Raw genomic sequence first — 57,671 nt, forward strand, 5'->3', positions numbered from 1 at the left:
TGATTCAATTCCTACACTTATATGTGTGCAACCAGCATCATACAGTTTTTTGCATAGTTCTGAATTCAGTGATTCTGCTCTTGCAAATATGCGCCACTTAATCTGCAACGGTTCCAATAACTCACAGATTTTAGCTGCCCGCTTTGGATCTGCTAAAAAATTATCATCATTAAAGCGAAATGCTCTCCATCCATTGTTATAGTGCCAAGTTACTTCTTCTACTACATTTTCAGCACTTCTTGCCCTCCAATATCCCCTTTTATTAACAGTTGAATTACAGAATCTACAACGGAAATTACATCCACGCGAAGAATCTAAGCACATTACTGGGATGCCATCAATCTGTCTTGTATATTTATTCATGTCACAAAACGATTCATAATCTGGAAATGGAAGTTCATCAAGATGTTCAATTACTGCTGCCCGAATGATTCGATCTGGCCGCTGCCCATTTTCAACTGCTTTTATCACTTCACACCAAGCATTCTCTCCTTCACCACACATTGCACAATCAAAATCCATTGCAACCTGCTCCGGCAATGCACTGGCATGAGGGCCTCCTGCTACAAATAGTGCATTGGGATATTTCTTTTTGAGTTCAGTTAATAAACTGACAGCAAGTGAGTACGTAGCGGAGTATGTTCCAATCCCATAAATATCTGCTTTTTCCACAAGTGGCAATAGGTTATCAGGTGCATTTCCTGAAAGATCACAGATATCTATATCATAGCCTTTGCTTCTGGCGAAAGTTGCAATGGATACTAGACCTCCCGGGGGCTGACGTTCATCATCCTCCACAAATGGAATTGGCAGATTAATCAGTATCGTTTTTATTTTTCTATTCTTAACTTTTTCTGAGCTGATTTGTGTTCGTTTTAAAAAGAAATCTTCTAATATATCGCTTACATTAAACCCAAGTGATAGTTGTTTGATTTCACTCCAGCTAAAATAGTTAAGGTCATCACCCTCCTTTAGTTTCAGTTGATTAACATCCAGGTCAAGTTTAATATAATATATATACTGTAAATGTTCCTCTTCCTCATCAACATAATGATAATTTTGATAAAATTCATAATCCTTAAGAGTAAATTCCAGTTCTTCCATGAGTTCCCTCTGAATTGCTTCTTCAGGACTCTCTTCTGGTTCCTTTCCACCACCAAAGAGTACCCAAGTGTTTGGATATTTGATTTCTGGGTTTTTATCTCTATGTTGCAGTAATATCTTACCCGCTGAATTTTCAATAATAATTGCCGTTCCTATTTTATGTATTTTTGACATTGATTTTCACCCCTTATGTAGATTTTATTCTTTCATTTGATACAATCTGATTATAAGAGATCCACAAAACACAATGGGCTTTCTGCATTTGGGCTTCCACCTTGTGCATAGGAATCCACAATGCAATTACCAAAACATTTTTTTGAATAAAAGGTGCATTCTAAGCATTTTTTACTTTTATTAAATGTAAGATCTCTATATATTTTCCATCGTAATGAATCTAGCCATATATGACTAAAATCCTCAACGGCAAGATTACCAGCAGTAAACAATCTCTTTTCAGCGGTATCTTCTTCGCTATTTGCGGGCGATACTACACAACCATATACCTCTCCAAATGGGTTTATTGCTGCCACCTCAATTCCTGCTGCACAACTTGTATTATTCAAAAGGGAAGACGGAAACGTACCTGTACTGTTATCCTCTTCCAAAATATCGTAATACGTCTGAATCATAACTTTACACTGCTTTCTTAATTCCGTAATTTTTTTTACTACCTCATACATATCACTTTGAGTTAATGGAGTACCATAATTCGTTTCATTTGCGGCTCTTCCAGAACATCTAAGAGGTGCGAAGTTTACACCCTTAACTCCAAGATCATCGGCTAGTTTTACAATAGCTTCAATATAATCCTTATTTTCCTTACATAATACGGTATTAATTTTTAATGCAAATTTATTAATACGCTGTAATTCCCGGATTGTATTAGTAACTACAGAAAATGTTCCTTTACCACGCATGCTGTCATGATATGCTTCTGGTCCATCCAAGCTTACAATAATGATCTTGATATCTGTCTCACTAATCTTACGAATCAGATTTTCATTCCAGACTCCGTTGGTTGCGAGTGAAACAAAAAAATCCTTTTTCTTAAGATATGCTAATAATTCAAATAAGTCTGGATGGAGTGTTGGCTCTCCGCCTGTCAGCCTGATTTCAAACGTTCCAGTATCATAAAAATGATCTATCAGTTCAAAAATTCTTTCCTTATCCAACTCCACTTTAAAATCATTTCTGCTGTTATTGTAGCAATACACACATTTCAAATTACACCGCCTAGTTATTTCAAAATACACTTTTGATGGGGCGGAGAGACAGTCTGAGGGCAGAGAATTTCTATCCATCCTGGCACGAAAGATGGTAAACAAAGGACTTCCTTCATTATCATAAAGATATTCAAAACCTTCCTTGTTATGATGTAGAAGATTTTGATATTGTTCTTCTGTCAGAACCATACTTTTTCCTGTCTGATTATCAAATAGCATAGCTCCTATCTTTTCTTCTCGAATCTTATATGTTTTCATAATTTATTAACCTCTACTTGTTTACTAATTGTGATATCTGATTTTCACTCTTTACGGTATCTGAAAATAATGGCTGGCAGTAGGTACAATTGTTGCAAGGTAAATTGTCAGTAAAATCTACTAAATCTGGTTTATTTTCCAGCTGTGATCTGCGAATTTTATTCAATTTATCCCCGTGCCATATTTCTTCAATTGTTTGTGTTTTTGTATCTCCAATTATTAAGTTCCGATCCACATTAGGTCCTTTAAATAATTCATTAAAACAAACAACTACCTCTCCATTAGTATCAATATTAAATCTTCCCCAATGGACATGGCATGCAACAGTCTTCTCTCTTTTAATTCTATCCTCAATCAAACTATTATAGGAATGATAGGATCTCACAAATGTATCGGTTACTAAATTTGTTTTTTCCCAATAAGAAATGAAATTCTGATCATACTCCTTATCATCACTTTCAACACGGCTAACTAATAATCTTGTATGTAAATTCTTCTCTCTAATCACCTTGGACATATATTCCACATTTTCAGCAACAAGGCAGTAAGCATCTACTCCCTTTGTTTCTTGATAATCACCCTCTTCATAACTATTAATGGATACTTCAACAATATCGCATGTTTCAACAATCATACGAAGCAAGTCCTTCTGGTGAGTAATAGCACTTGTAAAAATCCATGTTCTTACACCCTTTGATTTTGCATATGTAAGTGCATTGGTTAAATCTTCCCATAGCAAAGGCTCTCCAACACTATGAATACGCAGCGTTGATTGAGGATAGCCAGATATCTCATCTACTATCTTCTTAAATACCTCCATCTTCATAGCTTCTGAGCCAAATGCATCCTTTCGTTTACTTTGTTCTGTTTTTCCAACTGGACAATGAACACAATTGGCTGGACATGCCCCTTTAAAAATGCATACATTTAAAATGCTTGGAAATTGATATTGTTCTTCTGTTGTAAATCCTTCTGGTAATTTCATACTATACCTCCTATATATTATTTTTTTAATTATCCCATAATTATTTCTACTTCATTAAGTTCTTTCATTTTACAAAGTGGAATAAAGCAGCTATTGATGAATTCTTCACCGTTGAGTACAATTTTTGTTACCCCCTTTTCTACATGATCGGGATTGCACACATGAATGTGAAGTGTTTTATTTCGAAAATGCCGGACTATTGAAAATTCTTCCCACTTGGAAGGGATACAAGGCTGAACAATCAGCCCATCATAATCAGCACGTACACCCAAAATGCCTTCTACTACAGAGAGCATAATAGAAGAGGCAGAGCCTGTTAACCAATGACCATGAGCTCTTCCATAGTATGGACTCTCTATTCCTTCAACAAATTGACTATACACATAAGGTTCAGTTTGGTGCAGCTCACACTTATCATTATAGGATGCTGGATTGGTACTATTAAAATAGTCCCAAGCTTGATTGCCATGTCCCAGCATTGTTTCAGCTTTTATAATCCAAGCCTCTGCCATCAAAAAAATACTTCCGTTTTCTTTTACTCCAGGCAAATAAACAGCCATATTTATCTCTGGCAATTTAAATGATGTATAAGAGGGATAAAATAATAATGCCCCATATTCAGTTTTTAAAATTTTATCTACTTTATCAAGGACTTCTTCTGCCTGTTTGGGACTAGCAACTCCACTAATGACAGACCATGTTTGAGGGTTAAGCCACAAGGATGCCTCTTCATTAGTACTAGCACCAATGACATGATGATCTTTTGTGATTGCCCGGATAAATTGACCATCCTGAAAACAATGGGTCTGTAAGCTGCTATATAATTCTTTTGCATGAGATTCTGCCCATATTAAATCTTTATCTTTATGTATTAGATGAGCCAATTCTTGAAAAATTTTCAAACCAAGATATAACTGAAAGGAGGCAAATACAGATTCTCCCTGACTGCCCAGCTTCAAACAGTCATTCCAATCATTATCAATCGCTATAAGTAAATGATGTTCGCCAAGTCTTGCTAATAAAAATTCCAATGCCTTCTTTAAATGCTCATATACAGTAGCTTTTCCCGTATCTGAATAAGGTATGATTGTATCCAAAAATTCCACTTTTCCACTTTCCTTTATATATTGCAGAACTGCTTCAAATAACCATAATCCATCATCACATCTATAATTATCATATCCTGTTTTTTGTTGGTATTCTGGTGAATCCGGTAAAAACTCAGTTCCAGGAATGTGATCGAATCTAACCAACGGAAGTGCACCGCCATTTGATACCTGCCCCGAAAGTAACGTAACTAACCGTTCTCCTGCCAGCTTGTGATCAAGATGCATAATACTCTGAAGGTCTGCTACAGTATCTCGATATCCTAGTCCATTCCTTCCACTGGAGTAAATAAGAGATGCCGTTCTTGACCAATATGTATTAACAAAACATTCATAACTATGCCACACGTTGATCATACTGTTAAACTTAGAATCTGGTGTTTGTACTTGAAAGGCTTCTAACTTGGAATGCCAATATTGTTTTAGCTGAAACAGCTCTTCTTGAACTACTCTGGCATTCTTATAATGGTTTAGTAGCTGACTGGCCATTTCATCCGTTCCTTCCCCAAGTATAAATACCATTTCATTTTCTTCTTGGGGTTCTAAATTTACATTTACTTGGAGCGAACCACACGAATTTCCAGTATAATTTAGTGTTTGATTGCATGCTCCATTAATCACAGCACTTGGGGTGCTATAAGATCCATATGTTCCTAAAAATCCTTCTCTGGAACCATCCCATCCTACAGCACTGGCTTTACTAACACCGAAGAACCGCCAACAACCATCGTCAGATAATCCATTTGTATATTGCATAAGATGATTATCTTTATAATAAGTACGGCTGATATACTGGCTATATTGTAGATTATTCATATCCATAGCTTCTAATTTATGATTTGTTAATTCTGAGTAAGCAAAAATTGATAAATTTCTAGTTACAGTATCCATGTTTTTTACTTTAAAATGCCATATTTCATACTGCTGATGCAACGGCACATAATAGAGTGTCGAAGTCTCAATGTTTTGATATTGTGAAGTAATCTCTGTATACGCTGTCCCATGTCTGCAAATAGTCTGATAGTTTTCCAGACTTTTTCCGACGGGCTGCCATGAGGCTGACCAATAATCCTTTGATTCTTGATCACTAATATATATGTACCTTCCAGGTAAATTGGAGTAACATGCATTAAATCGAAATCTTAATAGTTTTCCATTTGCACCAGAACCAATAAAACTATAACCAGCAGCATTATTTGTAATAATAGCTCCATATTCTGTTGAGCCAAGATAATTTGTCCATGGAGTAGGTGTATCTGGTCTAGTGATTACATATTCTTTGTTGGCATCATCAAAATAACCATAATTCATTTACCGATCTCCCTTCGTAAAATATTTGATTTATTATACAATATATTTATATACAGTATAACTCAATATGTTATAAAATTCCATCATTTTTGATTTATTTTTGTATTTTTCTAATTATAGTAATTTCTCAAAAAAGTATTTGCTTTCGTGTAACTATGATTATTTAAGCATATTAAAATACTGACCCCTATACTATCAAGTGTTTGTTACATTTTTTAGTACATCTTACACACAACAAATTGCCTTTTTAATATGCTGCTTTATAATTAAAGTGAGAGATAATTACATAACTGCGTTTTATCTTTCAAAAAAATCATATTAAAAATGAAAGGGTTGATTTATTAATGAAAAAACGTTATTTTCTAGCACTAATTGCCGCCATGCTGTTTTTTATAATTTCTCCTAATTATACTTTTACAGCAGATGCTGCAGCAGATGCCACACATCCAGGGTTTCGCGTAGAAGGAAGATATCTCTACGATAATCAGGGTGAAAAAGTCATACTTTATGGTGTAAACAAAATGTGTACCTGGACAGATAAGGATGGTGACCCATCTTTTAAGGAAATTTCAAAAACAGGTGCAAACTGTGTAAGAATCACATGGTCCATTAGCGATACAGCAAAGGATCTCGATACAGTCATTACAAACTGCCGCGCACAGCATATGATTCCTATTATTGAAGTTCATGATGCTACAGGTGAATGGTCAAAATTAACCAGCCTGGTAGACTACTGGGTGAAATCAGATATTGCCGAAGTGCTCATTAAGCACCAAGATTACTTAATTGTAAACATTGGCAATGAGGTTGGAAATGGAAATATCACAGATACTCAGTTCACAGATGATTATACAACAGCCGTAACCCGAATGAGAGCCGCTGGAATTAATTCTACACTTATGATCGATGGAAGTACATGGGGACAAAATATTAATATTCTTCAAAGCTGTGGACCAGCACTTATTCAAGCAGATCCAAACCATAATCTTCTATTCTCAGTACATATGTGGTGGCCATACATGTATGGACACACAGCACAAGAAGTAATTGATGAACTTAATGAATCAGTTGAAATGAATCTTCCACTTGTTGTTGGTGAATTTGGCCATGAATGGGAAGAATCTGAACAAGGAAAAATTCCTTACGAAACTATCATGGAATACTGTGCAAAATTAAATATTGGATATATTGCATGGTCTTGGGGACCTGGGAATAACCCTCAGACTTTTCTTGATATGACAACTGACAGTACTTTTGATACATTAAATGCTTACGGAACAGAAGTATGCCTTACCAGCGATTATAGTATTCAAAAGCTGGCAAAAAGACCTGACTCCATGCTTACAAATCTGCCTCCTAAAATGCCATCTGAGCCGTTGCCTTATGGAAATCTAGCTGAAGGTAAAATGGTAACAGGTTCTTCCGTAGAAAGCACCGGCTATGAAGCAGCAAATGTAACAGATGGTGATTTAAATACTAGATGGGCATCTACTAATACAGATCCTAACTGGGTATGCATTGATTTAGGTGCTAAAAAAGAACTTTCCAAGATGATTATTGTATGGGAAGCTGCATATGCTTCACAATATCGTATCCAGGTATCTGATGATGGAACAACATGGACAGATGCATATATCACTTATAGCGGTAAAGGTGGAACAGAAGAAATCAGTCTTGATGCATCTGGACGGTATGTTAGAATGTATGGAACACAAAGATACAATTATAGCTGGGGATATTCCATTTTTGAAATTGGTGTATACGGACCAGAATCTGAGTTAAGTACTTCCATTACACCAACAGTCGCTGCATTTGATAAAAATCCATCAAAACAGACCGACTTAATAATTACAACAGTTCCAAAGGATAATACACTTATAGCAATTAGAAATAGTACTGATGTTTTAGTAAACGGTACAGACTATACAGTTGATGGAACTATTGTAACAATATCAAAGGAATATTTATCTACACAGCCATTTGATGAGACTATTAAATTAACATTTGATTATGACAACGGAGTAGATCCTGTACTTGCTGTTGCCATTGGTGACACAAGCCCTGTAACTGCTATCTCTCCTACTACAGCAGAGTTTAATAAATATACAGCGGCACAGAAAGATATCAATGTAACACTTTCTTCAACAGAAATTACAGTAGCTGATATCGTAAACGGTTCTTATACACTGGTTAATGGTGTGGATTATACACTTGCAAATTCAACTATTAAAATTAGTAAAACATACCTTGCAACTTTGTCAACTGGTTCTGTACAATTAACCTTTACTTTCTCAGATGGTTCAACCGCAATTCTGGCCATAAAAGTTATTTACACTGTGCCAGATGCAGCTATTACACCAACAACTGAGTCTTTTGAAAAGCGAGCTCAGGCTGATGTCAATGTAACAATGGATTTGAATGGCAACTCACTCGTTTCTATTAAAAATGGCACATATACATTAGTAGAAAATACAGATTATATTGTAACTGATACAATAATTACAATTAAAAAAGAGTATCTTGCTACCTTAAATACAGGGGTTCAGACGCTTGTATTCGGATTTGATCAAGGAAATGATGCAACCATCAAAATTACTGTCACAGAAACCATTCCAAATTCAATATTGGATCAGACTACTATCTCCTATAATTCAGATGAAGCAGCTGACGTAACTGTTAGCATTACGTTAAATGGAAATACACTCGCTGCTATTAAAAATGGTTCTTATACGTTAGTGGCAGGAACTGATTATATTATTACTGGAAATACTGTAACAATTATGAAAGAATACCTTACAACATTAACAGATGCAACCATAAAACTTACATTCTTGTTTAGTGAAGGAGCAAATCAAGAACTTACATTAAAAAATACATCTGTTGTTTCTTCAACACTAAAATTATCAACACAAACTAATGCATGGTCTTCTGGTTATACTATGAATGTATATATTGAGAATACATCAGATTTAACAGTTAACAGTTGGAAATTAACTGTTAAGAAATCAGACTTTGCTATTACGAATATCTGGTGTGCCCAAGTAACAGAAGTTGGTGACTATTATATTATTACACCAATGTCATGGAACCAGTCAATAAGTGCAGGAAGCTCTGTAAACTTTGGTTTCCAAGGTACTGGAACACCAGTAGCTGACTTTACTTATACGCTAGAGTAATTGTACTGTAAAATTCTTATCTGGCATCAAGAAGATATATTGATGCCAGATTTTTTCATGTGATAGGAAATTGCAATTAACTATGGTAAAATATTGACTAAATTATTAATTTCCTTCGAAGCTTTTGAACTTACCATGTTATCAAACCTAAAATACATATAGCCATCCACAACTCCTGTTTCTCTGCCGTATTCAACTTGTCGTTTCAATACATTTCTTGATGAATACCATTCTAAATCAGCAGGACTCAGTGCTGATGCCTCAGCCTTTGACAAACCAGCCTTATATGCAGACAATGAAACGAAAATAGAAACTTTCTCGTTTGTTCTTGCCTGAATCCAACTATCTAACATATCAGCAAACGGCGCGGCACTATTCGTAAAGGACCAGTAAATTTGTGGACTGATAAAGTCTATATATGAGGTAGAACTCATCCATGTATCGATGTCACAATAATTCTTGTCATTAGCTCTTAAATTGTTCAGATTTCCCTGTGGACTTATTCCAAACTTCACGGTATCGTCAATGGATTTAATAGCACTCTGCACTCTTTTAAGTAAAATATTAACGTTATTTCTTCTCCAGGTCTCAATACTTTTCTGAGTTGTTCCTTTTGACTCACATTCTGACTTATATGATTTGTATTCTGCATAATCAAAAATTGTTTTATAAGAAGAACCCAAGCTTGGATAGAAATAATCATCAAAAATAATTCCTTCCACGTCATAATTTTTTACAATCTCTCTAATTCCATTTACAATCAAGGTTCGTACTTCAGCTTTTGCAGGATTATAATACATTTGCTTATTATAAGTTAATACATTTCGTTTTTTATCAGTACTAGAAGATTCCCGCCATATTCTGGCCTGGTTATTCGAGGATAATGTTTTAATATCCGTAACATTTGCCGCTGCCACCCGATATGGATTAACCCATGCATAGAAATCTAGTCCTCTGGAATGAGCAGCCTCAATCATATACTCTAGTGGATCAAAGGAAGGCGAAACACCTTGTTCTCCTGAAATGTAGGAGGACCATGGAAAATAAGAAGATTCATAAAGTGCATCACCAAATGGACGTACCTGAACAATTACTGTATTCATTTTCATGTTTAAACACTGTTCAAACATATTATCAACATATTCATGAAATTCCAATTCTGACATACTTGAGATTTTTGCAGAAGCAAATTCTAAATATGAAATCCATACAGCATTTATTTCCAGCTTTACATTAACGGTTTCAATCACTTTATTTCCAGCTTCATCAGCTAGAAGAATGCTATAGTTTCCAGGTTCATAAACTTGAAAGGTACTTAAATCGGATATAGAAGTACCTTTTTCAGACCACTTTTCAGAATCAGTATCTGATACAGTTCCTTTTATATACAAAGCATTTCCAATTCCACTTACACTATCTGAGGCATTCAGTGAAACAACCGCAATTTGATTATTCACTTGGTATTCTGGTTCCATAATCGGCGTAGTCTTATCGATGTTTTTAATCACAATTTTTTTAACAGATATGTTACCAGCCTTATCCTTTACATAAAAAGAATAAGTTCCATTTTTACAAATTGTGACAGAAGTCTTACTTTTGGTCAATGACAATTTTGTTCCTTTCGATTTAAAATAACTTGCTGTCTTACTTCCAGAAGCCCATTTCACAAGCTTAATGCCAGAAGCATCCTTAGCGGTTACTGTAACTTTAATATTTTTATTCACATAATCCTTTGTAGATGAAGCTACTGTCACGGTTGGCTTTTTGGTATCTTTAGCCGCTGCCCTGCTAACTGAAGCTGTGGTATTAAATGAAAATAAAATACCAGCAAACAATAAAATCCAGTAAAAGGTTATCTTTCTTTTTATCATATCATTGCACTCCTTATTTAGTTTAACTATCGGTTTGTTGGATATAGTTCAAAGAAACTATTAATCTCCTGGTATAGTTCTAAAGCCACAGTATCTTGAAAAGAACTGTCAGTAAGCTTACTCAAATCCCCCGAATTAGTCATAAAACCTAACTCAATTAATACTGCGGGAACAGAATTTGATTTTACAACAACATAATTTGCAGTTTTTACACCTCTAGACTTTAGGCCTAAATTATTGGGTAAGGTTTCAATTAAATAATCTGCAAGTAATTTACTTGTTACTCCAAAACTATTCGTCGTATTATTTAAGGTAGAATAATAAATCTCCGTGCCACTTGCCGTTGATGAGGACGCTGCGTTCATGTGAAGACTAATAAATAAATCAGCATCAACCTGCTCAGCAAATGCCGCTCGTTCCGATAATGACAAAAATTCACTTTCCTCTCTTCTGGTCCAATATGCCTTAACATTAGATTCATCCAAATTCATGTACTGCTCTAAATACGTATATAATATTGCAAAATTCAGATTACTTTCATAATAACCATTTTGAATAGCACCAGGATCATCTCCACCATGTCCTGGGTCAAACACAACAATATTATTATAAATATACTTTGGCTCTGCCACTTCTAATAAAAAAGAATCCGTATTATTCTTTAACCGATAGCCTTGTACTGAATTTGTCGCAAATATAATATTAGTGACATTATCCTCTACATTATACTCATATGAAATATTATTTATTTGTGGACTTGTGTTTATAATTTCATGTTCTTGATAAAAAGCAACTTGATTACCAGGTATTTTTATTAGAAAACGTTTATCATAATACTGATCTTCATCCGTAATTAAATTGAAATCCATATTTTCTGGTTTTGCCAATTCAAGGGTTGAAACAGCGGAAGCTGAACTATTGGAAAAATTTAATGTATAGGCATTCCCAGAAGCTGATATATAATAGTCTGTACCTGAAAGCAATTCAATAGAAACCTTTGTACTTCCGTTCTCACATTTTGATACCACGAGTTTTTTAATACAAACGGATTGATCCATTACAGTATCTATTGCTTCAAACGAATTATCTAAATTAACAATACTTAAAGAAATAGAATTAGTATCTTGATTAAAATTAAAGTTTGCCTGAATTGGATTAATTCCTTCCAAGGTAAATACTTCTTGGGAATTTTCTCTGGATAGTGTCATTGATAACAATAGATTTGAATAAACAGAACTATCTGTCAATTCAGTACTATCACTTTTCCATTGCCAAACAGCAGTTTCTGCCTCAGGTATTTCCTGCTGTGAAGTGATTTCACATGTTTTGTCAGTAGTATCCCATAAATAGGTATAACCGAGAGATTGAGCTGTGAATTTGGCTGGTACCATTACATAGCTTTTTTTAGTGACATTATCTTTTACCTTCTTAGGGGCTTCCGTCAGTGTGTATGGTATATCATTTACATATGCTGTTAAACTGCCGAGTTCATATTGAATTGTGGTAGTTTCATTAGAAATAGTAATGATATTGGCAGTCGTATTGTTTTTATATGACAAATTCAACGAACTATTAGAAAAAACTTTTTTTGCTGGAACCAGTGCTGTGCTATTCAAAATAATAACTGGCATATCTGATACGTCAATACTTTCCCCATCAAAAACAACTGTTCCTTTTGAACCTTCATATAAACGCCATTGTCCGTCATAATATATTTGATACGGAGAAGCTATTTGTACAGTTGCAGTTTTACTGTTCCATGTATAACTATATCCAAGAGCTTCTGCAACAAAACGAGAAGGAACTAGAACACGAGTTATTTTTGTTTTATAATAATAGACTTTTTTAGATGCAACAGGTGCCAGTACTTTCTTACCGTTTATGTATGCTGTACGGCTTCCTATATTAAGTATAATCGTAGTATTATATTGTTTAATCGTAATTGTCCCTTTACCTGCATCATATTTACAGGATGCACCTAAAGCTTTTTTGAATACATCAATATACGGAAGCATTGCGTACCCATTAATAAGTATGCCCGGTGTTTTGCTAATATTAATAGTACTCCCGTCTAATGTAGCTTTCAATTGTTTGTCGCTATAATAACACATCTTACCGTCATATTTTATCTTGAGAGAAGATGCAGCATTCACTTGCTGAAGTGGAATAAAAATCACTATCAGTAATAATAAATACAAGCAAATTGATTTCTTTCTATTCATGACATCACCCTTACCTATTTTTTCTATGATTGTAAATTTTATCGTCTAAAAGTGTTAAAAATGTGTCACAATAATAGAACTAATGATAAATATAACCGTAAAATCAGTAACGATACATTATTGTGGAAATTATATTATTGACTTTCATAATATGGAATAATAATATATCGTCCTGCATGTATAGTATCTGAAGTCAGTTGGTTGCAATTCTTTATTTCAATAATAAAATCATCCATACTTTCCTGCTCATCAGTATAATATTGGGCTGCAATCTCCCATAAAGTATCTCCCTTTTGTATATAAACAGAATCTACTTTCTTCATATTATTTACCTGAGGGTCACTGGCAAGGACCGTAATAGATATACAACAGGATACCAAAATAACAGATAAAATAATTATAATTATAAAACGCCCTTTCATAAAACTCCTCCTCATAACCGAACATTTGTTTTTATTTATTATATCGAACATACATTCCCTTGTCAAGTGCGTTCGAAAATTTGTTCGACTTTATGCACGAACATTCGTTTGACATTTTTTAGCGGGTGAGTTATAATAAAGAAAATTATTACTTGGAGGTTCCCAAATGGGTTATGGTAAAATTAGTACAAAACAGCGCGAGATTTTAGAGTACATAAAATCCGAAATTTTACAAAGAGGATATCCACCTGCTGTCCGTGAGATTTGTGAAGCAGTAAAGCTAAAGTCAACGTCCTCAGTACATTCACATCTTGAAACACTTGAAAAGAATGGATATATCAGAAGGGATCCAACGAAACCCAGAGCAATTGAAATTGTAGACGATTCATTTAATTTATCTCGAAGAGATATTGTTAATGTGCCTATTATTGGTACTGTTACGGCAGGTCAACCAATTCTGGCAGTTGAAAATATAGAAGGTTATTTTCCTTTTTTATCAGAAGACTTACCGAATTCCGATACGTTTATGCTTAAAGTAAAAGGTGACAGCATGATTAATGTTGGTATTCTCAATGGAGACTATATTATTGTAGAAAAGAAATCCACAGCTCAAAATGGCGAAATAGTAGTAGCATTGATTGAGGATTCAGCAACTGTGAAAACTTTTTATAAAGAAGATAATCATTTTCGGTTACAACCAGAAAATGATACAATGGAACCAATCATTGTCAACCAGTTGGAGATTTTAGGAAAGGTACTTGGATTGTATCGAAAATTTCATTAATACAACTATCTATATTCATTCATTAGTTTTCTTTTCAATCAAAAACAGACTTGGGATTATACACCCAAATCTGTTTTTGAAATATCTTTTCCATCACGCCATATTCTCTCTAAGTCATAGAATAGACGATCTTCTTTGGAAAATACATGAACTATAATATCACCGTAATCCATAAGAACCCAGCTGGCATTTCTGCTGCCTTCTATTCGTTTTGGAACAAAATCATTTTTTTGCAGAACATCTTCCACATTATCTACCAATGCTTGTACTTGAGAAACATTGGTTCCGTTTGCGATAATAAAGTAATCTGCCAAAACAGATATTTCACTAACCTGAATCACTTTAATATCCTCACCTTTTTTGTCCTCTAACGCCATATAAGCTAACTTTGCCATTTCTTTTGATTTATCCATTACTTGCTCCTTTCAATTGTATAATAATTTAACGCTTCTACTGTAACGGGGTCAATTTCCTTTTCATTCTCATCTTTCAAATAAGATATCGTATTACTTAATATCATAAAAACAGTTTGATCCATATCTATAAAAGCACTTTGACGAATCTCGTCTAACCCGGGAATCTTCTTTCGAGAGGGTTCAATGTAATCAGCAATAAAAATTATTTTTTCCAATAAATTCATTTCTGGCTTTCCAGTTGTATGATAACGGATTGCATTTAATATATTATCATCTTTTATAGTATATTCCTCTGCTGCAATCAGTGCGCCTACTTTACCATGAAGCAGATAGGGATTATTTAATTCAACATCACTTAAATTAATACCACTTAAATTACAAATTGTTATTAATTTTTCATCTCCCATATATTTTGCACAATCATGCAATAGACCTGCAATTTGTGCATCTTTTATATTATATCCATATCTCATTGCCAACGCCGCTGCTATAAACGCAACTCCCTGGGTATGAATATATCTTTTTTCAGGTAATCTGTTCTTCATATCGTAATCAATTTGCTGAATTAATTTCCTCTTCATTCGATACACCCTTTCTAACAGGTTTCACGGTACAGCTTAAATTCATTCATATAATTTCTAACCTTTTCTGGAAGATAATATCGCACCGAACTATTATTTTTTACACGATTCCTAATTTCTGTTGAAGAAATGTCCAGAGCTGGAATTTTTAAAAGTTCAAAATGTCCACCAAATTGTTTTTGTACCTGTTCTATTTTTTTCGTAATTTCATCTATAGATTTTCCATTACGTGAGGCAACCAACATAGTTACCATAGATAATAAATCTTCAGGATTTTTCCACTCTGAAATATGATACAAGGAATCTGCCCCAATAATAAAAAAATAATGTATATTAGGATTTGTCTCTGTTAATATTCTCATTGTGTCAACGGTATACGTTTTCCCTTCCCGTTCAAGTTCGATGTTAGAGAAAGAAAAATCAGGATTATCTTCAATTGCTAATTGTACCATATTTTTTCTATGCTCATCTTCTGCAATAATATTATGAGATTTATGTGGAGGAAAATGTGTCGGCATAAACAGTATTTTATCTAGCTGAAATTGCTCTAATGCACACTCTCCCATCATTAAATGCCCAAAATGAATGGGATTAAAGGTACCACCTAGAATTCCATAACGAGTTACATTTTTCATGAACATCATCCTTTAGGTAATTCAATTTTCTTCTTATTTTTTGATTCCTTATATAAAACAATTTTTTTCCCAATTACTTGTACCACTTGTGAATTCGTGCGTTCTGATAAAATTTGAGCAATCTCTTTTGGGTCGTCTACACAATTTTTTAAAACACTAATTTTAATTAGTTCACGAGATTCTAAAACCTCTGCAATCGCAGAAGTAAATTCTGGTGTCAGACTTTGCTTGCCAATTTGAAAAATTGGTTCTATATTCATTGCAAGTCCTTTTAAATATGCTCTTTGCTTACTTGTCATTATTACCTCTTTCTAAACCATTCTAAAAGTGAAATGATATCTGATAAAATTAATACCTTAACCAATAAGTATTCTATCATTACACAATCATTTTTTCAATATAATTCTACTATTATAAATAAAGAGAAAGCTGACATGTCTTGATGTCAGCCTCTTTTATTTTTTATAACAGCTACCTGCAAGAACGATAGCGTCTTCTCTTATATAATTTGACAAATATTATGCACATCAATAAAACTAGTACTGCACCTCCACCAGTAGTGTAAACAATTGTTTGATTTTGGGCTGCTGGTTGGCTTGGCATTTGAGAAAAGTCATCATTTGCTTCTTCTGGTCTTCCCATCATATTTGCGTTCTTATCATTCCACTGCATTTGGCTAGTATCATCCGAATTTTCGCCAAATTTCTTTTTTTCTCCATAGTTATTACCATCTTCTTTGTTTCCAAAATTGCCGCCACCTTGTGTACCCATGTCTGAAACTGTTATGCTGCTTGCATCAATTAGTGCCTGTGAATTTTCAGTTTGTTCTTCTTCTGTACTAGGTATTGTACCATCAAGCTGTCCTTTAATACTTTCTGCGCGGAGTAAACAAAAGTCTAATAACGTGTCTCTTGCTGTTTCATATTCAGAGAATTCATAGAATGCAGTTGGATCATCTTTTACGTAACTAGATATTAGACTATCTACCTTTGTTACAGTTTCTTCAAATAACCCGCTTTGAAAATATCCTTTTATCAATTCATCTAAATACGAATGATATGTATCTAGATAATCACTGTTTTCAAGCAGTTTTCCAATGATGGGACGTTCTTCAAGTGAACCACTGGATACAACTGTGTCAATTGCACGATTTACTAAATCTGTTGCGTCAGAATTTGCAAACCCTCCAAATGCTAGGTTATAATCCCAAGGAAGCATAGAAAGTTTTCCATCTTCTTCATATAAATAATAATTATGGAGTAAAGAACCAAAATAGCTGTCATCATTTACCAGAAATACATTGGAAGCAATGTACCGAAGCATTTGTTCAATGTCCACATATTCTTCTAAATCATTACCTTCACTAATGTTTTTTAATGCAGTGATCACTTCTTTGTAATCTTCGGTTGTTGGATCAAAGCTGGCAGATTCAAATATAGTACTATAACTGTCGATTTCATCATCTATATAGGTAAGAGACGAGCCTCCTCCCATGTTTCCACCACCAAAACCTCCTTGCTGCATATTACCGTCCCGAGCAGGCATTTCACCATCTGGTGGCTGCATATTACCGTCCTGAGCAGGCATTTCACTATCTGGTGGCTGCATATTGCCATCCTGAGCAGGCATTTCACCATTTGGCAGCTCCATATCACCTTCCGGCATCTGCATTTCACCGTCCTCATGATTACCGCCCATACTAAACTCTGGTTTATAAAGCTGTCCCGTAACAGAACCATAATTACGTTCTAGAAAAGAATCTTCAACAGCTTCCAGTGCTAAGTATAATCCCCAATATTCACCATTTAGAGCAATTTGTGCATAGGAATACAATGATGAATTTACTCCTAGATAAGACATGATATCGTACGATATATATTCTTTCATATAGGTTGCATCTGACATCAGATTATTTAAGCAAAGCTTGTCTAGTCCATCTAGGGATTGATTAGAATCATAATGATCAAACTCAATCTTAAAACTAAAACGATCTGTTGTATCATCTGAAACAATTTGTGATAAGCTGGTATTACCTTTCGGACGAATGCCAACGTTTTTATAAACCGTTCCATTTATCTCAATATCACAAACATAATATTCCTCCGCAGCTGCGTTTTCCAGCATTTCATCCCATGAATCCTGATCCATAAGAATATTGACAGACATTATGGAGTTTTTATCAAATATTTCTTCATAACCCAATGTTTGTGTTTCTTTTTTTAGCTTAATTGTTTCTGGCATATAGACTAATACAAATGACACAAAACACGCAAATAGGATTCCTAAAATGGCAAATAGATTAATCCATTTTTCTTTTTTCATAGAATGACACCCTTTCGTTTGCAGTATTATGCCATGTAATCACCATTATAGCTCACTAGAACTGCACTATTTATATTTTCAATTGATGCAATTTCATTTACAAATTCAGTTGTCATGTCCTTTAAGCGAACTTCCATTGTCAGTTCAATTCCAGCTGCTGAAACCGTTTTTGATTTAATAACGTATTTTTTTACTTTACTTCCAACATATTCTGTTGCTTTCTTCTCCGCCGCATCATTCATGCAGTTCAGAACTAAAATATATGGGTTATCAGAAGATTTTTTGTTTACAAAAAGAATTAAAATAAGGCCAATTAAAACAGATGCAAAAACGGCTAATGGAATCATACCTGCACCGATAACAATACCAGTAGCAATAGCCCAGAATAAATAAGCAATATCGAGAGGCTCTTTGACTGCTGCGCGGAAACGTACAATAGAAAGTGCACCAACCATACCTAAGGACAATACTACATTACTGGTTACTGCAAGAATAACAAAAGTAGTAATAACGGTCATGGCAATTAAAGATACCCCGAAGCTTGTGGAATACATAACTCCATTAAATGTTTTCTTGTATACATAATATATGTATAATCCGACTAAAAATGCGAGAATCATTGCAATTACTGTATCAATGAGACTAAACGATGTAATATTATCTGTAAAATTTGATTTAAAAATATCATTAAAAGAAGTAGTACTTTGACTTAATAAGCACATGTTATCTATCCTTTCTAATTTCAAATAATTTTTTATCCAAATCTTCTGGCAGCTGCATATTTTGAAAATGCAGAAGCAGAACGTTCATTGACTTGAAGGCACATTACTATAACTTCAGGGATGAATTCATCATATTTTACTTCCATTAAAATACTGTCACAACTATCCTGTGCATTAATAGATGGAAGTTCAACATTAAAAAAATCATTGCTGTACAACCCGGATCTAATTTTTGTATCGAATGTTATCCTGATATTTCCTGGTCGATATATAAAGGGTTCCCTCACATAATCAACAATTACTCTTGGGCGAAGCAATTGATTTTTCATTTTGGTGTACAAATCAATAAGCAACGGATTGTTTCCTTCTAGCATAAACGATAGATCACCCTGAAGAATCTTTTCAACCTGTTCTTTTGTCAGACTCTTGGATAATTTATTACACAAACCGTTTATTTTGCTCTTTTTTTCTAAATGAATGATTGAAGTGTCACCATTATAATAACGAATCCTAAATTTTTCCCGGTTATTAATACCATCAAGTTTCTCATGCAATGCTTTATCGTTATAATTATCAAAGTATAAGCTTCTGATAAAATAGGTGTTATTTTCTCTGGCATAAGGATCTCTTTCAGCTATGATATCTAATCTGTTTCGAATTGCCAGGTAATCACTGTACGTAATAAAATGCTTCGTTTCATGTCGAAATTTAAGTTGACTCACATTTGACCTCCTTTCCTCTTCTTTTTTACTAGGCTGTTGCAATAACAATGTAAGTGTTTCTTTCATTATATGTAAAGCTTGTGTAAATTTTATGGTCAATATGTGTACAATCTGTGAAAAGAGCTGATTTTCTTTTTTGAAAATCAGCTCTTTTCACCCTATTATCTAATCAACCAGCATTCTCCTGGTATTCCCACGATGCATCCCTGGACTATCCTTTCCTAACTTGGCCATCTCCAATATTTTGGATAAATAACTATGAATTTGTTTATTCGTTAATTTACCCTTTGCCACATTATCAACCCGCCGCTGAATATACTTTTCTATTAACGTACGGTTAACTGGCTGCTGCTGCATGCACAACATAGAAAATGAAATATCAAAAGGATCTGATAAACGATATCCTAACATCTCTGTTGCAAACTGATATAAAACAACTGGTGATATTGTACTTTCACCTATACAAGAATAATTCACATTAATTATATTAATCGTGTTATGCTGCGTTGTAAAATCCAAGAAATTTTGGTAATCTTGCCTTAATACTGCACCATCCTTCAAAATAAAACGGCACAGTTCCATTTCGTTTTTTTGATTTGGTTCTTCCCCGTTAATAATAATAGTAGATTCATTTCGAACCTCATAAATATCTTCATAGGTATCACAAAAACAAATTTTAACAATTTGTTCCGTTCCAATCGCATACTCATCACAAGTCTTAATCCCACTCAGTCGATACAATACATTGTTATACTTTACGATTCCAGGAGCTATGCTAATACACTTTCCATCAGAAATGATAATATCAGCCCCACAAATAACACCATTGGAATGATGTTGAAACATAATATTGTTTAGTTCTCTAGGATAATCCTTAATATTTTCAAGCATTTCTGCTTTTAGTATCATATCTCTCGAAAACATAGGATAACTATCTTGAAACATCTTATTATTCCTCCAATATTTTACTATCTGGTTCCGTCAAAGAAATCGACTTCCCAAATATCATTTTCAAAACCATAGAATTCTTCCCTGCCCAAATACAGCTGTGTTCCCTGCCTGGATATAGGAACAATAAAGAAGCCCCATTGGTCTTTGGCAGCAAAAATGAAAAACTTCACCTCTGTATCATTGATATTATCTGTATCATCCTGAATAATATAGTCCGCATAATCTCTATATTTCTCCTGAATATCTTCATAGGTAACAGGTTCATAATCACGCTCATAGTTATTATAATTATAACGGAATTTTAGTTTTCCTGAACCATCCTTTAACAATAGCTCTAATTGACGAATCCCCCTATTACGAGAAAGAAAACCATATCGTTGTTCTTGATCCAGACTATAAATCAATTGTTTTTCCTTATTCTCATGTGTAAATCCTGTTACAGAATATGGAATCATTGGCATACAGTACTGAAGATTTACATTGGTGTAACCAATTTTTCTGGCATTAATATATTGAATTGCCCCCTTAACACAAGACAGCTTTAATTCCATAATACTGGCACTATCATTACTATGATGTTTAAATTCAATATTTTTTCCTGGAATAAATTCCTTTAATGCTTCACGAAAAATATCAATTCTACAAGATTGTCCTGTAAGTTTGATAATGGAAAAATCACTGAGTATTCCTTCTTTATAAAAGTCAAAAAGAAATTTATTTACGATTTCATAAATATCTGCCTTTAGCAAAAGCTCAATTTCTTTTATATTAAATATAATATCTGGAAAGGTGTGATTATAGGTTAAACGTCCACCTTCATTTACTACCAGGTTCCATCTTTCAATTCTAGTTATTTTTAAGTCATCATCTTCCTGCTCATAATTTGATTGGAAACGGTTTCGAATGACACCCTCACTCATATAAAACTGCTTTTTCATTTTATCAGCAATATCAAAGAGGAAATAGAAGTTATTTTTGACCATAAAATACTCGTCACGAGTTCTATTTTCATAATTCTTAAACTTAGTTGGTATAATTTGTTCTGCTTCCTCATAAGCACGCTCTAATTTTTCATAAACAGCTTCTTTTCCAAACTCATCCACATATCTGAAAATATCTTCGGAAGCTACTGTAATTAATTCATCGATTTTAACTGGCTTTTGTTCTGTATAGTGAGTTGCAAAAATAATTTTTATATATTGCATAATACGATACGTAATATTATTACCACCAAAATTAGTATCACCGTTTTCGTAGGTAGTTTCAATATTTACGTTATATGCTACAGAATCATTTTCAATGGAGAAGGTGCAGGAAGATAAATCCGTGGTACCACCGCCACAGTCAATGATTAAAGCTGACAAGCGTTCACCGTCATAATATTTATTTTTTTCAATTAGATTTGCAATTGTATTATATAAGACAGCTGTACCTTCATCCAGCATATGTTCTGTTTCCAGTTCATATTCAGGAAGTACTTCCCGAAACATTTGGGCAAATTGTCTCTTTTGCTTCACTGGACTGGTAATATGAAGTGTTTTAAATTTACACTTAAAACGCTGTTCCGCACATCTTATGACATATCTTAAATATTCACCAATAATATCAGAACGCTTTACCATGGCGATGTTTCCCTGCTTATCTGTCACCTCTTGCAGAGCATCATAATTATTTATCCAACGTTTTATTTCAAAGAAAACACTAAAGGTTTCGTCATAATACTTTACTTTATTAGCCTTTTGCGCATCATATCCAAATTGAAAAACAATATTATTTTCATCACTACAATCCTGAATACTGACAACGGTTGGCAGTAACGGACTCCAGATCTTTTCGTTTTTTGTATTGTCCAAAAAATTCACGATATTGATTTGATCTAATACAATTCCTCGATTTGAAATATCGTGATTATTATGACGGGATACATATCCGTAATCCAAATATGCACCAGCAGCTGTGTTAGATGTACCAAAATCAATGGAAAGAATGGCTTCAGTAATTTCAGCCTCCCGCACTTCAATATCAGCCAACGGAATTTTATAATAATTCAATGCAGCAATTCCCTGTTGCTCGATGTCATAATACGTATTATAGATATAATCTGAATCCCGTTTTTCAAAATAAATCATAGAGTAGTGTCGGTGCTGTTGCATTCTCAATGGAATATCTGCACTTTTACAAAGATAAAAATGAGGTGGCTCATGTCCATCACTAACTAAATTAAAAATACCACATAGTTCATTGCCTTCACCAATTAGTAATACATTGGATTCGCCTAAACGATTTACAACAGCTTTGCTGATATCATCCCGCTTCTGATGATCAATTTCAACCTGATACCGATCATATAAAGTAAGATCCAAATCATTGTAAACAATAAGCTTAGCTGGATTACGAATGGTTCCCTCATCCTTTAGCTGACCACCCAGTTTTCGTTTTAATAATTCTTCAATTCGTTCAAATCCGCCTTCTTTTGGTTTCGATATTAATAACGTTTCCTTTTCTCCACGATATCTAAGTATGGTTTCAATTAATTCATACCGATTCAAAGGATTGGTTATTCCCTTAATAATTTTTTCTTTATTACAAATTTCCCTTAATTGATAGGTGGTCATTTCATCAAGTTCTTTTTCGCGATAAGTTGTACTATATTGCACTACTGGCTTTGAATCTAGATTTAATGAATATGACGGCTTTTTAGGCGGTTCCAAATTCAATTTAAAGCCTGGTTTTTTGCTGACTGGCACGCTCATTCCTCCTATTCAAATTGTATATTTAATAGAATCCTAATACAATACAATATGATCCATTTTCATTGTAGCTTCTTTCCCAATAATTCCAAAGTGTTTATCCCAATATATTCTGCATAAATATCCAAGGGGTAAGAACATCTCCTTAATAAATTCCATCTTTTCAACATACTTAGTTATTTTTTTAACACCAGCATAAATTAATATTTCGGGCTTATCTATATTATTCACATATACATAGCTGTCCTGAAAAACAAAATGAATAACCTTCTTCAGCATTAGAACAGGTGTATTCAGTTTATACAAGTCTATTAGCTTATTTGTAATGTATTCCTGCTCAAAGAGATTAAAATAGTTCCATCGTTCCTTCGCAATTTCTCCAAACACGCCTGATCTAATATCATGATCAATAAACCGCCTGTAAAATTCCTGCATATTTAATCCCATATTAATATCCACAGTGGCAATCAGATGAATTATCCAATCAAACAATTCTCCACGGATTTTAACATCATCATAATTCTCAATATCAAACATTGTTTTGAAAATTTTATGAAAACGGTAATACGGATTTATTTCGATTTCTTTTTCCATATCAGCTTCAATTGGTATATTTAAATCGTCAAATGCCATTTCCATATAAGGTGAATAGCGCTTTGCAGGTGAAAAACGAAACTCATCAATGTCAATACCAGCCTGCCGGGCTTTTATGACTGTATCCCATAAATAATTCATAATACCTCCACATTAAAATTGATTGCTATATTCTTAGTTTTCCTACGCACTTATACTCTGGGAAATATCGTTGCATTTCAGACATAATGAAACTTAAAATATCTCTGGTAAGGTAATTATAATCGGTGGTGGTACATTCGACTAATAATATTTTTTTACTGGAGTCCTTACGTATATCCTCTTCAATAAATGGATTCATTGTGTAGGTTTCTTCTTCCATATCAATTAAATCTTCCAGTATTTCCACATTTGTTACTTTAAGCACAGAAGATGCATCATAAGCTAAGATTCTTCTGATTAATTCGGACTTAGTTCGTATAATTTTCAATTCCTTCTGGGCATATCTTACCATAAAGGAACCATTTGTTCCATTTGACATAACAGGATATTTGTAATCATAAACAACCTCAGGGTCTTTATCTTTAATATAATAAACTGGCCAATAATCAATATTGTCTAGATTCAAAATAATGGAAACCGATTCTGTATCCCGTATGCAATAACCATCGTATTTATTGTCTTCTCCAAACTGAACAACATAATTGTAGGCTGTATCTGGAACAGATAAGCTGATTTTATGTTGATAATGAATGTTATCTCGAACAGGAATTGGAAAATTCGTACTTTGTAGTTGTGTACTTTCTAAATTCCACAATGGTATTACATCGTAAAACCCATATGGTTCATAATCTTCAAGTGCAATCTTATACTTCTGAACAGTTTCATCCGCTGGAATATTACTACATTTTAATATAACCACATCTACAAACTTATAAATAAATGGTGCATTAATTGTATGCCATTCCAGGCCATTCGCTATATAGTCAAAATATAAGGAACGAATTTGTTCTAAATATTTGGTACACTTTTGTAAACGGAATTCTGCTTCATAGGTACCACTTTCTGTTGAAATGGTACCTTTAAAAATTCGTTTACTTTTTAGCAACTCACTTATTTTCAAGTAGTCGCACTGTAAAAAAATCTGGCCTAATGTACATTGTCCATTAATTTTAAGTTCTTCCAGCATATCCGTAGAAGATTTCACTGTACTTTTCTCATCTTCGGGATATACGGGATACATAAAACTATCAATTGGATCATACTCATCAATGTCACAAATAGTCGTGAAAATGATATGATCAGAACTATCAGCATTGATTTGCTTAAACACCTGATTTACCAGATAATTATAAGAATTATCTGTGTAGTCAATTAATTCAGAAAAGGAATAATTTAAAATATCCTTTAATAAACGTCTTTCATCTAAATCTTGAATTTTATTAAGTTTATTCTTAATAACTTCTTTCATACTATCCCTGCTCCATCGTTTTCTACTATTACAAATTGTTATTCATTTTCTTGTGTGTCAGCTTTGCTGCCAGATGTCTCTTTTTCCTCTTTTGCCGCTGCTTTTTCTTCCTCTTCTGCAATTAAATCATCCAGAGCTTTTTGAGCCTTTTTAATTTTTCCTTGTACAGCAACATCCTCCTGATCTAAAGCAGCTTCTTTATAATACTCACTTGCCTTTTCATACCAGATTAATGCATTCTCATAGTCTTTCTCTGAAAGTGCATCATCCCCCTTTAACTCAGCGTCTTTTGCCGAAACAGTACTGAGTTTAATGTTAATAGCATCAATTTCTTCAGTCATATCATATTTTGTGTACGTTTTAAGTGCCTTTTGATATGTTGATTTTGCAGCAGCAAAGTCCTTTCCTTTTGCAAGAGAATCACCCTTTGTAACATTATTGTCTGCTTTATTCAAATCCTCTTTTTTATCACTTTCGATTTTTGACTGTTGGATTTCTTCATTTACTTTATCCTTAGCAGATTGAACTTCATCCGCTTTTGCTGCATTTTCTGGTCCTGCACTTTCAAAATTCTTTTTAGCATTATCTAAGTTTCTCAATGCATCCGCCAGTTCACCTTCATCGTATTTTTCGTTTGCTTTATCCAGTAATGCCTGAGCCATAATTGCAAAGCGCTCATATTCAAAATTAGCAATAATATCTTTAATTTTAGCACAAAGTTCTTCCTCATCAACTAAGGACTCTTCTGTTAACAATAGTTTCAATTCAGAAAGTTTATTTGGGATAATCGTATCCTCCCAATTATAGGTAACCATCGACCTTGCAGTTTCCACATATTCTGTATTATCCACTTTAATCTTAGCCAGTAGTGTTTCCATCTCATCAACGGTCTTCTTGGCATTAGCTTTTTCCTTCACACCTTGAAATTTTTCTTCATAGCTTGCAATTAAATCAAGATATATTGGCTCAATGGTATCTCCTAACGGTGATTCATCAAGTGCTTTGCAATTAATTAAAGTTACATCTATGTTAGAAAGCTTCACATCATTGGCATAATTAATGCCTTTTGCAATATTTAGCAGCAATAAATATTTTTCATATAGTTTTACATAATCAATTTCTTCCTCTAACTCTAAAGTTCTAATTTCATTCATATAAGAATATAGAGTGCAATAACTATTTGCCAAATATATTTTTTCGTTCTTTAAATCTTTTTTAGACGTAAATCCTAAATATGTATTAGAAACACGTTCAAAATTATCGGCAGCTTCAATATAATTATTGTTATTTACATTTGTAATTCCCGTGTCAACCATTTCCCACATGTTTGAAATGGTATGCTGCTTTTTAAAATACTGAAAAGCGAAAATTCCACCTAAAACAGCAAGAATAAGAACGACCGGAATTAATATAACCAGAATTTTTTTAATTATTTTTTTCCTTTTTGGATTCTGATAAACCTTATTCATATAGATACAGGCAATTGTATAATTTGAAATAAGCTTCATCCTCTGGCTTAAAATAATGTCTTCTATTCCAGTACATACATCTTCTGGTTCACTTGCTTCTTCGATGGCATCTAAAAGTTCTGGAACTCCTGTATTTTCCCATATTCCTCTAGTACATAGCGTAACGATATCCCCGTCCATCAGCTTCATTTTTTTTGAAATGAATGGTCTGAAATTTCCAGGCTGGCCTAAATAACAAAATAAGTTATGTCTTTCTTCATGCTCCTGAATTTTATCAAGTGATATTTCTCCATTATCAGCCATCGTTTGGCTTAATGATTGATCTGAACTTTGGTGGATAATGCGGCCAGTCCTCCAATGATATAATCTTGCATTCCCAGATTGTATCCATCGAATTTTTTTATAATCAGTAACTAGAATTAGTATACTTGCCTCTAGACGAATATCCTTTGTTTCCTTTAGCAATTCGTTATGAGCAGCATTGATATAACTTTTTAGGGCTCTCTTGCGAATGCTTTTCTTTTCATGAAAGGCAGCTATTACTGCGGACACTGCCAGTTCTGCACTATCCCGTTTCCGATCATCATCAATTCCATCTGCAATTACATAACAAGCATAATCCTCTAATTCAACAAAAGCAAAGAAATCGGAATTCTTCAAATAACTCCCTGCCTCTGAAATGAACTTTGTTTTAAAAACTGAATTATCTTTTCTCATTATAAATTTCCTCTCATCTATGTTTGTGAATCAGCGATCAAATTTTATTGATACTCATAATGATGATTGTAGCATTATCCTTACTTTTCACATTTTTTCTCTTAATTGCATCTATAATATCCTCAGCAAGATCATTAGCACTTGCCTTTTTTCTTGAAAGGAGTGTTTCCAGTTCAATTTGATTTAATGTTTCTATTCCATCAGAATATAATAAAACCTTATCACCTTTTTGTAAGGTAACTGGACGGGGCGAAACCTCTGCACCTTCAAATCCATCATACCCGACATAATTCATCAAGCGTCTGCTTTGTGGGTGATCCAGTGCATCTTCACGGCTGATTTTTCCTGAAAAATACTGATCCTCTAGCCAGTTTTCTACATTTTGTTTTCTATTGATTGGGATAATACGTCCATCACGGAATAATGCAATGATACTATCACCTACAGATACCCAGTACAAATCATTTTTAATTAATATTGTACCTACAACCGTTGTTCCACAAGGAATATCTTCAAACTTTTTTCTGATTTCATAATTTGCCGTTTTTGACGCATGCTGAAAATAGTAATTAATATTTCCAGTCACATCATTTTTTTTAAATTCTGATAGATACGTATCCACAGCAATTTTACTTGCAAGGTGTCCGTTCAAAAATCCTCCGATTCCATCCGCAACAATCGCCAACGTTCCATATGGCGAAACATAGGTCGCAAATGAATCGTCCTGCTTCTCTCTTGTTCCTATGTATTGAGCATTACCAAGGTCAATACCAGAACCTTTTGGTTTTTTCTTTATAAATCCTCCATTAATACGAAGAAAAAGACTGAATGCTACTAGTGCAGCCAAAAATATAATAAGTATTGCAATAATCACTGTTTGACTTATCATTACTCTTCTTCACCACTCTCCCACTCAAAATGCTCCCCGCATAATGGTATATAAATAAACTTGCTGCTTCCCATCTCAACAATTGAAAATGCCTTTAATTCAACTGGTGTATACACCGCTTCATTGTTATGATACGCCAACCCAGAAGAATCTCCTGGCAACAGGTAAGACGTTCTGTTCTTCTTATCGTAAGATATGGCTGCATGGTTAATTCTTGAAATTGCATTATCACCAACAATTTGAATGTGCATATTATCAGCACGTCCAATAAAATTTTTACCTGCCTTTATTTTGTAGTCCTTACCATATTGTGGACCTTCAATACAAACCAGCCATCCTACAACTGGATCAAATTCTTGTCCTGCTGATGTCATAATTGGCATTGTTTTATCAGGATCGTCAATTAACATTCTCCTGGTATTTGTTGTTGCTTTTTCAAGTTCAGTATTACAATACGGACAAACGTCTCCATATTTTCTTGCACTAAACATATGTCCATTTTTGCAACGATTTAAGCCCATAACACATTCTCCTTTTTGTTCAATAGTAAGTAAACCAGTTATTTTATTTTACTTGTAAAATAGTTTTTCCAATATAAATTAGATCACCAATATCTAGTTTTACTGGTTCCGATTTATTTAAATAGTTAATATCTACTTCATTATACTTTTGGATTCCTGTTCCTTGTTCGGAATCAAAGTCCTCTACAAACCAATTTTCACCTGTATAATTGAGTAAGGCATGTTCATCAGATATTAAGGCTGCTAAGGCTGTATCAGATAAGTCGATATCAACTCGATTATTTTCAGTATTCTTTCCAATCACCAGTCCTGCTCTACCTGTCAAACTCCATTGTTTCAAAACCTGATGCTCTTCGTTTAATAAAAGAAGTTCTGATATATGCGACACGGAATTTGTACTTGCAGGATTTGAAGATGCAATCGTAATTTCGTTTGTAGCTTTGTAATAAACAATCCAAAGATAGAAAATAGAAAAAACCAATATAATACCTAAATAAATCACCTTTACTAATGTACCAGCTTCCAGGTTGAGAATAATTACAAATAACGCACCTATTCCAGCCCAAATCAAATTATCAATAACACTCATTAATCCATTTCTTCTTTTTCCTTGCTTCACTGCCATTCCCTCCAACATTGCTCATTTATTGAATACTTGTGCATTCACGCAAACCTTTCGGTTCGTGTGCGTCGGCAAATGTGTATGCAAGCATACCCGCTTGCCTTGTGCATTCACGCAAATTAAAACTAAAGTTCTAAATACCTAAAGGCATCTTAGAACTTTAGTTTTTTGTAATGAATTGTTTAGACTATAGCATCTAAATGCATCTGTTATGCAGCAAATCCACCATTGATTGCTATATCTGTGATGTTATCTTTCTTCTGTCTTACTGTAAGTATGTACTTACCTGTTCCTGTCTCATCATCAAATTCTTCTGTATAATCTACAACGAATGCTTTAGAGAATTCATATTGTCTTACAACTTGTCCAGCAGCGATAACTTCTACACTTACTTTACGATAACACTCAGCTTCTGTTGATGGAACTCTTGACCATTCAGATAATCCTAATGACTCTTCAGAACCTTCAAATAGTGTTAAGATTTTTCCTGTGATAATCATAGTTGCACCAAGGCTGGCAGAACGTGCATTGGAATCTTGAGGCACAGCAGCAATGAATTCAACAGCTTCAATCGTTTTTACGCTAAGGTCGATTTTAGAACCGCCTTCAATACTAATTTTAAAACCCATTTCTTTCCCTCCTAATCACGATAGACTTTCATTATGCTCCAAAGCTTCCAGAACATTCAAATACTTTGTTCTTATCTTTCTTTTGTCTGATAAGTGTTTCAAAGTAACCTACACCAGTTTCATTATCAAATGATTCTTTGTAATATACGATAAATGCATTTGGTAATTTCATTTCACGTACCACCATACCTGCACTTATGTATCTTACAGTTACTTGTCCATAGCAGTTAGGATCTTCTACTGGTATAACGGACCATTTTGCAAGATTTACAGTGTCATCCTTATCACCATCTAAAGCTGTGATAATCTTTCCTTTGATTTCCACTGCAAGGCTTACATCATTTGAACGAGCATTGCTGTCGTCAGGGGTATCAGTAAAATACCTTACTGATGTAATAGTTTCAAAACCAAGTTCAATTGTTCCAGGACCTCCTGATACTTTAAGTTCGAACCCCATGTTTCTTTCCTCCTATCAAAAAAATATTTTATTTATAATAAATCATAGTGATCTATTATCCATATGAGCTAGCTAAAACAACGCTTTTGTTCCTGCCAGCATTACGCTGAAGTAGATTTTGTAATCTCCACCTCAAGATTTTTAATATTACCATTAAATACAAGATTAATGCTGCATACTCCTGTTTCATCATCAATGGTACAACCAAGATCATCGCCCTCTTGAATAATGGCATTAATATAATTTTTATCTGTAAGCCATTGCTGCTTTTGACTTTGTGGATTATTACTGAAGAATCTGACCACACTGTCTTGTTTAAAGTCTGTTGTTTGGAATTTTAAAATTCTTTCTATATAAGTACTAACTAGTGTTTTATAAACAGAGTCATAAGAGTCGTCTACTAATGCCATTGTTCTTGCTTTATATACTGTTATCTGCTTAACATCCTTACCATTTAACTGAGAGTTTTCAGATGCAAAAACAAAGCCAAATCCTTTGCTGTTAATTGAGGTTTTAATTGCATTAGTAAAACCTGTAATCTCCTGCGCCATAGTCGTTATAACCTTTAGGGAATTATCTCCTGCTTCAATATCAAACCGAATACCTGGATATTTAGGAGTAACATTTTTAAATACTGTCTTCAAATATTCTGGGCACTGGTAAGCAGCTACAATACCAGCAGCTACATAGGCGGAACTAATGTACACGCCTTCTATCCAAAGCTTTAATATATCTTCTCTTTCTTTAGAAAGGATAACTCCACCAGCATCATTCACCTGCATTCTATTATCAATAATAACTCCAGATTTTTCTTTTGGAATAATTGTAAAGTTAGGAATACAACAGGACACATACTCGCTATATTCTTTTCTTAATAACCCTTCACATTTTTCCATAAATTTATCTACACCAGCAGTTGCAACATAATTAAATGTTGTATTTTCTGTTGTCTGGAAACTAAAGAAAGTCTGTATCTTATACTTTCTAATACAATCTAACAACATTGTTAATGATTCCATTGTGTTTCCATCCTGCTTTTCAACAGCATTGGTACCTTGAAAACGAGTTCTACGAACTTTCACTTTATTAGCAGCTTCCATTTCAAGATCTGGAACAATTGCTAACCATACCGTATTATTAAAATCATTTTTCTCATTAACTGTATTTAAAAAGGTTTCCAATCTTGGAATATTATTACTTTTAACCATTAAATCAAGCTTTGTATTTGTAATTAATAAAGTAGGCTTCATACCTCTTTGCTTTGTGGTATACTGTTCAAAGAACATTTTTACACCTAACATTTTTTCAACTAATGGCTTAACAGCTTTTACAAACTCATCTTTTGCATTTTTATAAAACTCAAGGTATGTATTATATTTATCTACCTCTGCAGCTATATCTATCTGATCATCTACTACTGCTGTCAACGGACAGAATGTTCTGACAACTAAGCTTCGTACATAATCTGATGGCTCATCCTCATTAATTGCATCATAATCCTCTTCAAATGCTTCAATAAGACCGGCCATATTATTATCATTTATTGCAACCAGTTCGTTCTTCTTTTCTTTTGGAGCCTCTAATACTTTAAGCTCACCTGTTTCACTCATAGACAATACACCAATCTGTAATGGCGCAGCATTTTCAGAATCTGAAGATTGTGAAAAAAGTAATCTTGTCTTAATATCTTCAATCGCAAGTGGCAGCATAGCCATTACGTTATTATAATTCTGGCTTGCTTCTTCAAACTTATAATTCAGTTTATCTGCAAGCTCCAATTTATTCGGATCACCTTCTTCAAGTTCTTCATGTTTTCCATATAAATAATGAATTTCCTTACGAGCCTGCTTAATATCTTCCATTACCTTTTTAGGAGAAATCATGTCCAAAATGTTTTCAAATTTGAAATCAACATTAATTAATCCCTGTGAACGTTTGGTATCAATTAATGTAAATAACATATTTAGAAAATCATTTTGTCTGTTTAAAGGGATTTCGTTTACAAATTCTTCCGGAAGAGACTCAGGTTTCTTTAACGTATAAAGAACCTTTTGATCTCCTGCACTAAAATAGGAATACACGGTTGGCGAAAACTTATCAAGAAATTCATCAAAATCTTTACATAATAATTCTTCATTAATTTCTTTAATCTTTGTATCACTAAGGCTTTCCACGTCCTTAACATCACCAACTAAAGTAAGTAAGTCCAACTTTTGAGGATTGAACTCTTCAAATAATATAGTCCTGTTTGTTTGTCTGATTATATCCATATTTAGCTATAACTCCCTTTCTTAAATAATTTTATTTTTATACGGAATAAAAAATATTCCGGATTTTTAAATATAGAATGCATCCTTATTCTAAATTGTACTTTTTTATAAATAAAGCAGATAAAGCATACTTAATGAATGAAAACGATGCTTTTCATTTAGCACCATGGATTTTTTAATAAAATACTCCATGATAAAGGGTACCTCAGCATAGTTAGAAACACTTTCTAGTTCATCTTTCTTTTTCCTCTCCATTGCATCTAACGGAATAATGCCAGTAGTCAAATAATAAATAACAGCTCCTACGCTATAAATATCTGTTTTTTTTGTACACATCTTTTGTTCATACAACTCAGGGGCAGAATAGCCTTTGCTTGCAAAGGAAATTTCTGTATTTGTCTGTCCATTTAAGCAAGCAGAACCAAAATCAATTAATACCAAGCTTCCATCTGACCTGACCATTATATTGGAGGGCTTAATATCCCTGTGAAGAATATTCAACTTATGAATCCCCTTAACAATCGAAATTAATGACCGAATTGTTTTCTTATAGTTTAACGTGCAATTTGACTGAATGGTATGTTCAAGATCCATACCTTCTACAAAATCCATAACCAGATACTGCGTTTCATTTTCTTGAAAGCTATCAATATAACCAACCACATGAACATAAAGGTCTTTTGGCAGATTTTTAAGTTTCTGAACCACCTCACATTCACATTGAAAGGCTGTAAACATCTGCATAAAAGGCTTTTTATAAGCATTTCCTTTACAGACAACAGTCCTTCTGTCTAAATCACGATTGGCAAAAGAATAAGGACAAAATTCTTTCACTAGTACTTTAGATTCTTTGCTTTCCTTTGCTTCTAAGTCTTCTGCAATGTATAGTAAACTAGTATGTCCAATTGCAAAATAATTTGCAATCCGATATCGTGATTTTAAAACAGTTCCAAACTCCAGCGCAACATCATGCATATTGGCGTATAAAGTATCATCAATGTATTCTTGCATTACTGATTGACACCCCCCTAATGCATTTTTGTATTTATGTAATCATCAAATAGTAGTAATGCTTTATAGTCTATAGCGAAGTTCCAATTCACAGCCATTTTCATCAAAGCAGACATATATTTTTTCTCCTGAGTATATGGTTACAGGGATGTCTTTGCTTACAATCTGTGTTCCAATAAATATACTGCTGTTTAGGCTGTGGATTAATTCTATTCCAGAATCTGATTTCGGATAAAACCAAATGCGATCGGAACCTAAAAAATCATCATTCATCCGAACATCATTTAAGAGCTTTCTTAAGGATACTCCTCCACTTGGATACATGGATAAATCCCATTTAAGTGGTGGAATGTCATTTGCACTCTTCACATCAATGACATATCCAATTAAGCTTCCAACAAAATGTCCCTGTTCTTTCTGTTTCACTTGTTTATTTTTCAATATTACATATAGACTGGCAGCTATAGAAATCAGAATAATAACACCAATTGCGATTCCAACAATGATTGCCTGATACATGGCCCAGAATGAAACACAATCAATGGTCATTGTTGAAACATATGTATTCCCCTCTGAATCCTCTGCCGCTAATGTAATTACCGTAACACCAACTTCTTCTGGTACTACTTCCAAAACATTGTTCTGCAAATCCAGCTTCAGATAATCTCCATCCACAGTCTGAACAGAATAAGATAACTCTTGTGTTTTTTTGTCATCAAATAATTCTGATAAATCATATTTTTCAGATGACTCTTTTACACAAATTCTGTATTCAAGGGAACCTACTGCAATGGGTTCATTGTTAAAAACCTGAAATTCATCTGTTTCATAAATACCTTGCATGTAATCACCAGAATATACAATCTTAATCTGATAAATATCATTATTATCAAAAGTATATTCCATTTCAATTCCTGTAGACAGCTTTGAAAATGTTAATTCTTTTTCTTCTTGACTTGTCACATTAACTAAATAACATTTATATTCTAATCCACTATAAATAGATTCTTCTTCGACTAATTCTTTTGATTCCGTATCCATTAAGTGAAATTGGAATAACGCCTTATCGTTACGGTAAATCTTATCATTCATCTGCATACTTCCCTGAAGGGAATAGATTTCTTGCACATTTACAGTAACATTACTCTTTTTTGGTGCTTCAAAATATAGAATGGCCGATTCAAATGATGGCTGATCCACATCTATTATGGAATAATGCTTAGAGGAAGTTACTTTTTCATTAGAACCACTTCCAATTATACCAGCATTAGATATAGACTTAGTAGATAATACCAGTATCTTCAGCTTTTTAATATATTTATTAGATACATTAACACTAACTTCCTGCATTGCTCCGTCAGAAACTAAAGTGGCAATATTTTTCATAACAGGGTTATTGTGCCTTTTCAATATATCATTCAGTATGTCCACTAATTGAAATGGGCTTGTTGCAGTATAAGACTGCCCATCTGCCTGTTGGGAAATCACACTTAAATAGTCAACGTGTGTATTAAAAGAACCTATTAAACCAACTGTATAAATGGGAATATCATTTTCAACTGCAAGCTGAACACTATCATCAACATCTTGCTGGGAGTCGGCTTCTGAACGCCCCGAATCACTATTTTTTAAATCCGTTTTACCATCTGATAACAGAATAACAATGGATTCACGGCCTTCCTCTTTATTATCAGCAAGCATGGAAACTGCTTTTTTTAGTCCAAGTCCTATGTCTGTTTCACCTTTAAATTCAATATTATCTATGTAATCCTTTAGTTTACTTGCTTCTACAGCATCATTTGCCTGAGTTAATTGATAAGAATAGGCAATGGTATCATTATATCCAACAAAACCGATACGATTATCTGTTGATGAATACATATCAACCATTATTTTCATTAATTCAATTGAAATTCTGTCAGAATCTGTTTTTTTCATAGAACCACTAATATCAAGGACAAAAACAATATCACAACAGGTAGCATTCAATGAATTGGTTGTACCTTCAGCATGTACCACAATATGCTTACTGATAAACCCAGTACACATTAACATTGCAAATAGAGTTGCTGTCATTACCCATTTTTTACAAACTTCTAATCTCTCATGCATAGCTATTCTCCTTTTAGCTAACTGCCATTGCAGAAAAACATTCCTAACTCAGTTTAATAAAAATGGAGGTTATGTTATCCCTCTCACCTCTATATTTTACTGATTCAATTAGCTCCAATGCCGTCTCCTGCATTTCTTCTTGAGAAAAATCAATCATGGCTTCAAGAACATCCTCGATTTCCCCATCATTCAACTGGTTATACTGTCCATCACTGCAAAGAAGAAAAACATCCTCACTATCATAAGTTCCATTTGTATTATGTATTTCTAAGTTTTTGGTGACACCTACACATTGAAGAAGCACATTTTTCTCTTTACTCTTTCTTGCTTCTTCTTCGGTAATTTGACCATTCATAATCTTTGCACCCAAAACAGTATGGTCAAAGGTAAGATATCTTAACCCATCTGCATACTTATAAATCCTGGTATCACCAATATGAAATGTATAATAATTTCCATCTATAAATAAGATGGCACTAATTGTTGTACCAAGATTTTTTCTGGCCTCAAAACCCATCTGTATTAATTCAAAATTAATATTTTCAATTTCTGTATTCACATCGTGAACCAGCGTAGTAAAATCAATATCTTTTTTAATATAGGAGCGAAACCATCGATCCATTTTTGTCACTACATAGCTGCTGGCCTTATCTCCGTGAGACAAACCACCAACACCATCACAAACAATAGCAAGACAAACTTCTCCATAAGAAGTATCTACTACATTTACCAGATAGTTATCCTCATTCAAGGTTCTTTCAATTCCAGCATCTGTATTTGTAACATATAAAAAACCCATTTACACACCTATCCTCTCTTAAACGTAAAGCCTTTTTTACCAAAGGAAACTTTAAAACCATCATTTATCACATATTCCTTATCTGGCTCTAATTTATTACCATTCAGATAGGTAAAATTACTGGAGCCCAAATCAATAATATAGTATTCATTGTTTTTCTGCACAATCTGGGCATGTCTTTTAGAAATGAAATTTTCTTCAATTTTATAATTTACAGCGCCTTCTCTTCCAATTACAAAAGTATCCGCATCCACAAAAATACGATCCATCATACTGGATTTTCCATCTTCTATTAAATAGGCATTATTAAAACTGTTATAGCCAAGCACTCCTGTAGCACCATCTTCCGTTGGCTGAAATGCAGCTGGTGACTCTGGACGTACCGTTGGCTGTGCAGAAACCGTATTTGACGGCTTAGAACCCGTACTTTTTACTCGTGCTGAATCCATACTATCTACAGCAGGGCGTGATGGAACACCACTTTGCTGATTCCGAGAAGTCTTCACACTTCTTTCGACATTTCCTGGACGAACCTGAGGTGTACTTCTTTCAGCAGATGCTGCTGTTGTTACGCGGGCACTGTCATAACCTCCGTTTGCACTTTGAGCACGATTCCCACGGGTCACATCAGAAGAATTCTTTGAGCTGCCTGATTTTAAAATACCAAAATTAATACCTGCAACTGATAATGCAGATAAAGCAACTGACAATATGCTTCCTGTTCCAGGCTGGGTAAATATATTCCCGTCCCCTATATTATGTAAAACCATTGGCAAAACAACTGTAAAAACACCAATACAGACAATTGAAACACCTGATGACAATAATATTTTACTTGTTGAAACTGGTTTTTCAATGATCTTGTCTACTTCAACCATTTTTTCAATAATTTTTTCAACTTCAACTGGCTTTTCCACTACTTTTTCTACAATTCGTTCAATTTCAACTGGTCTCTCAACGATCTTTTCAACCTCAACTTCAACTTTTTTCTCAACTACCTTCTCAACCACTTTCACTTCTGCAACTGCATGAATATTTAATGTCTCAACAGCATTTTTCAAAGCCTTAACCGTAAAATCCGGCTGGCTAATCTGCTCCAGCAGCGTTCCAAGAAGAAGGGTGGCCTTATTCGTAACAGCTGTCTTACACAAATTCATCATCATATCCTGACAGTTACGAGTATTAATGGCTGTTTTAATAGGACAATAAACTACTTTGATTTCCATTGTCTTTTTATTAATAAACACGAATTCTAAATCTTCTATAATATTCGCGTCTAAAAACCCTGCATCATAAATGCTGGTAAACGCCTCTAAACATTTTATAACAATATCCTGTAAACCATCAAAATCTAATGTTACTTCTTCTAAATAATCCAGTAACGATACAAATTCACCTTTATAATATAAGACAACATTCCTGTCATAACGATCTCTCATACACGGCAGGATGAATTCATTAGAATTCATTTTAGGTATAATATCGTAATTAATCTTTTCTGTTTCTTCAAGACACAACTTTAAATATCCATCTTCTGTGTATTGAATCTGCATGTACAGCCGCCCCCTTGTTTTTCGTATTCCAATCTCAAAATAAAGAATTCCCTGTTAAAACTTAAACCCAAAAAAATCATTAAACTGTTGCTGTGATTTCTTAAACTCTTCACCCATATCTACTTTCGTACCTTGGCTGCCAGTTCTTCTCTGGGCAGGCTGCTTCTTCACTCCGCCAGCAGTACCACGTCCCGTTCCAGCAGAACTAGTTTGTCTTTGTTCTCTATCATAATCAGCCTTCTTGACATCATCGCTTAAAATATCATATGCTTCTGATATTTGTTTAAATTTCTCCTCTGCAACCTTATCACCAGGATTGGAGTCAGGATGATATTTTCTTGCCAGGGCACGATATGCCTTTCGAATCTCATCCTTTGTTGCACCTTGTTTAACGTTCAAAACCTCATATGGATTAAATGATTTCAAAATAAATTCCCCCGTATATGTACCTCATAGATTCTGTTACCTAATATGGTAAGCTCTTCCTTATTCAATTATATTGTACTTTAAATTAAATTTCAATACAAATCTTTCAGTTTATATTAATATTTTTTTATACTTTTTTTTATTTTTCTACATTTTCCTCCAAAAGGGGTTGCATAAAATATCGCTTATGCAACCCCTTTTGAAATAGATTTTATTAGGATTTATAATAATCAAATTGTAAATCATACATTTTAACAGTATCACCATCTGTTATTCCCAGCTTTTCCAATTCTTCTATTATGCCGTTTTCACGCATGAATTTCTGAAAAAATCCAAACCCTTTTTCAGAATCGAGATTTGTATATCCAAGCATTTTTTCAATACGTGGTCCCTCCACAATAAAAACGCCATCTTCAACTTTTTCTACAATAATCGGTTCATTTTCAGAAACCAACGTATCTGGAAAGAATTCTTTTTCAAAGACAACTGGGGTATCATCAATATTGTCCAACATTTCTCTTACATAATACAGCAGCTCTTTAATTCCCTTGCCGCTGACTGCGGAAATAGGAAATACTTTAATGCCGTCCTTTTCAAATTCATCCCTAAGCACAGAAACTACAGTTTCTTCCTCGTCTCCATAAAAAACATCTGTTTTATTTGCTGCAATTACTTGTGGAAGATTCATTAATTTTTCATTGTATGCTTTTAATTCTGAATTAATAATCTTAATATCTTCAATTGGATCTCTTCCTTCCGTAGATGCTGCATCCACCATATGAATTATTACCTTAGTACGTTCAATGTGACGTAAAAATTCATGTCCAAGTCCAATTCCTTCTGAAGCACCTTCAATTAACCCCGGAATATCTGCAATCACAAACCCCCTGGAATCTTCCAAATCAACAACTCCAAGATTAGGATTCAAGGTTGTAAAGTGATAGTTTGCTATCTTCGGTTTTGCATTTGTGACACGGGATAAAAATGTAGACTTTCCAACATTTGGAAATCCAACGAGCCCCACATCTGCAATTACCTTCAATTCTAATAGAACTTCTAAATCTTGAGACGGCTGGCCTGGCTGGGCATATTTAGGTACCTGCATAGTGGGAGTGGCAAAATTCATATTGCCCTTTCCTCCTTTTCCACCCTTTAATATAACCTCACGTCTGTTTTCAAAAGACATATCTGTAATTACTTTTCCTGTAGCGGCATCTTTTATAATAGTTCCAGGAGGAACTTTTACTATTTTATCATTACCATTAGCACCATGACATTTCTTTTTTCCGCCTGGTTCTCCATCACCGGCAATGTATTTACGGATATGTCGAAAATCATTTAATGTATTCAAACCTTCATCTATTTCAAAAATGACATTGCCGCCTTTTCCGCCATCACCGCCGTCTGGCCCCCCTGCTGCCACAAAAAGTTCACGACGGAAGCTTACATGACCATCTCCGCCTTTTCCTGAACGAATATAAATTTTAGCATGATCTGCAAACATAATTACCTCTTTTCTAGAATAAAAAGCCCCAAATCATTGAAATCTCAAAGTTTGGGGCTTGGTTTCACAAAATTATTTTGCTTCTACAGGGTATACAGAAGCTTGCTTTTTGTCTCTACCTTTTCTTTCAAATCTTAAAACACCATCAACTAAAGCAAATAAAGTATCATCACCGCCACGTCCAACGTTTACGCCTGGGTGAATCTTTGTACCACGTTGTCTGTAAAGAATATTACCAGCTAAAACAAACTGACCGTCTGCTCTCTTTGCACCTAATCTCTTGGATTCTGAATCTCTACCATTCTTAGTAGAACCAACTCCCTTTTTATGTGCAAAAAACTGAAGATTCATCTTTAACATACGCTTACACCTCCTTGAGTATAAGTAAATTACTGTTCTATAATAGAAATAAACTTATTTCCGTATTGTTCTTCAATTGCTTTCAAGCCTAAAAGCATAGAATTAATTAACAATTCAGTCTCCTTACTCATGGTTCCTGTCATCTCCAAACCAATCCATCCATCCTCTTCTTCTGATTCAACAAAAAAATCATCATCTGTAAAGGTTTCAATGGAATTAATTGTATTAATGACTAAAACAGATACCGCAGAACAAACAATATCTTCGCCATTTTCAGCATATCCGGCATGTCCATGCAGGCTGAACTGCTTACAAATACCAGCATCATTTCTTGAAATTCTGACCTTTATCATACAATAACCTGATTAAGCATTGATTTTTTCAATCTTAACTTGTGTATATTGCTGTCTGTGTCCGTTTTTCTTATGATAACCAGATTTTCTTTTATATCTGTAAACGATAACTTTTTTAGCTTTATCCTGCTTTACAACTGTAGCTTTTACACTTGCAGAACCAACGCTAGGATTTCCAACTTCTAATTTTCCATCCTTGCTTACAGCTAATACATCATCAAATGTTACTTCTTCACCAGCTTCAACAAAAAGCTTTTCAATATTAATAACATCGCCTTCAGATACTTTGTACTGTTTACCACCTGTTGCAATGATTGCGTACATATGGCACCTCCTACTTCATTACTCGCCAGTTATGGTGGTCACAGCCGAAACTGTTCCGCTTATAACCTCACTGTGCGGCATACCATAATATTAAATCACACCTTAGCCTGCTTGTCAATGGTTTTATTAAAATTTGTTAAAACTGAAAATTTAACACAAACCTGATATAATATAGGATAAGCAGATGAGCGGGATAAAATACATAAAAAACGTATTTTAACCTCCATCCTCTTTTCCCATTGTAGAATTCCATAGGTATCGCTGAAAAAATCCCTGTCAATTGCAGCAAAAATGAATTGAATATTACATTACCTAAAAATCGTTTCTTATGATTATCCCTGCAGCTTGCAAAAAAATAGATTAACATTACACCTGCATACGAATAATCTGTTTGAAATAATAGTGCAGTTACAAAAATAACAATTATGCTTCCCAATTTAATAAATTGATGGGATAGCTGTCTCTGGCAAACCAGAAGCAGTAATCCTAAAAACAGCGTAAAAAACACATTTTGATGCTGCGGATAAAACAAGGTACCACGAAATGCAAGATTGAATGGCAATTCTGAAACAAACGCAAATAACAACAGCCTGACCAAATACCATTTCACATTTTTCGAATGATAGAAGCCCTCTGCCAGCAAAAAGCAAAACAAAGGGAATGCAATTCTTCCTATTCCCCGGCCTGTTTCATACAAAGCAGGATATTTATCAGATTGTACCAGTACTGCTGTTGTATGGTCAACCAGCATGAAAAAAAGTGCCATAAGCTTTATTGTGCTCCCGCTAAAACCATTCCATTTCATTCAGTAGTTCCCCTTATTATGATAAAATTTTATTTTTCAGGAATATAAACCATACCAGTGTAGTCGCAAAAACCCTTTGCAATTTCTTGGGCAGTTTCTTTCCAGTAAAGAACATTCCCCATCATGGTAGTTGCCTCATGCAAATTAGTCATAAATGCACATTCCAATAAAATACTCGCCTTCGTTCCCATAGCAGATGTATTGCACATTGCAAAATTATAATTCGTATTCACACCTCGATTTAGTTGTTTCGTCCCATTTTTAACTTGATTTAAAACAGCTGACGCAAGTTTTTTGGAATCACCTGCATTGGCAGTTGTCCGATATGAAAAAACTTCGATACCATTTCCGCTTGTAAAGCTGCTCCCACTTCCAATTGCATTGTAATGAATGCTGATTGAATAGTCTGACTCACTCTTTTTAATGTTTGCCTGTCTAGTTGATAATGGAACATCCTCAGTGCCAAATGCACTTTTATAAACTTCAAAACCACACCGTTCAAGCTCTTCTACCAGATATTTTCCGACACCGACATTAGCGGTATGCTCACGTATCTGACTTCCTTTTTTTGCATCGATAACACCATCCTGATCAAAATCTAATGCAAACGGTAAAGGCGGCGTTCTTTTTCCAGCTGTGTATGCACCATGCCCGCAATCGACTGCTATTTTAATGGCGCTATTTGCTATTAGTGTAACAGTAAGATAATTTCCATCCATCACTACTTTACACATTGTATCACTATATTTTTTAGAAATCGTTAAGGTTGCCGTTGCATCCTGATTATATAGCAACGCAGCTCCCTTCATCAGATAGGGTTCCTTAATTTCTAAGTTCTGCCCACCCATATAGTCTAACACATTATAAACCGTAACGGTTATCTTTGCATCTTCCTCTGAAACGTAATAGTCGCTAAATTCATTCGTTCCAGTAAAAGAAATTACTTCTGTATTCCCCTTGCGTTCTCCAACAACCTTTAATACTGCGGAAGCAGGTTCTTCCGATGTAGCTGGAGTCACTGTTGGAACATGCGTTTCTGATACAATAGGGGTTACCGTTGAAACTGGAATTTCTGATACAGCTGGAGTCATCGTTGGAATTGGCATCTCTGATACTTCTGGAGTCATCGTTGGGATAGGTGTTTCTGATACTACTGGCATATCCGATACAACTGGAACCTCTGTAGCATTCCATTCAAAATAAATTCCATCTGGTCTTGTTAGACATGCAGTAGCAGTTGACTGATTCCATATATAATTATAGCCTAAATTTCTTGCAACAAAATAGGCTGGGACGATAAGGAACACCTTATCATTTTTTGCATTCCGTATAAATTTAGGTGCACAAGAAAGTCTATAGGTTTTTTCATTGACTGAAGCCGCCCTTCTGTCAATTTTCATTTTAATTGTAATATCATTTTTGGTAATCGTAATAACTTTAGTTGTTGGATTATATTCATATTCAGCACCAATTCTACTATCGGTAAATACCTTCTCAGCCTGCACCATTACCGTATTATTAATGATAATAGCTGGCATGTCCGTAATACTAATATTCTCATCGTCTAAAGTAACCTTACCCTTGGAACCAGTATATTTTCTCCATTTACTATTATATCTCAGATAAAAAGGAGTGGTCATAGAAATAGTTGCCGATGTATTGGAATGGTTTTTCCAGCTGTAGGAATATCCCAGACTTTTTGCCACAAATTGAGCTGGCACTAAAAGCTTTGTCTTATTTTGCGCAACATATCTGACAAACACAGGTGGAAAATCCAGCGTATATTTTTTTCCATTTACATATGCTGTTCTTCTATTAACTGTCATACGTATGACAATCCCAAACTTCTCAATAGTTATTTTTTTGTTAGAATACGTATAGGATGCACCTAATCCCTGTTGAAAAACATCATAGGCCGAAACCATATAAATTTCTTCTTTTTTAGAATTTACCATTTCAAGTCCCTTTGTTCCATTCAAATCAACAGCAGTTCCATCTACAGTAACCCCTACCTGCTGTCCTGAAAAATTAATTGTTTTTCCATTGTATTGAATTTTCATGCTAGTAGCAGCACTGACCGCAAAATTCGAATATGTATCGAAAATAATCGAAAAAACAAGAGTCATTAGAAACAAAGATACTATTTTGCATATCGCACAACGTTGTCTGGAAGTAAAAAAATCATTCATAGCTCTCTATCCCTTCTATAATAGTATAAGATTTGCAATTTAAGTCCACCATAAGGATATCTGCAAAAAATGATAAAAGTGTGTCAATCTAACAGGTTATATTTCCCAGTACACCTTGTGTATGCGAAACCAAATCCTTTGGATTTAAAATCACTTGACAGCCCCTAACCCCTGCACTTACGCTGATTTCATCAAAAGCAAAAGCCGACTCATCATAAAAGGTTGGAAATTTCTTTTTCATGCCCACAGGAGAACATCCACCCCGGATATATCCTGTAATACTTAATAAATCCTTCATAGGAAGCATCTCCACCTTTTTATCTCCCAAAATAGCTGCTGCTTTCTTCAGATCCAGTTCCTTGTCTACTGGAATACAGAAGACACAATAACCCTTACGTTCTCCCTTGGCAACCAGAGTCTTAAACACCTGTGGAAGAGGCATTCCTGCTTTTCGAGCAACCTCTTCTCCTGCCAGATTATTTTCGTCTACTTCATATTCTACTGTCCGAAACGAAATTTTTGCTTTTTCCAAAATTCTAAGAGCATTTGTTTTTATCACTTCACTCATTCCTCCCATTTAACTGTTCCCATAAAGGTTTGCGGACTTTCTTCCGGGTAACTTCTACTAAATTCAACTGGGTCATATCAACTAAAACAGTTTTTACTGGATCCTTTGCAAATAATTCCTTCAGTTTGGTCATTATCAGGGTTTTCTTTTCCTCACTCTTCATATCAATGAAATCAATAATAATGATTCCAGAAATATTCCGAAGTCGAAGCTGCTTCGCAATTTCATTTGCAGATTCCATATTAATTTTGAAAAATGTTTCTTGCTCATTTTTTTTACCATGAACAGCCTTTCCTGTATTCACATCGATAACTGTTAATGCTTCCGTTGGTTCAATCACAATATATCCGCCTGATTTAAGCCAGACCTTTTTTTGTAATGCTTTTTCTATTTTGGTGTCAAGGCTGTACAGCTTTCTCAATGATATCATGGTATCCTCATAAAACCTTAGTTTATTAACATCTTCTTCTTGATAATCCAGTAAATATTGTCTGACATCCTGGAATATCTCCTTGTCATCTGTAATAATTGCATCCAAATTTTTATCGTTATTATCCCGGATATCACATAAAAAACCCGGAAGCCCCTTTTCAATCAAAGAAAATCTAGTAAAATGAATACCTTGGGAAATAATTCTTTCATATCTTTTTTTCAGAAACATAAGTTCACGAAGCAATAAATCATCCGATATTCCCTCGCTATTTGTCCGTACTACAAAACCATACTGTTCTGTTACAAAAGGAGCTATCGCATTTTTTAGACGCTGCCGTTCTTTTTCGCTCTTTATTTTGGCAGAAATTCCAATATGGCTTTTTCCATAAGTTAACACAACATACTTGCCAGTCAGATTAAAATTGCAGGTAACAGAGGGAGCTTTTGTTTTTATATTCTCTTTGTCTACCTGAACAATGATTTCATCTCCAGCCTGAACCCCTTTCTTCTGTATGCCATTGCTGTAAATAGGCTGTTCCTGCTTAGAAAGCGCCAGATAGCACATCATTCCAGGGCTAATTTCCACGAATGCTGCATTAATGTTTTTCACAATGTTCTTTACTTTTCCCAGATAAATGTCCCCCAGATAATTTTCTGTATCAGAATTTTCTACGTTTATCTGTAAAACATCTGTACTGTCTATCAGTATAGAATAGTATTTCTGATTCATTCTTAGTATGATTAGCCGGTTCTTTCCTTCACACATTACAGTTCACCTGAAAGTCCTTCTTTCATATTTACCCCAAAATCATCCAGTGAAATGAACCTATCCTCTTTTTGTGCATATAAATCAATCCGATGGTACTGGTAAGAAAAAGGTGAAAGTTCTTTGCCCAGGAACTGATAAAAGGCTTCCATAATCAAATCTGGCTTCAGATTGTTAACACTTCCCGCTGCTACTTTTAGAAAAAGACCTTCTTGTTCAAATTTATACTCATAAATCAATGGCTTAATATCCATAATCGTACTGCTTTTTTTTGATTTTTTTTCAATTTCAATTGTATCCTGATGATAAAAATCATAAAACCTTATCTCAAAATCTTCCACTGCCTCATAATTATCTTTTAATTCTACACGATAATCTGCACATGCCACCAGTGACATGGCAGGTTTACTGTCCTCTGGAAGCAGTTTAAAAGACAGTACTTGTATTTCGTCTGTAATAACATGGTTAATTTTTTCTATCATTTCTTCAGATGATTCAGAACTTTCAAGCTGAGCATCTAAATATTCTCCTTCACTGGTTAAACCTACACCTAATGGCTGTGCAAACGACATAACCTGATGTCTGTTAAACCCTTGTGAATAGGATACATTTATTTCACATCGCCGAAAAGCCTTCTGAAAATATCTCATAACATCTAAGTGTCCGATAAATTTCATGCTTCCTGTTTTAGAAAATTTAATTCTTACCTTCATAGCAAACACCTCCTCCAAATCCTGACGCTCCACAGCCTGCACAAGCCTGTCTACAGTTTGGTGTCACCTTTTCGCTTATTGCATTTTGATACTCTTTCCATAAAAACTGTCTGGATACTCCAGCATCAATAAAATCCCATGGCAGAAGCTCATCCTGAGCACGTTCTCGGCTTGTATAAAATAAAGGATCGATCTGGTTCTCTTCAAATGCTTCTATCCATTTTTCGTATTTGAAATGTTCCGACCAGGCATCATAAATACAGCCCTTTTTGTAAACATCATAAAGAACGGAAGAAAGCTTTCTGTCTCCTCGGGCAAGTACCCCTTCCAGCATCGTAAGTTCTACCTCATGCCAGTTATATTTTATACTTCTATAATTAATCTGTTCTTTCATTTTTCCACTTAGAAAGCGCTGTTTGTCCAAAAATTCTTCGCTAGTTGCCATCCTAACCCACTGAAAAGGTGTAAACGGCTTTGGAACAAAAAAGGATGTACTTGAAACAATGCTGACTCTTCCATTTCGCTGATCCTTTGGTATGGTATAATATTCTCTTGCAATTTTATCTGACAATACCGCTATTCCTTCAATATCATCCATATTTTCAGTTGGCAGCCCCAGCATAAAATAAAGCTTTACACGATTCCAGCCACTTTTGAACGCATCCATTGCTCCTTTTAAAATATCTTCCTCGGATAACCCTTTGTTAATTACATCCCTTAGACGCTGGGATCCAGCCTCTGGTGCAAAAGTTAAACTGCTTTTTTTCACATCTTGAACCTTACTCATTACATCCAGTGCAAAAGCATCAATTCGCAGGGACGGAAGTGAAATATTAACACCCTTTGTTCCAAATTCCTCGATTAGATAATATACCAGTTCAGAAAGTTCTGTATGATCACTTGAACTTAAAGAGCTTAAAGATATTTCTTCATGTCCTGTAGCCTTTAACATCCGATTTGCTCGTTCCTTCAAAAAGGTAAGTGTTCTTTCTCGGATTGGACGGTAAATCATCCCTGCCTGACAGAACCGACAGCCTCTTAAACAGCCACGCAAAATTTCTAATACAACTCGGTCTTGTGTGATTTTAATATAGGGAACCAGTGGTTTCTCAGGGTAAAAAGTATCACTAAGATTCATTTCAACCTGTTTTTTAATTACTTTGGGAGCATGGGGATTAATCGGTTCAAAGGATTCTAATATTCCATTATCATAATACGCAGCTTCATAAAAGGATGGAATGTAAATTCCTTCAATAGACGCAGCTTTTTCCAAAAAATCTTTTCTGGTTCCATTGGTTTGTTTATTTTCTTTATAAATATCCAACAGTTGATCGTAAACGGTTTCCCCTTCACCAATATAAAACATGTCAAAAAAATCTGCCAGAGGTTCTGGGTTATAGGCACATGGACCACCACCAATTACAATGGGATCCTCTTCTGTTCTTTCCTTTGCATAAATTGGGATCTGACTAAGGTCAAGAACTTGCAGAATATTGGTATAACACATTTCATATTGCAGAGTGATGCCTAAAAAATCAAATTGCTTAACTGGTTCCTGAGATTCTAAAGAAAATAAAGGAATTTGCTGTTCTCTCATTATCTTATCTAAATCTACCCATGGAGAGTACACTCTTTCACAATACGTATCCTCTCTTCTATTAAACATATCATAAAGAATCTGAATTCCCTGATGTGACATTCCAATTTCATAAACATCTGGAAAGCACATGCAAAAACGTATATCAATTTTATCAAGGTCCTTTACAACCATATTATATTCATTTCCAATATAACGTGCAGGTTTTTCAACTGTAAGTAATATTTCGTCACTAAGAGCTAATTTTCTCATTTCCATCTCCTATTCCAATTCTGTACATGAGGAAAGGAGTTATTTTAAGAAATTCTTAAAAAACCCCTTTTGCCATATGACATTATATCAAATTTTATTCTTCCAGTCTATGAAAAACAGGAATTATTTTTTCTTCTATTAAGTCTGCTGTTTGTTCTTCCATTAGATTTAGTTGTTCTTCAGATTCTAACAGCTGTTGTACGTCGTCTGGCCCCCATTTCCCCACCGATATATGGAAATGACTCCACACAAAAATAATCAAAAAAAGCAGCGAGGCTATAAAAAGGCGGATATATGTAGCAGGATGCATAAGATTAATTGTTTCTTCCTCTTGTATGCTGTGAGTTCCTGACTGCCTTTGAACCCCAGGTACATCAATCTGCCGGATACAGTTTGCCCGTGCATTTCGAATCAGTTCTTCTCTTGACATAGAATTACTACTTAAATCGCTCATATTGCTCCATATTTCTTTTTATATATTATATCCCTTTTCATATAGTGTATTCCTTATTATGGTGGAAAACTAGCTTGAAATATATACATTATTATGTTACGATACAAATAATTGCATATTTTTTAAGGAGGACTTTATCATGTCTACAAATGTTTATGATATTTTATTGGAACGTGGGTTCATTGAGCAGGCAACTCACGAAGAAGAAATACGAGAATTATTAGGTAAGGAGAAGGTTACCTTTTATATAGGCTTTGACGCAACCGCAGACAGTCTTACAGCAGGGCATTTTCTTACTGTTATGGCAATGATGCACATGCAAAAAGCTGGACACCGTCCAATTGCTCTTTTAGGCGGCGGAACCACCATGATTGGAGATCCAACAGGAAAGTCCGATATGAGAACGATTATGACAAAGGAAACCATACAACATAATGCAGACTGTTTTCACAGACAATTGTCCCGTTTCATTGATTTCAGCGATGACAATGCTATTATTGTGAATAATGCAGATTGGTTATTAAGCTTAAATTATGTTGAGTTCCTACGTGAAGTTGGGGTTCATTTCAGCGTTAATAAAATGCTGACAGCAGAATGTTACAAACAACGTATGGAAAAGGGACTGACATTTTTTGAATTTAACTATATGTTAATGCAGTCCTATGACTTTTTAAAACTGAATCAGATGTACGACTGTAGCCTTCAGCTAGGCGGAAACGATCAATGGTCTAATATTCTGGGCGGGGTTGATTTAATTCGTCGTAAGGAAGGCAAACCAGCCTTTGGCTTAACCTTTAAGCTCTTAACAACTAGCGAAGGTATTAAAATGGGTAAAACCCAAAAGGGTGCTGTCTGGCTAAATCCTGAAAAAACTTCACCTTATGAATTTTATCAGTACTGGAGAAATATTGAAGATGTAAAAGTAGAGGAATGTCTTGGTCTGTTAACTTTTCTGCCTATGGATGAAGTAAGAAGACTAGGAGCTTTACAAGATGCGGAAATCAATCATGCGAAAGAGGTGCTGGCTTTTGAAATCACAAAAATTGTTCATGGAGAAGAAGAAGCTCAAAAAGCTCAGGAAGCAGCAAGATCTTTATTTGGCGGTAACAGAAAAACTGAGGACCTCCCTACTACTACGTATACAGAAGCAGAATTTGCAGCAGGAATTGATTTTATTACTATGTTAGTAGATGCTAAGTTAGCCTCTTCCCGCTCAGACGCAAGAAGGACAATCACCCAGGGTGGTGTATCTGTAAATGATGTGAAATGTGTTGAATTCGACCGCAAGTTTACGAAAGCAGACTTTAATAGTGATGGATTCATATTGGTGAAAAAAGGGAAAAAAGCATATCATTTATTTAAAATTGAAGAATAACGAAAGGAGTACTGTAAGCATGAGTTCTTATGTAAAAAAAAGTGAACAATATAGTGACGCTTCTTCTAGTGGAATTATGTTTCTTGTAGTGGGAATTATAGGAATTGGCGTGATTATACTGAATGCCCTTGGTGTTGTAAGCTGGATTGCTGGATATTTCAATTATGCACTTTATACTGCTTTATCTGTTGCAGCTTTGCTTGTGGGTATCTTTACATTAAGGAGGGCAGCTTCCTTAAAAAGAGAAATACCTGAAGAAACCAGTCTTCAAGATAACATTATCCAGTGGCTGAAAGATAATATTACAGCAGATTTTCTGAATAAATACGAAGATGAAATGCTTGCAGATGAAATCGTTTATTTCAATAAAATAGAAGCAATGAAGAATGCTGTTTTCATGCAGTACCCTGATGCGGATTCTGATTTTTTAGATCAGATTATTGAGGATTTTTACCAAGAGTTTCTTGAACAATAAATAATAATGCAATGTATTTGAAAGTGCTTTCATTTTGAAAAAGTAAGACATTCTTAATACTTTTTACAAAATGAAAGCTTTTTTGTTGCATTTTTACGAATTCCCCAGATTTATCCGCCAATATATATCAAAAATGTTAATTTTTAATCAAGTTTCTATTTACTTTTTGTTAAATATGTGGTAAGATTCATTTGTAAGTACTTACAAAATTATATAATGTAAAAATGTAAATAGGGAGGTATTTTATGTTAAAGAAACAATTAAGGGTTTTATCTTTTTCATTACTTTTAGCAACAGGTGTTACTGCTGTTCCAACTTCATTTATTTCACAGCCATCTGCTATCGTATTAGCCGCAGAATCAAGTGTTGCGACTGCAAGTATTTCCGACATTTTAAAGTATCAGCAGTCAGACGGAGGATGGAGAAAAAACTATTCAACAACCAGTGGAGACTGGTCAAAATCAACAATTGATAATGGTGCTACATATACAGAAATCAGAAAATTAGCAGCAGAATATAAGAAAACTAAAAACAGCAAGTATTCAGCAGCAGCACTGAAAGGAATTAATTTCTTGTTAAAAATGCAATATTCCAACGGTGGCTGGCCACAAGTTTATCAAAGCTCTGGTTACCACACTCACATTACGTATAATGATAATGCGATGATAAATGTAATGTATTTGTTAGACGATGCAGCCAACAAAAAGGGTGACTTTTCATTTGTAGATTCTACAACAGCATCTAAATGTAAGAAAGCTGTTGCTAATGGGGTTAACTGCATATTGAAAACACAGGTTTCTGTAAATGGTACCCTTACCATCTGGGGACAGCAGCATGATAAAAGTACTTTAAAACCAGCTAGTGCAAGAGCTTATGAAGTTCCATCACTTTGTACTAGTGAAAGTGCAGCTATCGTAAAATTTTTAAAGACAAGAACTTCGACATCACAGATTAAAGCAGCCATTACTGCTGCGCAAAACTGGTTTAACAAGTACAAGCTCACTGGAATCAAAGTAGTAAAAAAGAATGGAGATGTAATCGTTGTTAAGGATTCTTCTGCTTCACCTACTTGGGCTCGTTTTTACCAGATTGGAACAAATAAACCTATTTTTGTAGGAAGAGATGGAGTAGTTAAATATAAACTAAGTGACATTGAAAAAGAAAGAAGAACAGGATATGCTTGGTATGGAACATGGCCTTCTTCTGTGCTAAAATAATTTGAATTTATTGATTATCCAAAACGGGGCTCCTGCTAGAGAACCCCGTTTTATATGTGCTGGATACTAAGTGTGCAGATCCATATTTCTCAATATGGTGATTTCCTTTTGCTTATTTTGAATCAATACTGTTTTATGCAGCCCTCCAAACTCTCCATCCAGCGTCCATGAAACCTCTTGCTCTGAATGAATGGTCAATTCTGATGTTTTGAAAAAACACATATAGTCTTTATTAATATCATTTAAAATCAACGCACCTAAAATGCTTTGTAGTTCAAGAGGATTTTTAGGCATACGAATTAAAAGCACCTCAAACAGCCCATCATCAAATTGTACCTTCTGTCCCCGAAAACTTTTAAATCCTCCCACTGAAATGGAATTGGTTATCATTCCAAAAATGAAATCGTCCTCTATCACCTCTTCATCATGCTCCACTATTAAATGATAAGACTGAAGCAATGACAGGCTTTTAACCCCCTCCAAGAGATATGCCATATGTCCGATTAAATTTTTCGTAGACTGTGGTGTGGAATAAGAAACATCGGTAAATATTCCAAATGCAGCAATGTATACAAAGTAACTTTGGTTAAACACCCCAATATCACATTGAAATTCTTTTCCATGAACAATTAACTTCGCTGCTTCCATCTTTCTTGAAGGTATTCCAAGGCTTTTGGCAAAATCGTTTGTACTGCCAGCAGGAATATAGCCTATGGGCGTGTTCAATTTTGCATTTAATATACCGGTAACTACTTCATCCAGAGTCCCGTCACCACCAGAACATACAATCAATTCATACTCTTCTCCCACTTTTTCAATGATTTCTATGGCATCTTTACTTTTCTGGGTAGCATATACCGTGGTGATAAAATTATTCTTTGTAAATAGATCAAGTATTTCAAATAGTGCATTCTTAATTGTTGCTTTTCCTGATTTAGGATTCATCACAAATAAAACTTTTTTCATCGAAATAATTCCTCCAATTCTTCTTGCGTTAATTGGCTAATGAAAATTTCTTTGGCTTGTATCACTGAATTTGATAATTGCTTCTTTTTCTTTTGAAGTCGATCAATTTTTTCTTCTATCGTATTTTTAGTCAGTAATTTTAATACCTGAACAGATTTCTCTTGTCCAATCCGATAAGCACGATCCGTTGCTTGCTCTTCTACCGCTGGATTCCACCATGGATCGTAATGAATGACAACATCCGCGCCAACTAGATTTAACCCGGTTCCACCAGCCTTTAAGGAAATTAAAAAAACACTTCCCTCCCCATCATTAAATCGATTTACATAATCTTTACGTTCCTTTGGTTTTGTCTTTCCAGAAAGATAAAAGTAATCTATTTCCTGTCTCTTTAATTCATTTGAAATAATTTCTAACATACTTGTAAATTGTGAAAAAACCAAAATACGGTGTCCATTTTCTAGTATTTCAGATACTACCTCTGTCAGCAGATTTAGCTTTCCGCTTTCCCCCTCAAAATTTTCAATAAAGGTTGCTGGGTGACAGCAAATCTGACGTAACCTGGTCAATGCTGCTAATATCTGAATTCTGCTCTTTTCAAAGCCATTTTTATTTATTTCCATTGAAAGCTGTTGTTTCATGGATTCTAAATAAGCATAATAAACTTTTGACTGCTCTGGAGTCATTTCAGCCATCATTTTCATTTCGATTTTATCAGGCAGTTCCTTTAATACATCTTTTTTCATCCTTCTTAAAATAAAGGGCTGTATGTGTTTTCCTAAATCCTCCAAGGTAGCCTTATCTCCCTCTTTCATAATAGGCTTTTCGTAATTCTCAACAAACTGGGCATGTGTATATAAATAATTTGGCATAATAAAATCAAATAATGACCACAGCTCCGAAAGAGAATTTTCGATTGGTGTTCCTGTAAGGGCAAATTTATGTTTTGCTGCTACTTTTTTTGCAGACTGTGCATTTTGTGAACTTGGATTTTTAATAAATTGTGCTTCATCAATAAACATGGTATGAAAGGAATACTGTTGGTAAAGATCAATATCACGTCGAATTAGTGGGTATGAAGTAATAATCACATCATTATCCAGTATACTATGAATTTGAGCTGCTCTTTCTTCAGGAGTCCCTTCTGCAATAATCGTCTTTATGGATGGTGCAAACTTTTCAAACTCTTCCTGCCAGTTATATACAAGAGAGGTTGGAGACACTACCAGGAAATGTAGTTTATCTGGAGCTTCTTTTAAATAAGCGGCTATATACGTAATAGTCTGTAAAGTTTTACCTAATCCCATATCATCCGCCAGAATACCAGCCAGTTGATTATCTGCGAGAGTTTTCAGCCAGTTATATCCAACAATCTGATAAGGTCTCAGCGTTGCCGTAATAGTTTCAGGAACCTCCAAATTAATCTCCTTTGGTTCCAAAATTCCTTTTAACAAGGATTCATACGCTGTTGTCCGCTCCCAATAGAGAGCATCATATTCATTTAAAAGCTGATCCAAATATACAGCCTGATAAGCTGGAAGGTTTACCTGTCCCTCTTCTGAAATATTATCCTCCTTTACATGGAGCTGTTCCAGCAGTTGATTCATCTGCCCCATTTCCATACCTTCCAGGCTAATAAAACTGCCATCCTTTAACCGGTAATATTTCTTCTTTTCCTGAAGGCTCTCAAGTAAATCCTTTAACTCATTTTTAGGAACTTCATCATATACAATATTTAATTCCAAAAGCTTAATTTTTTCATTAAATCCAATCGTAGTCCGTACTGCTCCAGCACTGGATATTTTCATATTTTTCAACTGTTCCGAATGAAACACCTGATAATTCTTATTTAATTCAAAGATATCTTTTGATAAAAATTCGTATATGTCTGCATCCTTTTTCATAACAAAGAAATCCTGATAGGGTTCAAAATGCAGCTGATCAACCTTGTCAAAGAAATCATTTTCTTTTTCTCTTTGTCTGACAATAATAATTCCCTTTGGCACATTATTGAGAAGAGGATTCAGCTCATATGCCCCATATTGAAACAGAATAACTGCTTTAATATAATTTTTATATTTATCCAGATAAATCTTTATCTTCAGTTCTTCCTTAACATAATGATTCTCCAGACTCTTTGGTATTTTAATGTCCATCGTTTCATGAATCCTTGGTAATACATTATCAATAAACTGGGTTTTTAACTCGCCATGAAAAGTCAGCGGCTCGGTATCTTTTTTAAAGCTATTGTAAAAAGGCAGATAATTTGAAATAAAGTCCTTATCTGGATGATATAATATCTCATCGTATAATAAAAGGGAACCATCTTCAACAAATGGTTTCACTGGCTTATAGTCCTTTATCTCAATGCTGATGGATTCCTCATCCCCTTCAATAGAAAATTCAATGGGAGGGTTCCCCTTCACCATGGTTACCTCTGTATACAGTTCATCATTCAGCTCTATCTGAAAATGCTCTCCGCCAATTGCGTGCAGCAGCTTAAAAAACATGCTTTTGGTAATTGCAATCTCTGACTTGGCAAACAAGTTGTTATAATATACTTTTCCTAGTGCTTCCTGTATTTCATAAATGGATATGAGATAATCCAGTACTGCCTGGGATGATTTTGTAAACCTGCTTTCTCCCGCAATAAATTTAAAATCTTTGCCCAATATAATGTTTTCCTTTTCGTAAAGACCAGCCAAAAATTTTTTTATATTCTGCACTTTATATAGCCGGCTGCTTCCGGCTCGCAAGGATACATACGCCCTGGAATCCTTGCCTTTTAGAATGGCAGGAACGCGGAACGTTACTTCTACACGAAAAGTCTCACCAACCAGAGTTGCTTTATCTTGATTTTTAAAATAGTCCAGAATCTGATACAGGTTCTTTTCTTCTGGGCTGGCTGGCTGCTTCGTCTCATTCCGTTCCATATAATTGGATATAAATAAAAGGGTTGCAATCACATGTTTACAAGCCCCTTCATATTTTATATGTGCGGGACAATTACAAGTATAATGAACGTTCCCTTCTTTGGCCTCTTCGACCGTTACAATATATTGATTACTGCCGCTCACCAATGCCTTATATTGTTGGTTCTGCTTTGACCATGTTACATTGGAAACGGCATTATTTTTATAGTAGCGCAAGCCTCGAAAATATGTTGCTTCGTCCGTTGCTAATTTTTTGATAGTATCTTTTGATATTTTGAACATGGCATTCTCTCTTCACAAATAGATTTTCATCCTATTATTATACCACATTTTCACATAGAATAAATACATTCTTTTGAGTAAATGAAAATTTTTTTCTATTTCCAGGTTTTTTTAAGCTTTGCATGGTAGTCTATGCTATAAGGTCCAAATCCCATCTACCATACTGTCCTGCACAACATCAGTAAATCTTTCTTTTGTCAATGCATAATAGTTTTAATCGTCTTTAATGTATTCTCATTAATGGCTGTAACATTAGGCATGGTATGTACTGGTACCTAATAGGTAATGCCCTCTGGTAAAAGAGTATAGCTTAGTTCTGGCATAGTAATGTTTATAAATGGTGCCTGAACTGGATTATTATTCTGATCTACTGCTGGCTTCGCAACATTTTTTGACTGATATGTCAATTACTTTTTGTAATATTTTTTAAGTTTTACAAAAAAGAAAAGCGGCTCTGTGGAGTCAGAAACCGCTATTTGTAACCATTAATTTGTTTAACTAAATGACATTGATTTCTTTATTAAATTACACGAAATAAATTACTGACTCAGTCATGGTTGTTTCCAGATTTCCGATCCGTCTTTCAATTTTACACTTAAAGGACAATTCTCCATTGATACTTCAATTAAATTTCCTACTTCTACTTTCCCATCAGAATCAGTAATAATTGATACTACCTCTACTGCACAAGCATAAAATTCTTTATAACCTTCCTCATTTTCTTCCAATCCATTATCGCTTTCATATATTGTATCAATTATCCCTTCTATACACAATCCTGTGTCCCATACCATAATAATATTAGTTCTATTCGGATACTTACATAATTGTTTCATTAATTCGTCCATTTATATTCTCCTTTTACTTAGGTCTTGCTGGAACAATATGAGCCCCATTTTTACCATAGTGAATAATTCCAACTGTTGTATCTGTTGCAATACCAGTATTCGGATCAACATATTGACCAATTACTTCACCAAAATTTACTCTTTCTTTATTATTTCCAATCATAGTTCCTGTTCCTGC

At 34.5% G+C, this 57,671-nt stretch carries 51 protein-coding genes (2 of these 51 cut by a window edge); 5 read left to right on the top strand and 46 right to left on the bottom strand.

Annotated elements, in window-relative coordinates; all coding sequences use genetic code 11:
- The 4 genes in view from BM305_RS14735 to BM305_RS14750 are tightly spaced (at most 50 nt apart) and all read right to left on the bottom strand, a layout consistent with a single transcriptional unit that may run on beyond the window.
- On the bottom strand, window positions 1–1,278 hold the 5' portion of the coding sequence (locus tag BM305_RS14735) for a B12-binding domain-containing radical SAM protein (RefSeq protein ID WP_242940555.1). The gene continues 435 nt to the left of window position 1, outside the view; only the first 1,278 of its 1,713 coding nucleotides appear in the window; the start codon lies at window positions 1,276–1,278; its stop codon lies off the left edge, out of view.
- 50 nt (window positions 1,279–1,328) lie between these two features.
- A complete protein-coding gene (locus tag BM305_RS14740; protein ID WP_242940556.1) occupies window positions 1,329–2,585 on the bottom strand; it encodes a radical SAM protein in 1,257 nt (418 codons plus the stop codon).
- Between the two features lie 13 nt (window positions 2,586–2,598).
- Complete coding sequence (locus tag BM305_RS14745; protein WP_092562384.1) at window positions 2,599–3,570, bottom strand: radical SAM/SPASM domain-containing protein; 972 nt, start codon at window positions 3,568–3,570, stop codon at window positions 2,599–2,601.
- Window positions 3,571–3,599: 29 nt separating this feature from the next.
- On the bottom strand, window positions 3,600–5,987 hold the full coding sequence (locus BM305_RS14750; protein WP_092562387.1) for a glycoside hydrolase family 94 protein: 2,388 nt from the start codon (window positions 5,985–5,987) through the stop codon (window positions 3,600–3,602).
- A gap of 344 nt (window positions 5,988–6,331) precedes the next feature.
- Between BM305_RS14750 and BM305_RS14755 the strand changes: the two genes are divergently transcribed.
- Window positions 6,332–9,163, top strand: a complete 2,832-nt coding sequence (locus BM305_RS14755; RefSeq protein WP_092562390.1) for a X2-like carbohydrate binding domain-containing protein — start codon at window positions 6,332–6,334, stop codon at window positions 9,161–9,163.
- Window positions 9,164–9,243: 80 nt separating this feature from the next.
- On the opposite strand, the gene BM305_RS14760 is transcribed toward BM305_RS14755, so the two are convergent.
- From BM305_RS14760 to yneA, 3 genes are all read right to left on the bottom strand, one after another.
- Entirely contained in the window at window positions 9,244–11,034 is a 1,791-nt protein-coding gene (locus tag BM305_RS14760) for a glycoside hydrolase family 10-like protein (RefSeq protein ID WP_092562393.1), read from the bottom strand.
- A 26-nt stretch (window positions 11,035–11,060) separates the two neighbouring features.
- Window positions 11,061–13,256 (bottom strand): N-acetylmuramoyl-L-alanine amidase, encoded by a 2,196-nt coding sequence (locus tag BM305_RS14765; protein ID WP_092562396.1) that lies wholly within the window; start codon window positions 13,254–13,256, stop codon window positions 11,061–11,063.
- Window positions 13,257–13,390: 134 nt separating this feature from the next.
- Window positions 13,391–13,678, bottom strand: a complete 288-nt coding sequence (gene yneA, locus BM305_RS14770) for a cell division suppressor protein YneA (RefSeq protein ID WP_177214750.1) — start codon at window positions 13,676–13,678, stop codon at window positions 13,391–13,393.
- 166 nt (window positions 13,679–13,844) lie between these two features.
- Between yneA and lexA the strand changes: the two genes are divergently transcribed.
- Entirely contained in the window at window positions 13,845–14,462 is a 618-nt protein-coding gene (gene lexA, locus BM305_RS14775; RefSeq protein WP_092562402.1) for a transcriptional repressor LexA, read from the top strand.
- A gap of 56 nt (window positions 14,463–14,518) precedes the next feature.
- On the opposite strand, the gene rsfS is transcribed toward lexA, so the two are convergent.
- The 34 genes from rsfS to BM305_RS14945 form a co-directional block, all read right to left on the bottom strand.
- Window positions 14,519–14,875 carry a ribosome silencing factor gene (rsfS, locus tag BM305_RS14780; protein ID WP_092562405.1) on the bottom strand — a complete coding sequence of 119 codons (357 nt, stop codon included), beginning with the start codon at window positions 14,873–14,875 and terminating at the stop codon, window positions 14,519–14,521.
- Window positions 14,875–15,459: a bis(5'-nucleosyl)-tetraphosphatase (symmetrical) YqeK gene (yqeK, locus tag BM305_RS14785; protein WP_092562408.1), complete on the bottom strand. Its 585-nt coding sequence runs from the start codon at window positions 15,457–15,459 to the stop codon at window positions 14,875–14,877. Before yqeK ends, rsfS begins: the two co-directional genes overlap by 1 nt.
- Window positions 15,460–15,473: 14 nt before the next feature.
- The gene (gene nadD, locus BM305_RS14790; protein WP_092562411.1) at window positions 15,474–16,094 is read right to left on the bottom strand and encodes a nicotinate-nucleotide adenylyltransferase; all 621 of its coding nucleotides are present in this window, start codon (window positions 16,092–16,094) and stop codon (window positions 15,474–15,476) included.
- A gap of 5 nt (window positions 16,095–16,099) precedes the next feature.
- Complete coding sequence (yhbY, locus tag BM305_RS14795; protein ID WP_092562414.1) at window positions 16,100–16,393, bottom strand: ribosome assembly RNA-binding protein YhbY; 294 nt, start codon at window positions 16,391–16,393, stop codon at window positions 16,100–16,102.
- Between the two features lie 172 nt (window positions 16,394–16,565).
- Window positions 16,566–18,416, bottom strand: a complete 1,851-nt coding sequence (locus BM305_RS14800) for a CotH kinase family protein (protein ID WP_092562417.1) — start codon at window positions 18,414–18,416, stop codon at window positions 16,566–16,568.
- A gap of 26 nt (window positions 18,417–18,442) precedes the next feature.
- Window positions 18,443–19,138, bottom strand: coding sequence for a DUF4956 domain-containing protein (locus tag BM305_RS14805; RefSeq protein ID WP_092562420.1), 696 nt, complete (start codon window positions 19,136–19,138; stop codon window positions 18,443–18,445).
- A gap of 32 nt (window positions 19,139–19,170) precedes the next feature.
- Window positions 19,171–19,860 (bottom strand): polyphosphate polymerase domain-containing protein, encoded by a 690-nt coding sequence (locus BM305_RS14810; protein ID WP_092562423.1) that lies wholly within the window; start codon window positions 19,858–19,860, stop codon window positions 19,171–19,173.
- A gap of 165 nt (window positions 19,861–20,025) precedes the next feature.
- Complete coding sequence (locus tag BM305_RS14815) at window positions 20,026–20,805, bottom strand: hypothetical protein (RefSeq protein WP_092562426.1); 780 nt, start codon at window positions 20,803–20,805, stop codon at window positions 20,026–20,028.
- 23 nt (window positions 20,806–20,828) lie between these two features.
- Complete coding sequence (locus BM305_RS14820) at window positions 20,829–23,558, bottom strand: acetate and sugar kinases/Hsc70/actin family protein (RefSeq protein WP_207649498.1); 2,730 nt, start codon at window positions 23,556–23,558, stop codon at window positions 20,829–20,831.
- A gap of 39 nt (window positions 23,559–23,597) precedes the next feature.
- Window positions 23,598–24,296: a hypothetical protein gene (locus BM305_RS14825; protein ID WP_092562429.1), complete on the bottom strand. Its 699-nt coding sequence runs from the start codon at window positions 24,294–24,296 to the stop codon at window positions 23,598–23,600.
- 25 nt (window positions 24,297–24,321) lie between these two features.
- Window positions 24,322–25,605 carry a hypothetical protein gene (locus BM305_RS14830; RefSeq protein ID WP_092562432.1) on the bottom strand — a complete coding sequence of 428 codons (1,284 nt, stop codon included), beginning with the start codon at window positions 25,603–25,605 and terminating at the stop codon, window positions 24,322–24,324.
- Window positions 25,606–25,643: 38 nt separating this feature from the next.
- The gene (locus tag BM305_RS14835) at window positions 25,644–27,791 is read right to left on the bottom strand and encodes a PP2C family protein-serine/threonine phosphatase (protein ID WP_092562435.1); all 2,148 of its coding nucleotides are present in this window, start codon (window positions 27,789–27,791) and stop codon (window positions 25,644–25,646) included.
- Window positions 27,792–27,828: 37 nt separating this feature from the next.
- Window positions 27,829–28,680, bottom strand: coding sequence for a PP2C family protein-serine/threonine phosphatase (locus BM305_RS14840; protein ID WP_092562438.1), 852 nt, complete (start codon window positions 28,678–28,680; stop codon window positions 27,829–27,831).
- Complete coding sequence (locus BM305_RS14845) at window positions 28,680–29,201, bottom strand: FHA domain-containing protein (protein WP_092562441.1); 522 nt, start codon at window positions 29,199–29,201, stop codon at window positions 28,680–28,682. Before BM305_RS14845 ends, BM305_RS14840 begins: the two co-directional genes overlap by 1 nt.
- Before the next feature lie 43 nt (window positions 29,202–29,244).
- Window positions 29,245–29,820, bottom strand: a complete 576-nt coding sequence (locus BM305_RS14850) for an FHA domain-containing protein (RefSeq protein ID WP_177214751.1) — start codon at window positions 29,818–29,820, stop codon at window positions 29,245–29,247.
- Window positions 29,821–30,032: 212 nt separating this feature from the next.
- Window positions 30,033–30,452 carry a membrane-associated protease 1 gene (locus BM305_RS14855; protein ID WP_092562447.1) on the bottom strand — a complete coding sequence of 140 codons (420 nt, stop codon included), beginning with the start codon at window positions 30,450–30,452 and terminating at the stop codon, window positions 30,033–30,035.
- A gap of 31 nt (window positions 30,453–30,483) precedes the next feature.
- On the bottom strand, window positions 30,484–30,909 hold the full coding sequence (locus BM305_RS14860) for a membrane-associated protease 1 (protein ID WP_092562450.1): 426 nt from the start codon (window positions 30,907–30,909) through the stop codon (window positions 30,484–30,486).
- Window positions 30,910–31,010: 101 nt separating this feature from the next.
- Window positions 31,011–33,179, bottom strand: a complete 2,169-nt coding sequence (locus tag BM305_RS14865; RefSeq protein WP_092562454.1) for a transcriptional regulator — start codon at window positions 33,177–33,179, stop codon at window positions 31,011–31,013.
- A gap of 105 nt (window positions 33,180–33,284) precedes the next feature.
- Window positions 33,285–34,190, bottom strand: coding sequence for a serine/threonine-protein kinase (locus BM305_RS14870; RefSeq protein WP_092562457.1), 906 nt, complete (start codon window positions 34,188–34,190; stop codon window positions 33,285–33,287).
- Window positions 34,191–34,253: 63 nt separating this feature from the next.
- Window positions 34,254–36,302 (bottom strand): vWA domain-containing protein, encoded by a 2,049-nt coding sequence (locus BM305_RS14875; RefSeq protein WP_092562460.1) that lies wholly within the window; start codon window positions 36,300–36,302, stop codon window positions 34,254–34,256.
- A 43-nt stretch (window positions 36,303–36,345) separates the two neighbouring features.
- Complete coding sequence (locus BM305_RS14880; RefSeq protein WP_092562463.1) at window positions 36,346–37,101, bottom strand: PP2C family protein-serine/threonine phosphatase; 756 nt, start codon at window positions 37,099–37,101, stop codon at window positions 36,346–36,348.
- A gap of 8 nt (window positions 37,102–37,109) precedes the next feature.
- Entirely contained in the window at window positions 37,110–38,654 is a 1,545-nt protein-coding gene (locus tag BM305_RS14885) for an FHA domain-containing protein (RefSeq protein WP_092562465.1), read from the bottom strand.
- A 54-nt stretch (window positions 38,655–38,708) separates the two neighbouring features.
- Window positions 38,709–39,080: a DnaJ domain-containing protein gene (locus BM305_RS19770; RefSeq protein ID WP_092562468.1), complete on the bottom strand. Its 372-nt coding sequence runs from the start codon at window positions 39,078–39,080 to the stop codon at window positions 38,709–38,711.
- Window positions 39,081–39,294: 214 nt separating this feature from the next.
- Window positions 39,295–40,584, bottom strand: a complete 1,290-nt coding sequence (obgE, locus tag BM305_RS14895) for a GTPase ObgE (protein ID WP_092562471.1) — start codon at window positions 40,582–40,584, stop codon at window positions 39,295–39,297.
- 72 nt (window positions 40,585–40,656) lie between these two features.
- Window positions 40,657–40,944: a 50S ribosomal protein L27 gene (gene rpmA, locus BM305_RS14900; protein ID WP_092562474.1), complete on the bottom strand. Its 288-nt coding sequence runs from the start codon at window positions 40,942–40,944 to the stop codon at window positions 40,657–40,659.
- Between the two features lie 29 nt (window positions 40,945–40,973).
- Window positions 40,974–41,297 carry a ribosomal-processing cysteine protease Prp gene (locus tag BM305_RS14905; protein ID WP_092562477.1) on the bottom strand — a complete coding sequence of 108 codons (324 nt, stop codon included), beginning with the start codon at window positions 41,295–41,297 and terminating at the stop codon, window positions 40,974–40,976.
- A 12-nt stretch (window positions 41,298–41,309) separates the two neighbouring features.
- Window positions 41,310–41,621: a 50S ribosomal protein L21 gene (rplU, locus tag BM305_RS14910; RefSeq protein WP_092562480.1), complete on the bottom strand. Its 312-nt coding sequence runs from the start codon at window positions 41,619–41,621 to the stop codon at window positions 41,310–41,312.
- A gap of 136 nt (window positions 41,622–41,757) precedes the next feature.
- The gene (locus BM305_RS14915; protein ID WP_092562483.1) at window positions 41,758–42,426 is read right to left on the bottom strand and encodes a TraX family protein; all 669 of its coding nucleotides are present in this window, start codon (window positions 42,424–42,426) and stop codon (window positions 41,758–41,760) included.
- Window positions 42,427–42,455: 29 nt separating this feature from the next.
- The gene (locus BM305_RS14920) at window positions 42,456–44,615 is read right to left on the bottom strand and encodes a stalk domain-containing protein (protein ID WP_092562486.1); all 2,160 of its coding nucleotides are present in this window, start codon (window positions 44,613–44,615) and stop codon (window positions 42,456–42,458) included.
- An 88-nt stretch (window positions 44,616–44,703) separates the two neighbouring features.
- Window positions 44,704–45,174 (bottom strand): Cys-tRNA(Pro) deacylase, encoded by a 471-nt coding sequence (ybaK, locus tag BM305_RS14925; RefSeq protein WP_092562532.1) that lies wholly within the window; start codon window positions 45,172–45,174, stop codon window positions 44,704–44,706.
- A 1-nt stretch (window position 45,175) separates the two neighbouring features.
- Window positions 45,176–46,381, bottom strand: coding sequence for a ribonuclease E/G (locus tag BM305_RS14930; protein WP_092562489.1), 1,206 nt, complete (start codon window positions 46,379–46,381; stop codon window positions 45,176–45,178).
- A complete protein-coding gene (locus BM305_RS14935; protein ID WP_092562492.1) occupies window positions 46,381–47,094 on the bottom strand; it encodes a TIGR03936 family radical SAM-associated protein in 714 nt (237 codons plus the stop codon). The genes BM305_RS14930 and BM305_RS14935 overlap by 1 nt, the downstream gene beginning before the upstream one ends.
- A complete protein-coding gene (locus tag BM305_RS14940; RefSeq protein ID WP_092562495.1) occupies window positions 47,078–48,943 on the bottom strand; it encodes a TIGR03960 family B12-binding radical SAM protein in 1,866 nt (621 codons plus the stop codon). The genes BM305_RS14935 and BM305_RS14940 overlap by 17 nt, the downstream gene beginning before the upstream one ends.
- Before the next feature lie 94 nt (window positions 48,944–49,037).
- Window positions 49,038–49,397, bottom strand: coding sequence for a hypothetical protein (locus BM305_RS14945; protein ID WP_092562498.1), 360 nt, complete (start codon window positions 49,395–49,397; stop codon window positions 49,038–49,040).
- 139 nt (window positions 49,398–49,536) lie between these two features.
- On the opposite strand from BM305_RS14945, the gene tyrS reads away from it, so the two are divergent.
- From tyrS to pelA, 3 genes are all read left to right on the top strand, one after another.
- Window positions 49,537–50,772, top strand: a complete 1,236-nt coding sequence (gene tyrS, locus BM305_RS14950; protein ID WP_092562501.1) for a tyrosine--tRNA ligase — start codon at window positions 49,537–49,539, stop codon at window positions 50,770–50,772.
- 19 nt (window positions 50,773–50,791) lie between these two features.
- Window positions 50,792–51,247 carry a hypothetical protein gene (locus BM305_RS14955; protein ID WP_092562504.1) on the top strand — a complete coding sequence of 152 codons (456 nt, stop codon included), beginning with the start codon at window positions 50,792–50,794 and terminating at the stop codon, window positions 51,245–51,247.
- Window positions 51,248–51,492: 245 nt separating this feature from the next.
- Window positions 51,493–52,464: a pectate lyase gene (gene pelA, locus BM305_RS14960; RefSeq protein ID WP_092562507.1), complete on the top strand. Its 972-nt coding sequence runs from the start codon at window positions 51,493–51,495 to the stop codon at window positions 52,462–52,464.
- Window positions 52,465–52,530: 66 nt separating this feature from the next.
- Here pelA and BM305_RS14965 read toward each other — a convergent pair whose 3' ends face one another.
- From BM305_RS14965 to BM305_RS14980, 5 genes are all read right to left on the bottom strand, one after another.
- Window positions 52,531–53,430 (bottom strand): diacylglycerol/lipid kinase family protein, encoded by a 900-nt coding sequence (locus BM305_RS14965; RefSeq protein ID WP_092562510.1) that lies wholly within the window; start codon window positions 53,428–53,430, stop codon window positions 52,531–52,533.
- Window positions 53,427–56,645: a DEAD/DEAH box helicase gene (locus tag BM305_RS14970; RefSeq protein WP_092562513.1), complete on the bottom strand. Its 3,219-nt coding sequence runs from the start codon at window positions 56,643–56,645 to the stop codon at window positions 53,427–53,429. The genes BM305_RS14965 and BM305_RS14970 overlap by 4 nt, the downstream gene beginning before the upstream one ends.
- A 275-nt stretch (window positions 56,646–56,920) precedes the next feature.
- Window positions 56,921–57,052, bottom strand: a complete 132-nt coding sequence (locus BM305_RS19675; RefSeq protein ID WP_272481966.1) for a hypothetical protein — start codon at window positions 57,050–57,052, stop codon at window positions 56,921–56,923.
- A 144-nt stretch (window positions 57,053–57,196) separates the two neighbouring features.
- Window positions 57,197–57,493 carry a hypothetical protein gene (locus BM305_RS14975; RefSeq protein WP_092562516.1) on the bottom strand — a complete coding sequence of 99 codons (297 nt, stop codon included), beginning with the start codon at window positions 57,491–57,493 and terminating at the stop codon, window positions 57,197–57,199.
- Window positions 57,494–57,506: 13 nt separating this feature from the next.
- Window positions 57,507–57,671 carry the 3' portion of a polymorphic toxin type 50 domain-containing protein gene (locus BM305_RS14980; RefSeq protein ID WP_092562519.1) on the bottom strand. It continues 156 nt past the right edge of the window, so only the last 165 of its 321 coding nucleotides appear in the window; the start codon falls outside the window, past its right edge — the gene reads right to left on this strand; its stop codon occupies window positions 57,507–57,509.

Source organism: Anaeromicropila populeti (genome assembly GCF_900112775.1).
GTDB lineage: Bacteria > Bacillota > Clostridia > Lachnospirales > Lachnospiraceae > Anaeromicropila_A > Anaeromicropila_A populeti.

Bases quoted from the DNA above. Each gene is read 5' to 3' on its own strand.
- BM305_RS14740 (WP_242940556.1), bottom strand. From the start codon at position 2,585: ATGAAAACATATAAGATTCGAGAAGAAAAGATAGGAGCTATGCTATTT.
- BM305_RS14745 (WP_092562384.1), bottom strand. From the start codon at position 3,570: ATGAAATTACCAGAAGGATTTACAACAGAAGAACAATATCAATTTCCA.
- BM305_RS14750 (WP_092562387.1), bottom strand. From the start codon at position 5,987: ATGAATTATGGTTATTTTGATGATGCCAACAAAGAATATGTAATCACT.
- BM305_RS14755 (WP_092562390.1), top strand. From the start codon at position 6,332: ATGAAAAAACGTTATTTTCTAGCACTAATTGCCGCCATGCTGTTTTTT.
- BM305_RS14760 (WP_092562393.1), bottom strand. From the start codon at position 11,034: ATGATAAAAAGAAAGATAACCTTTTACTGGATTTTATTGTTTGCTGGT.
- BM305_RS14765 (WP_092562396.1), bottom strand. From the start codon at position 13,256: ATGAATAGAAAGAAATCAATTTGCTTGTATTTATTATTACTGATAGTG.
- yneA (WP_177214750.1), bottom strand. From the start codon at position 13,678: ATGAAAGGGCGTTTTATAATTATAATTATTTTATCTGTTATTTTGGTA.
- lexA (WP_092562402.1), top strand. From the start codon at position 13,845: ATGGGTTATGGTAAAATTAGTACAAAACAGCGCGAGATTTTAGAGTAC.
- rsfS (WP_092562405.1), bottom strand. From the start codon at position 14,875: ATGGATAAATCAAAAGAAATGGCAAAGTTAGCTTATATGGCGTTAGAG.
- yqeK (WP_092562408.1), bottom strand. From the start codon at position 15,459: ATGAAGAGGAAATTAATTCAGCAAATTGATTACGATATGAAGAACAGA.
- nadD (WP_092562411.1), bottom strand. From the start codon at position 16,094: ATGAAAAATGTAACTCGTTATGGAATTCTAGGTGGTACCTTTAATCCC.
- yhbY (WP_092562414.1), bottom strand. From the start codon at position 16,393: ATGACAAGTAAGCAAAGAGCATATTTAAAAGGACTTGCAATGAATATA.
- BM305_RS14800 (WP_092562417.1), bottom strand. From the start codon at position 18,416: ATGAAAAAAGAAAAATGGATTAATCTATTTGCCATTTTAGGAATCCTA.
- BM305_RS14805 (WP_092562420.1), bottom strand. From the start codon at position 19,138: ATGTGCTTATTAAGTCAAAGTACTACTTCTTTTAATGATATTTTTAAA.
- BM305_RS14815 (WP_092562426.1), bottom strand. From the start codon at position 20,805: ATGTTTCAAGATAGTTATCCTATGTTTTCGAGAGATATGATACTAAAA.
- BM305_RS14825 (WP_092562429.1), bottom strand. From the start codon at position 24,296: ATGAATTATTTATGGGATACAGTCATAAAAGCCCGGCAGGCTGGTATT.
- BM305_RS14830 (WP_092562432.1), bottom strand. From the start codon at position 25,605: ATGAAAGAAGTTATTAAGAATAAACTTAATAAAATTCAAGATTTAGAT.
- BM305_RS14835 (WP_092562435.1), bottom strand. From the start codon at position 27,791: ATGAGAAAAGATAATTCAGTTTTTAAAACAAAGTTCATTTCAGAGGCA.
- BM305_RS14840 (WP_092562438.1), bottom strand. From the start codon at position 28,680: ATGATAAGTCAAACAGTGATTATTGCAATACTTATTATATTTTTGGCT.
- BM305_RS14845 (WP_092562441.1), bottom strand. From the start codon at position 29,201: ATGGGCTTAAATCGTTGCAAAAATGGACATATGTTTAGTGCAAGAAAA.
- BM305_RS14855 (WP_092562447.1), bottom strand. From the start codon at position 30,452: ATGGGTTTTAAAATTAGTATTGAAGGCGGTTCTAAAATCGACCTTAGC.
- BM305_RS14860 (WP_092562450.1), bottom strand. From the start codon at position 30,909: ATGGGGTTCGAACTTAAAGTATCAGGAGGTCCTGGAACAATTGAACTT.
- BM305_RS14865 (WP_092562454.1), bottom strand. From the start codon at position 33,179: ATGGATATAATCAGACAAACAAACAGGACTATATTATTTGAAGAGTTC.
- BM305_RS14870 (WP_092562457.1), bottom strand. From the start codon at position 34,190: ATGCAAGAATACATTGATGATACTTTATACGCCAATATGCATGATGTT.
- BM305_RS14875 (WP_092562460.1), bottom strand. From the start codon at position 36,302: ATGCATGAGAGATTAGAAGTTTGTAAAAAATGGGTAATGACAGCAACT.
- BM305_RS14880 (WP_092562463.1), bottom strand. From the start codon at position 37,101: ATGGGTTTTTTATATGTTACAAATACAGATGCTGGAATTGAAAGAACC.
- BM305_RS14885 (WP_092562465.1), bottom strand. From the start codon at position 38,654: ATGCAGATTCAATACACAGAAGATGGATATTTAAAGTTGTGTCTTGAA.
- obgE (WP_092562471.1), bottom strand. From the start codon at position 40,584: ATGTTTGCAGATCATGCTAAAATTTATATTCGTTCAGGAAAAGGCGGA.
- rpmA (WP_092562474.1), bottom strand. From the start codon at position 40,944: ATGTTAAAGATGAATCTTCAGTTTTTTGCACATAAAAAGGGAGTTGGT.
- BM305_RS14905 (WP_092562477.1), bottom strand. From the start codon at position 41,297: ATGATAAAGGTCAGAATTTCAAGAAATGATGCTGGTATTTGTAAGCAG.
- rplU (WP_092562480.1), bottom strand. From the start codon at position 41,621: ATGTACGCAATCATTGCAACAGGTGGTAAACAGTACAAAGTATCTGAA.
- BM305_RS14915 (WP_092562483.1), bottom strand. From the start codon at position 42,426: ATGAAATGGAATGGTTTTAGCGGGAGCACAATAAAGCTTATGGCACTT.
- BM305_RS14920 (WP_092562486.1), bottom strand. From the start codon at position 44,615: ATGAATGATTTTTTTACTTCCAGACAACGTTGTGCGATATGCAAAATA.
- BM305_RS14930 (WP_092562489.1), bottom strand. From the start codon at position 46,381: ATGTGTGAAGGAAAGAACCGGCTAATCATACTAAGAATGAATCAGAAA.
- BM305_RS14935 (WP_092562492.1), bottom strand. From the start codon at position 47,094: ATGAAGGTAAGAATTAAATTTTCTAAAACAGGAAGCATGAAATTTATC.
- BM305_RS14940 (WP_092562495.1), bottom strand. From the start codon at position 48,943: ATGAGAAAATTAGCTCTTAGTGACGAAATATTACTTACAGTTGAAAAA.
- BM305_RS14945 (WP_092562498.1), bottom strand. From the start codon at position 49,397: ATGAGCGATTTAAGTAGTAATTCTATGTCAAGAGAAGAACTGATTCGA.
- tyrS (WP_092562501.1), top strand. From the start codon at position 49,537: ATGTCTACAAATGTTTATGATATTTTATTGGAACGTGGGTTCATTGAG.
- BM305_RS14955 (WP_092562504.1), top strand. From the start codon at position 50,792: ATGAGTTCTTATGTAAAAAAAAGTGAACAATATAGTGACGCTTCTTCT.
- pelA (WP_092562507.1), top strand. From the start codon at position 51,493: ATGTTAAAGAAACAATTAAGGGTTTTATCTTTTTCATTACTTTTAGCA.
- BM305_RS14965 (WP_092562510.1), bottom strand. From the start codon at position 53,430: ATGAAAAAAGTTTTATTTGTGATGAATCCTAAATCAGGAAAAGCAACA.
- BM305_RS14970 (WP_092562513.1), bottom strand. From the start codon at position 56,645: ATGTTCAAAATATCAAAAGATACTATCAAAAAATTAGCAACGGACGAA.
- BM305_RS14975 (WP_092562516.1), bottom strand. From the start codon at position 57,493: ATGGACGAATTAATGAAACAATTATGTAAGTATCCGAATAGAACTAAT.